The sequence below is a fragment of the Nitrosospira sp. Nl5 genome (assembly GCF_900102495.1).
In the GTDB taxonomy this organism is placed as follows: Bacteria; Pseudomonadota; Gammaproteobacteria; order Burkholderiales; family Nitrosomonadaceae; genus Nitrosospira.
The window spans coordinates 1-57,671 of the sequence record NZ_FMVQ01000009.1 but is presented as its reverse complement, the minus strand read 5'-3'; the positions used below and the strand labels follow the sequence as shown (position 1 = coordinate 57,671).

Sequence of the window (57,671 nt, the reverse complement as noted above, 5' to 3'; positions counted from 1 at the left end):
ACCGATATCGGCGACTGCTGTGTGGCTGCGAAAATAAATGGCGAGAGCGCTCCACTGCGCACCAGTCTCAGGAGCGGCGATCGCGTCGAGATTGTTACCGCGTCGCACGCAAAACCCAACCCCGCCTGGCTTAACTACGTGGTTACCGGAAAGGCGCGCACGCATATTCGCCGTTTTCTCAAGACCATGCAATACGAAGAGTCGGCCAGACTGGGGGAGCGCCTGCTGAATCAAGCCTTGATGTCGCTCAAGGTTGATCCGCAAACGATAAGCGAGCTGCAGTGGGAAAAACTGGCACGCGAGAGCGGCGCCAAGTCCAAAAAAGATTTATTGGCGGACATGGGATTAGGCAAGCACTTGCCGGCAGTCATAGCGAGGCGACTGGTACTACCGGGAGAGTCGGCTTCGGGTACAAATGGAGTTAGCGACGTCATCACGATACTCGGCACCGAGGGCATGGCGGTCCAATTTGCGAAATGCTGCCGTCCGATTCCCGGAGATTCCATCGTCGGCTTCATCAAGAAGGATCAAGGGTTGGTGATTCATATCCGCGATTGTCCGGTAGCCTCCAAAAGCCGCGGCAGTTCGGACAATTGGCTGGATGTGGCGTGGGGTAAAGGGATTACCCGCCATTTCGAAGTCAGCATCAAAATGATGGTCGCCAATCAGCGCGGCGTGTTGGCAAGGGTGGCGGCTGTGATCGCCGAGGCCGGTTCCAACATCGACAATGTGGCGATGGAGGGAGATGGCGCATATACCACCATGACTTTCATGTTGCAAGTCCGCAACCGCTATCATCTTGCACAAGTTATGCGCGGTTTGAGGCGTATTCCGGAAGTCGCGAAAATCAGCCGTATGAAGGGTTGATTCAACCGTTTTCGTTAGTCCTGCATCTTCTATCGTTCATATGCCAATACTGGCGCCAGCCATTTTTCTGTCTCCTCCAGCGTCCAGCCTTTGCGCTTCGCATAATCTTCCACCTGGTCCTTGTTTATCTTGCCTATAGCGAAATAATCAGCTTGGGGATGGGAAAAATAGAAGCCAGATACCGCGGCGGTAGGCACCATGGCGTAGGATTCAGTCACGATGATTCCGGCATTTTCCGGAGCTTTCAGTAGTTCAAACAACGGGCCCTTCTCGGTGTGGTCGGGACAGGCCGGGTAGCCCGGTGCGGGACGGATGCCGCGGTATTCTTCAGCGACAAGCTGCTCATTACTCAGGTTCTCATCTTTCACAAATCCCCAGAATTCACGTCGTACCCGCCAGTGCATGTGCTCGGCGAAAGCTTCCGCCAGGCGATCGGCAAGCGCTTTCAATATAATGGCGCTGTAATCGTCATGCGTTTCTTCAAAAGCCCTTATTCGTGCATCGATGCCGAGGCCGGCGGTAACCGCGAATGCACCGATTGTGTCGCGCAGCCCCGTTTCCTTGGGTGCGATAAAGTCGGCCAGGCATAGATTCGGGCGTCCCTCTGGTTTCATGGTCTGCTGTCGCAGATTATGGAACGTCATGGCTAGCCGGGTGCGGCCTTTATCGGCATAAATTTCGATATCGTCGCAATTCACCGTATTTGCGGGAAACAGGCCGAATACGGCATTGGCGCCGAGCCATTTCTGCTCGACAATTTTTTTCAGCATGGCCTGGGCGTCGCGGAACAGCGTACTGGCAGCCTCGCCCACCACCTCGTCTTCAAGAATTGCCGGATAACGTCCCGACAATTCCCATGCCTGAAAGAATGGCGTCCAGTCGATATAGGGTACTATCTTTTCAAGCGGGTAATTCCTTAAAGATCTTACCCCGACGAAATCCGGCTGCGGCGGGCTATAGTTCTCCCAATCGGTTTTAAACGCGTTATTTCTTGCTTCCGCAATGGTCAGCATCGGCGACGGTCCTTTCTTGTTTTTATGCTGGGTGCGGACTTTCTCGTACTCTTCCTGGAGATTCCGCACGTAATCCGCGCGCAAATCCTGCGACAACAGTTTGCTGCATACGCCCACAGCGCGACTCGCATCCGGCACCCATACGGTAACACCGCTGTAATGCGGCGCAACCTTCACGGCTGTGTGCACGCGCGAAGTGGTTGCGCCGCCAATCAATAGAGGAATGGTAAAACCCTCGCGCTGCATTTCCTTCGCCACATGCGCCATTTCCTCCAGCGAAGGCGTGATCAATCCAGACAGGCCGATCATGTCCGCCTGCTCGCGCCGCGCCATGTCGAGAATCTGTGCGCACGGGACCATTACGCCCATGTTCACTACCGCGTAATTATTGCACTGGAGTACGACGGTAACGATGTTCTTGCCGATATCATGAACATCGCCCTTGACTGTAGCAATGACAATCTTGCCCTTGGGCCTGGAATCGCCCGACAACTTCTTTTCCGCCTCAATGTACGGCAGCAGATGCGCCACCGCTTGCTTCATCACCCGTGCCGACTTGACCACTTGGGGCAAAAACATCTTGCCGGAGCCGAATAGATCGCCCACCACGTTCATGCCATTCATAAGCGGGCCTTCGATCACCTGGATCGGACGCCCGCCCTGATTACTTATTTCGAGCCGTGCCGCTTCGGTATCTTCGATGATATAGGTGGTGATACCCCTGACCAGCGCATGCGTCAGGCGTTGCTGGATCGGCTCGCTGCGCCATGAAAGATCTTCGACGTTCTCCTTGCTTTGCCCCTTGAAGCTCTCGGCGAACTCCACCAGCCGCTCGGTGGCGGTGGCATCTCCGTCTCCTTTGGGTGGACGATTGAGCAGCACGTCCTCGACCCGTTCCAGCAGGTCCTCGGGAATATCGGAATAAACGCCCAGTTGTCCCGCATTGACGATACCCATCGTCATGCCGGCCCGGATCGCGTGATAAAGGAAGGCGGTGTGGATTGCTTCACGGACCGGTTCGTTGCCGCGAAAAGAAAACGATACATTCGACACTCCTCCGCTCACCTTGGCATGGGGCAGAGTTTGCTTGATGATGCGAGTGGCCTCGATGAAATCAACGCCGTAATTATTATGTTCCTCGATGCCGGTGGCGACCGCGAAAATGTTTGGATCGAAAATGATGTCTTCAGGCGGGAAACCTACTTCGTTAACAAGTACGTGATAACAATGCGTGCAAATCTCCACTTTGCGCGCCTGCGTGTCGGCCTGGCCCAGTTCATCGAAAGCCATCACGATTACCGCCGCACCATAACGGCGGGCAAGTTTCGCATGTTCAATGAACTCCGCTTTGCCCTCCTTCATGCTGATGGAGTTGATCACAGCCTTGCCTTGCACGCATTTCAGCCCAGCCTCGATGACCGACCATTTGCTCGAATCTATCATGACCGGTACACGGCTGATATCGGGTTCGGCAGCGATAAGATTCAGGAATGTCACCATCGCCTTCTGCGAATCGAGCATCGCCTCATCCATGTTGATGTCGATGATCTGCGCGCCATTTTCCACCTGGCTGCGGGCAACACTCAGGGCCTCCGGGTAATTGTTGCCCAGTATCAAACGGGCGAAGGCTTTTGAGCCGGTGACATTGGTTCGCTCCCCTACGTTGACGAAGAGCGAGTCATCGCCAATATTAAGAGGCTCAAGACCCGACAGCCGCAGCTTCTTTGGAATATCGGGAACGATGCGAGGCGCAATATCGCTTACCGCGTCAGCGATCGCCTTGATGTGCGCGGGGGTGGTACCGCAGCAGCCACCCACGATATTGACAAAACCCGATTGCGCAAATCCCTTGATCAGACTTGCCGTATATTCGGGCGACTCGTCATAGCCGGTTTCCGCCAGCGGGTTGGGCAGGCCGGCATTGGGATGGGCGCTGACAAACACGCCAGCAACCCTGGAAAGTTCTTCAATGTAGGGACGCATCAGTTCCGCTCCCAACGCGCAGTTAAGTCCCACTGATAACGGGCGCGCATTACTGACAGAATTCCAGAAGGCCTCCGGTGTCTGCCCGGAGAGTGTCCGTCCGGAAGCGTCGGTAATGGTCGCAGAAATCATGAGTGGAAGGCTTACACCGTGGGTCTCAAAATATTGATCGACGGCAAACAGCGCAGCCTTTGCATTGAGCGTATCGAATATGGTTTCCACCAGCAGGATATCGGCGCCACCGTCGATCAGGCCGCGAATGGATTCGGAATAATCCGCCACCAGCTGATCAAAGGTGATGCCGCGAAACCCCGGATCATTTACATCCGGCGAGATCGAGGCAGTCTTGGTGGTCGGCCCAAGAACTCCCGCGACGAAGCGGGGCTTATCCGGAGTTTTTGCTTCCATCGCTTGCGCTGCTTCCCGCGCCAGTTTCGCTGCGGCAAAGTTAAGTTCGTATACCAGATCCTGCATGTGGTAATCGCCCATTGAAGCAGCGGTGGAATTGAAGGTATTGGTTTCGATAATGTCCGCACCTGCCTCCAGATAGCCGGTGTGGATGGAATGGATAATCTGCGGCTGGGTGAGTGTCAGAAGATCGTTGTTGCCCTTGAGATCGTGCGGAAAATCGGCAAAACGCGTTCCACGATAATCTGCTTCGTTGAGCTTGTGGCTCTGGATCATTGTGCCCATGGCTCCGTCGAGCATCAGGATGCGTCGGGCAAGCAGGTCGTGCAGCAAGGTGGCGCGGGGGTGTTGGTTCATGGCTGGGCTGGGTTTCGGTGGACGCTGGATTCTATCATGCCGCTACCGGAGTTTTGCCTCAACTCACGGTTTGCCGGAATAGCAGTGCTCGTCCTGGTTCTATCCAGCCCGTTGATACAGAATTTCGATGAAGAGGAAAATATCTGGCAGATATTTTATGTCAATTAACTATGTGTTGTCTCAAGATGGAAGCGTTTTGATAGAAGGTTCCGATTAAATAAGGGGAAGGCAGCCGCACTCCAATTTCCTTCAACCGTTTGACTCCGCTTGTTTTTCAATAACACGCAGAACACGTCTTGCTGATCGAAGCGAACCTTCTATGAAACCTTGGTAATCAGAAAATGCTTCGCCGCAGACGTGGATATTCTTCATTCCGGAAGCATCTTGATTCAGGGAAAACGCCTCCAGGAACTCAATGTGTTTCCAGGACATTATACCGGGCAGCCATCCGTGAGCCGCCGCCCCAAAAGGACTCTTGCCCCAGTCCCGAATACCGCAGGCGAGGAGACGGTCCTGGGTAAAATCATGGTGCTCGTAGTCTCGGGCAAACTGCACAAAACGCTGCCACAATCGCGGATAACCCGGCTCTTTCACGATAATCCGGTTTTCCTGGGATGCACTTGGCGGCGAGGTTTCCACCTTCAACAACCACGTTTTGGCGGTTTCCTGGCTTTCAAGTTGCGGATTCTCCGATAGCGCCTGCTCGGGTTGATCATGATTGTACTCAAAGGTCCTCAGATAATCGGACCAGAATGTAATTGCCGGACGATCGGTGTAGACCATGATCAGCCCCTTTGTCCGATCATTACTTTTTACATAGAGCAGCTCTCGTGTAGGGATATCCGCGGCATAGCGGTTAAGAGGCCTGTTGTCTTCCCACCATGGCCTTTCGATAACAAAGAAGCACTTTAACAGCGGAAGGCACGCCACGGCGTTGAGCGCCTCTTTGAGGCTTCCTTGCGGCGGCTTTCCGTTCCAGAACATTTGTTCGAGCGGGCGCTTGGGCAAAGCAAAGATCACTCTGCCGGCCTTGATGGCTTCTTTCTCATTCTCGACCACGACACGGATTTCGCCTTCAACCGATTGAACATCCAGCACCTTCCTATCTTTCCGAATACACAGTGAAGGATTGTTTTTTCTTTCTTTATAAAGCCTCTCCAGGAGTTTCCAGATGATCCGGCTCATTCCTCCGCGAATGCCGCGAAGTGACCCCGTGCTTCGAATTGCTCTAAGCCAAAAAATAATCCACTCCGCAGCATTCAAATTTTCATGTACAAAGTGATAGTAGCTTCCCCAGTCCCTTATCTTGACCACAGCGTAATGGCTTAATACTTCACTGAGAACGTTCCAGAAACCCAGGTTCCACAGCGGTTGGCCTCTGAAGCTTGCGGTTTTTCGGATGACGTCCAGGTCTTCGTCAGTAATATTGTGAATCCATTCGAGCAACTCGCCTTTCCAGTAATGGCGATAAAAGAATGCTTCTTCCTTTAAATTCCGCCACTGTTCATTGGCTGCAGGAGTCTTCCATGGTGTCTCTGTATTATCGAGGTCGACAAGCTCGAAGATGCGCCTGAGGGCCAGAATCATTAAGTCAAACGGCGTTTTTTGTTTCGCCTCCTCTTCTCGAAGGGTAAATCGGGGTTCCATCGGATCCTCCGAGGCATAGGAAGAGAACGGTATTAAGTCGTCCAGGCTTTCCTCTTCGCCCGGCACGGGTTCCCTGATTTCCAGTTCGTTGAGCAGCGCATGCAGTAAAGGCTGATGGCGCGGCTCAATTCTCATGGGCCCGAATTCGGCACGAAAATATTCGATTTGGGACGGCTTTTCAGCATCTTTTTCGTTTCCTGTTATTGATTGGTTTTCCGCGGGAACTCTAAAGGGAGATTGCTTATCACCCTGTGGTTTAAGAGGATCAGGCTGCCCGCTGCTAAAATCCCAGTTGCACGGGTCCCAGGTATCGTCAAAGCCGATGGCTTCTCCATTCTTCTCGTCAGTTCTCAGCAACGACCAGGTTTCTATGCGGCCTCCGAAACGGTCTGAAGCTTCGAGAAGGAGAATGCTGTTAATTTTGAGAGACTCACGCTTCTTGATCAGTTCGTGGCAACAATACAAGCCGGCGATCCCGCCGCCCACAATTACTACGTCATATGATTCAGCAGCTTGCTCAGCAGTTCTATTGTTTGGCATACCTTTCTCTTGATAATTGGGATAGGGTTTGTGCTAACTGAGAGGCTTTACTACAAATCGTCATACAAATTTGCATGCTAATTTCTGTCCAGCTTCCGGTACTGCACCGCTTCGGCGATATGGGTTGCGGTTATGCCGTTGCTTGCTGCCAGGTCGGCGATAGTGCGCGCCAATTTCAACACGCGATGATAAGCCCGCGCGGAAAAATTCAGGCGGCTGATAGCCTGTTTCAGCAGGTTTTCCCCCAACGTATCCGGCACGCAATATTTGTCGATGTCCTTGACCGTTAAAAGAGAGTTGGCTTTGCCCTGACGTGCCAATTGCCGTTGATAGCCTGTCTCGACACGTTGCCTGACCGTGCTGCTTGATTCGCCTTGGATCTGGCGCATCAAATCTTCCTGCGGCGCGGCCGGTACCTCGATCTGTATATCGATGCGATCAAGCAGGGGGCCGGAAATTTTGCCGCGATAGCGCGCCACCTGGTCCGGAGTACAATGGCATTTTCCGCTGTAGTGTCCAAGGTAGCCGCAGGGGCAGGGGTTCATCGCCGCGATCAGCTGGAACCGGGCAGGGAAGTCTGCTTGGCGCGCCGCGCGTGATATCGTGATGCGTCCCGACTCCAGCGGTTCACGCAGGACTTCCAGCACCTTGCGATCAAACTCCGGTAATTCGTCGAGAAACAGGACGCCATTCATCGCCAGCGAAATCTCGCCGGGGCGGGGATTGCTGCCGCCCCCCACCAGCGCAACGCCGGAGGCGGTGTGATGAGGTGAGCGATAGGGGCGGCGTTTCCAGTTGGCAATGTTGAAGCCTCCACTGCTGAGGGATTGCATTGCGGCGGATTCAAGCGCCTCATCTTCCGTCATGGATGGCAGAATGCCGGGAAATCGCGCCGCCAGCATCGATTTGCCCGTACCGGGCGGGCCCACCATCAGCACGCTATGATTTCCTGCCGCTGCGATTTCCAATGCGCGCTTGGCGTGCCCCTGGCCTTTTACTTCTTCCATGCCGGGATAATGGGGCGTGCTGGTTTCGGTGTCTCTTTCCGCGCTCGTCTCGCCGTTGACGATATAGAGCTGCAAGGGCTCGCGCCCGGCAAGGTGTGCACAAATCTGCAACAACGAGGTTGCTGGATAAACTGACGCTTCCCTGACCAATGCGGCTTCGGCGGCGTTTTGCTGCGGCAGTACGAAACTGCGGCCGGAGCGCGATGCGCCGTAAGTCATCGCCAAGGCTCCACGTATCGCGCGCAATTCTCCAGTCAGGGCAAGTTCGCCCGCCCATTCGTATTGGTCAAGCTTGTCCAGGGGAATCTGGCCGGTCGCCGCCAGTATGCCCAGCGCGATCGGCAGATCGAAGCGCCCGCTTTCCTTGGGTAAGTCGGCGGGAGCGAGGTTGACGGTGATACGCCGTGCGGGAAATTCAAATTGCGCGTTTTGCAGTGCCGCCCGTACCCGGTCTTTACTTTCCTTCACTTCCGCTTCCGGCAACCCGACGATGGTGAAACTGGGCAGTCCATTGGCGATATGAACTTCCACCGTAACCAGCGGCGATTCCATGCCCGTGATGGCGCGGCTATAAAGAATAGCTAGCGGCATGCGAGAAACTTCTCAGCCGGGAAGGAACCAACACGAATACATGCAGAGACAGCCGAGTGTTTTTTTGTATAGGTGTAAGAATGACATCGGCTATCCGGAGCGATCCAGAAATGTTCGCGCTATTCCGTTTCCGATAGATCATCCAAGGTCTCCGGCGGGACATCCAGGACCTCCGGAGACACTTCCAGTTTCCCTGATTTTTCCAATTCCGCCACCCTTGTTTCCAAGCCAATTAATTTTTCGCGTGTGCGTTTCAGTACCTCCTGCTGCACTTCGAACTCTTCGCGTGTAACCAAATCAAGCCGGGTAAAGATTCCAGCGAGCATAATCCGCAGATTCTTCTCCACATCCTTAACTGGGCTCTGCGCGAGCAATTCATTGACCTTGGTTACGACTTCGTCTAGTACCTTTTGGTTAAGCATGATTTCCTCCGTGGTTTCTGCTCCATCATCCAGGCGAATGAGGAGTGGTGCGCGCATGATAAAATCTCATACTTCGGGCAATTAGGCAATCAGCGGAGTGACATGGAACGTTTGCAACTTCTGAACGGCTGGCTCCAGGCACAGCTTCCCGGCAAGCATTTTACATTGTCACCTGCTTCCGCCGATGCGAGTTTTCGCCGTTATTTTCGCCTGACCTTCAGCGAGGGGGCCGAAAAGACATTAATCGCAATGGATGCACCGCCGCAGCAGGAGGATTGCACGCCTTTCCTGCGCGTCGCTGAGCTATTCGGTGCGGCAGGAGCGCATGTGCCTGCCGTACTGGGACAGGATCTGGCGCAAGGTTTCTTGCTGCTCTCCGATCTCGGAAACATGACCTATCTCCAGGCGCTGAACGATGATCCGGGAAGGGCAGATCATTTGTATCGTGACGCGATTGAGGCGCTTCTCAGCATCCAGTTGCCGAGCCGAGCCGGTGTGTTGCCGGATTACGATGAAGCGCTGCTGCTGAGAGAGCTGAACCTGTTTCCGGACTGGTATCTGGCCAGGCATTTGCAGGTCGCGCTTGATGCAAAACAGAAAGCAGAGCTCGACGGGGTTTTCAAACGGATTGTGCAAAACAACCTTGCTCAACCTGGCGTGTTCGTGCATCGCGACTACCATTCGCGTAATCTTATGGTTACGACCCCCAATCCCGGAATTGTCGATTTTCAAGACGCGGTTTATGGCCCTATTACCTACGATCTGGTATCGCTGTTCAAGGACGCCTATATTCGCTGGGACGAGGAACGTGTACTGGATTGGATCATACGCTATTGGGAGAAAGCGCGGAAACTTGGCCTACCGGTTGCTGCCGATTTCACCGATTTTTACCGTGACTTTGAATGGATGGGTGTACAACGTCATATTAAAGTATTGGGAATATTCGCGCGCCTGTCTCACCGCGACGGCAAAACGGCTTATCTCATGAATATGCCGCTGGTAATGGAATACTTGCGCAAGGCATGCGACCGCTACCCCGAGCTTCATCCTCTGCTGGCGCTGCTGGATGCGCTGGAAAACACGTCGCCGGAATCGAAAATTGGCTACACCTTCTAAAGCGGTACCGTTCAAGGTCATGATCCTGGCCGCCGGGCGCGGCGAGCGCATGCGGCCGTTGACCGACACGTTGCCCAAGCCTCTGCTGCGCGCCGGAGGCAAATCGCTGATTGAATATCACCTGGAAAATCTTGCACGGGCGGGCTTTGTCGAAATTGTCATTAACCACGCCCACTTGGGGAAGATGATCGAGGCCGCGCTGGGCAATGGTGAAGGTTACGGTATCCACATTGATTATTCGCCTGAACCGGCGGCACTGGAAACCGCTGGTGGTATTGCCCAGGCCCTACCCATTTTGGAATGTGGATCGAGAAATAATCATGCGTCACAGCCGTTTCTGACAGTCAACGCCGACATTTATTGCGAATTCGATTTTTCCACCCTGTTGCCGGTGCTGGGGCGCCTGCAAGCGAAGCCGGATGAGGATCTTGCGCATCTTGTGCTGGTGGATAACCCGGCCCATCATCCCGATGGAGACTTTATGCTCGATTCCGGCAGGGTTGCTCCTTCGGGAAAAAACAGCCTTACATTTAGCGGAATCGGTGTTTACCAGCCGGAGTTTTTCAAGGATGTTTTGCCGGGGTCGGTGGCAAAGCTCGCGCCCCTGCTGCGCAAGGCAATTGCGGCAGAAAAAGTTAGCGGTGACCATTACCGGGGGGTATGGATGGATGTGGGCACTCCGGAGCGCCTGCGTCTACTCGATCTTCGACTCGCCACCCTTAATAACACCGAGGCGCATACAGCGCCTACGCGCTAGTATCGCGACAGCACTTGACCATGGTTAGTGGATATTTACGTCGTGCCGCCTTTGCTTTATGCCGCAAATACTGTAAAAATCTTCCTTCATGATCCCAATCGAATCCTTCATTGAGCGGCGCCGGCATCTGGCATCCCAGATGCAAAAGGGTATTGCCATCATTCCGACCGCACCGGAACGGGTGCGGAATCGGGACGCGTATTATCCCTATCGCTTCGACAGCTATTTTTATTACCTGACCGGCTTCGGTGAGCCGGAGGCGGTACTGGTGGTAGTGGCAGGAGTGGACGGGGGTGCATCAAAACATATCCTGTTCTGCCGAGACAAAGACGTGGAGCGGGAAATCTGGGAAGGCTTTCGTTATGGCCCCGAGGCAGCGCGGGAAGCATTCGGTTTTGACGAGGCCTATTCCATTCTCAAGCTGGACGAAATGCTGCCTGAGTTGATGACCGACCAGTCGGCTGTATATTGCGCGATGGGGCACGCCACGGAATGGGACATACGGGTGACCGGCTGGATCAACCAGATACGCCAGCAGACGCGCAGCGGAGTCAGCGCGCCGGGCGGTATTTTTGACATCCGGCTTCTGCTGGATGAGATGCGCTTGTTCAAAAGCCCGGAAGAGCTTCAAGTCATGCGCCGCGCGGCAGAGATTTCAAGCGGCGCCCATCGCCGCGCAATGCAAAAGACCCGGCCTGGCGTGAATGAATATGAAGTGGAAGCCGAATTGCTGCACGAGTTTCGCCGCCATGGCGCCCAAGCGCCTGCCTATACGTCCATCGTCGCGGGTGGCGCTAACGCCTGCGTATTGCATTATGTCGAAAACAATTCGAGGCTGAATGACGGCGACCTGTTATTGATCGATGCCGGCTGCGAATTGGATGGTTATGCTGCCGACATTACGCGCACGTTCCCGGTGAACGGGAAATTCAGTCCGGCGCAAAGGGATTTGTATCAACTGGTGCTATCCGCACAAGCGGCGGCGATCAGCGCGGTAGGGCCGGGGAATCGCTGGGATGCGCCGCATGAAGCGGCGCTGCGGGTGCTGGCCCAGGGCTTTATTGATCTTGGTCTGTGCCACGGCAGTGTAGATACGGTCATGCAATCGGAAGACTACAAGCGTTTTTACATGCACCGCACCGGCCACTGGCTGGGGCTGGACGTGCACGACGCGGGCGAATACAAGCGCGACGGAGAATGGCGTCCGCTGCAACCCGGAATGACTTTGACAGTGGAACCGGGTTGCTACGTCCGTCCGGCGGATAACGTTCCCCGCCATTTCTGGAATATCGGTGTGCGCATCGAGGATGATGTACTGGTAACAGAGGCCGGCTGTGAAGTATTGACGTCGGCTGCTCCCAAGACCGTGGCGGAGATCGAAGAATTGATGCAAGACCGGCAAGATTTAGGATAATGGACGAGAACAGAAAAATAATCATACGACGCATATCCCGGAATAAGGAAACAGGCGCTCCGGAAGAAGAGTTCGTACATGTTTCTTCCGCTGGCCGTTGGGCAACCTACCTTGTCCTCGTTCCTTTATTTATCATCATGGCGGTGCTAGGCATTTTCTTCTTTACCGCTTTTCTTGCCTTGTTCGCTGTTGCCGCCATTGGTCTTACGTTTCGGTTATGGTGGCTGCGCCGTAAATTGCGCAAATCCGCGGAAGCGGAGGAGGGAGAATATGCCGTTATCGAGGATGCCGAAATTATTGAAGAGAAAACTGACAAGCCGAACGACAAATGAGGCAAACGCAAAAGTATTTGATCCTCGCGCCGTCAGCTAAGGCATTATGACTGCTCCTTACGATTACGACATTATCATCATTGGCGGTGGGCCGGTAGGCATGGCGCTGGCACTGGCATTGCGCAACAGCGGCACATCCGTGCTGCTGCTGGAAGCGCGTGGGCTGCCCGAAAAAACGGAAGACTCCCGTCCGTTGGCATTGTCCCACGGCAGCCGAATCATTCTGGAGTATCTGGGTGTATGGAAGGCCCTGCCGGACATTACTCCCATTACGACCATTCATATCTCGAATCGTGGTGGTTTCGGCCGAACCGTGTTGACCGCTGACAATATGGGTGTGCCTGCTTTGGGCTACGTAATGAATCACCATGACGTGTTTCGGTGCATGCATGAGGCGCTGCAACACAGTGGCGCCGACTATTTGACCGGAGCCCAGGTAACCCGGCTGAAAACCAGCGCAAGGATCGGGCAGATAGAATTTCAGCATGCTGAACTAACAAAAAAAGCAACGGCAAAGCTGCTGGTAGTAGCGGATGGCGGCCGTCTCACCGCGCAAATCGAAGGAGTCACCCAGCACGTGCATGACTACCAGCAATGGGCGGTGGTTGCGCGTATCAAAAGTGAGCACGCTGCGAACATGCCATCAACGGCATCGGAGAAAGCATCCATGAAGCGCGGCGCTGTAGCGCGTCCATCGAAAACTGCCAGATCAGCGGGTAAAGAATTCCAGCGTCTTGGAGGTGGCGTGGCTTATGAGCGCTTTACCCCAGACGGCCCAGTGGCGTTATTACCTTCCGGCGAAGATTTTGCCCTTGTATGGACTGTTTCTCCTTCAGCGGCGCAGGAAATCCTTGCTTTGGACGACGCGGCCTTTCTTGTCCGGTTGCATGATCACTTCGGCGACCGTCTCGGCAAATTCATCAAGGCCGGCAAGCGTTCCGGCTTCCCGCTCGCGCTTAAATACACCACCCCCATTACAGCCTGCCGCATCGCATTAGTGGGTAACGCCGCACAAACCTTGCATCCGGTTGCGGGACAAGGATTCAACCTGGGGCTGCGTGATGCGTGGGAGCTGGCGGAGGAAATTATCGCATCCCCGACTGAGACAGGTACGCCAGCAATGCTCGCGAGGTATCGCCACAAGCGCCGGGTGGACAGCGGAGCGGGACGCCTGTTCACCGATTCGCTGGTAAAACTTTTTTCCAATGACTATCCTGTGTTGGGGAGCGTGCGAAGCATAGGGCTAAGCGCACTGGATTGCCTGCCGCAGGCCAAGCGTTTCGTCGCGCGCCGCATGATGTTCGGCGCAAGAGGTTGACCGGTAAAATACTGCTTAAACCTGAAGCAAATCGGATGCGAATCAAAAGAGTTTTCTTGCAGGGATTTTCCCTCAACGGTACGTGTAGCAGTAAATATGCGTTGCTGTCACCTGTAAAATCTTACATCTATCCTTTGCCGGAACATAAAGATACGCTATCGCGGATGCCTCTAAACGCTACGCGAATTTCAATAGCCTGATAAAATTACAGGCGTTCTTGTCCTTCGCCCCGGCGCGCTAGTCCTAACCACTCAAAGCGAATCATGCGGATCGGTCCTCATATTCTCAAAAACAACCTTATCGTTGCCCCCATGGCGGGGGTAACGGACCGTCCTTTCCGGCAGTTGTGCAAGAGCATGGGCGCGGGCATGGCGGTGTCGGAAATGGTTTCAAGCAACTCATTGTTGTGGGGCTCTGAAAAAACCCGGCGCCGTGCCAACCATGAAGGGGAAGTCGATCCAATTTCGGTACAGATCGCGGGTGCTGACCCGGCGATGATGGCTGAAGCTGCCTGCTACAATGTTGCGCAAGGGGCGCAGATCATTGATATCAACATGGGTTGTCCGGCCAAGAAAATCTGCAACGTGATGGCGGGCTCCGCCTTGCTGCAGGACCAACCGCTGGTGGGAAGGATACTTGATGCAGTGGTAAACGCGGTAAGCGTACCCGTCACTCTGAAAATACGCACCGGTTGGGATACGCAGCACCGGAATGCGCTTGCCATTGCCCATATTGCCGAAAGCGCGGGCATCCAGGCATTGGCGATTCATGGGCGGACCCGCGCTTGCGCTTATACCGGCCAGGCGGAATATGACACCATCGCAGCGGTAAAGGCTGCGGTAAAAATTCCGGTTATCGCTAACGGTGATATCACCACGCCTGAAAAAGTAAAGCAGGTACTCGACTATACCGGGGCCGACGCCGTCATGATCGGCCGTGCCGCGCAGGGACGGCCATGGATATTCCGCGAGATCAGCCATTACCTGGCCACCGGCGCTCATCTCCAGCTGCCGGAAGTCACCGAGATTCACCGTGTTCTCATCAAGCATCTGCATGAACTGTACGATTTCTACGGCGAATATTCCGGCGTGCGTATTGCCCGCAAGCACATCTCATGGTACACCAAGGGGCTGGTCGGCTCCGCCGTGTTTCGGCATGCAATGAACCAGTTGCAAACCACTGACCAGCAACTGTCGGCGGTTAACGAATTTTTCAGTGAGCTTGCCGGCTACGGCCGGCGCTTGACTTACGTTGAGCCTGAGGAGTTGGTCGCATGAGCATCATTAACGAGAACGAAATCGCCCGTTGCGTACGTCAAGCCGTAGAAGGTTATTTCAACGATCTGGACGGTGAGAAGCCCCATCCCATTTATGATATGGTAATACGCAGCGTGGAGAAGCCGTTGATCGAGCTGGTAATGAACCACGCCCAGGGCAATCAGACACGCGCCGCCGAGTTGCTCGGCATTAATCGCAATACGCTTCGTAATAAACTGAAGCAGTATCAGATTAAATAGTCCTGGCCGCCCAATAAGCCCAAATTCACCAAGTAGCCAGATAGCCCAAGCAGAAGAGGCTGAAGCGGCGGCGATGGCCCACCCCAAGTTATTCAACTCCAATAAAAATGACCATTAAACAAGCCCTGCTAAGTGTTTCCGATAAAACCGGCCTTGTCGAATTTGCACGCGAGTTGCGCGGGCTTGGGGTAGCCATTCTTTCCACTGGCGGTACCGCCAGATTGCTAAAGGATGCCGGCCTCACCGTTACCGAAGTAGGCGACTACACCGGTTTTCCTGAAATGCTCGATGGGCGCGTCAAAACGCTGCATCCAAAAATTCACGCCGGGATTCTGGCGCGAAAGGATTCGCCTGAACACATGGCAGCCATGCAAAAGACGGGAATTCCCGCTATCGACCTGGTGGTGGTGAATCTTTACCCCTTCAGCCAGACGGTGGCCCGTTCTGATTGCAGCCTGGAAGAGGCCATCGAAAACATCGACATCGGCGGACCGGCCATGGTGCGAGCGGCGGCAAAGAATTATAAAAGTGTGGCGGTTGTTACCGATCCGGAAGATTATGGTCCGCTACTGGCCGAAATGAAATCAGCCGGGGCGGTGGGGCAAGAATTCCGTTTCCAGCTCGCCCGCAAGGCCTTCTCGCATACCGCCGCCTACGATGGGGCAATCAGTAATTATCTGACCTCGCTAGATTCAGAAGGGCAGCGCCAGGCTTTTCCCGAGCGTCTCAACCTTGCTTTCGATATCGCCCAGCATTTGCGTTACGGTGAAAATCCCCATCAGCGCGCATCCTTCTATCGTGAACTGGCAGCCGTCCCTGGCAGTCTGTCCAGCTATACCCAACTGCAGGGCAAGGAGCTGTCATACAACAACATTGCCGATGCGGACGCGGCGTGGGAGTGCGTCAAGACCTTTGATTTGCCTGCCTGTGTCATCGTCAAGCATGCCAACCCCTGCGGCGTGGCCGTTGCCAGTACGCCACTCGCCGCATACGCCCTGGCATTCGGCACTGATCCAACTTCTGCTTTCGGCGGCATCATTGCTTTCAATCGCGCGCTGGATGGCGCTGCGGCGGAAGCGGTGATTAAACAGTTTGTCGAGGTGATTATCGCGCCGGAATTAACGGACGAAGCAAAACAGGTTCTTGCCCGGAAAACAAGCGTGCGCGTGCTGACCCTACCGTTGCAGACGGGAGGTAATGCTTTCGACTTCAAGCGCGTCGGTGGCGGGCTCCTGGTGCAAACGCCGGACAATCTCAACGTCACTGCCGCACAACTGAAAGTGGTCACCAAGGTACAGCCGACGCCGCAACAATTGCAGGACTTGCTGTTTGCCTGGCGTGTGGCGAAATTCGTCAAATCCAACGCCATTGTTTATTGCGCAAACGGCCAGATTCTGGGTGTCGGCGCAGGGCAAATGAGCCGGGTGGATAGCGCCCGCATTGCATCGATCAAAGCACAGAATGCAGGGCTTGCCCTTGCCGGTTCGGTGGTTGCCTCGGATGCATTTTTTCCATTCCGCGATGGGCTGGATATCGTCGTGCGGGCCGGCGCCAAGGCGGTCATTCAACCCGGCGGCAGCGTACGCGACCAGGAAGTTATCGCCGCTGCGGATGAGCAGGGCGTAGCGATGGTGTTGACCGGCGTGCGGCACTTCAGGCATTGAATAGCCCCAGGAACTATCCTTTTCCAATATATTAATCGCGATTTTATTCGCGCCTTTGTGAGTACAGATCCCTGATATGAAATTACTTGTAATCGGCAGCGGTGGCAGAGAACACGCCTTGGCGTGGAAACTCCTTCAGTCGTCGCGCGTCATGCGCCCCATCACCATATTTGTCGCTCCCGGCAACGCCGGCACCTCGCTTGAAGATGGTCTTGAGAACCTTCCCATCACGGCGATTCCGGAACTGGTGGAATTTGCCAGGAAGGAGTCCATCGCGTTCACAATCGTCGGGCCGGAAGCGCCTCTGGCGGGAGGCGTCGTGGATGCTTTCCGGGCGGCGGGCCAGAAAATTTTCGGCCCAACCAGGCAAGCTGCGCAACTGGAAACGTCGAAGGATTTTTCCAAGGCTTTCATGACGCGCCATGGCATTCCCACCGCCGCGTATGCCACCTTCGATTCCCCTGCCGAAGCCCACCATTACCTGGATCAGCAGGGCGCGCCGATTGTCATCAAGGCCGACGGGCTGGCTGGAGGCAAGGGTGTAGTGGTCGCGACAACCCTGGCGGAAGCTCATGCGGCAGTGGACGCGATGCTGGTTGAAAACCAGTTGGGTAATGCCGGAGCGCGGGTCGTGATCGAAGAGTTTCTGGAAGGTGAGGAAGCGAGCTTCATCGCCATGGCCGATGGCCGCCATGTCTTGCCGCTTGCCACCAGCCAGGACCACAAGCGCCTGAAAGACGGCGACCAGGGCCCTAACACTGGCGGAATGGGCGCATATTCCCCCGCGCCGGTAATTACGCCCAAGCTGCACGCCAGGATAATGCGCGAAGTCATCCATGCAGCGATGAACGGCATGGAAAAAGAAGGCGAAAGCTATACCGGTTTTCTCTACGCCGGCTTGATGATAGCGCCCGACGGCGGTATCAAGGTGCTGGAGTTCAACTGCCGCATGGGTGATCCAGAAACCGAGGTCATCATGGCCCGCCTCAAAAGCAATCTTGTAACACTGATGGAACATGCGGTAAACGGAACCCTGGACAAGGTAGAGGCCGAATGGGACCGCCGTACCGCCCTGGGTGTGGTATTGGCAGCCCATGGGTATCCCGATTCGCCGCGCAAGGGAGACGTGATCCACGGCTTGTCGGAACTCCCGTCCATGGCGGCGCCGGAAAAAGATTTTTACGTATTTCATGCGGGCACCGCCCTTGATGACGAAAACCGTGAGGAAATCGTAACAGCGGGGGGGCGTGTGCTATGCGTAACCGCTTTGGCGGACGGCGTTAAATTTGCCCAGCGCCGCGCCTACGAAATCGCAGATCAGATTCACTTCGACGGTTGCCAGATGCGACATGACATTGGGCATTGGGCGATCAATAAACACCGGAAGTAGCTTGATAGATAATCCTGTTACCCTCCATAAGCCGGGAGCTCGCATGAGCACAGCACAACAAGTCAAAGAATTTTTCACCGGGCTCCAGGAACGTATCGTCGAGCGCCTTGAAGAGATAGACAGCAAACGTTTTCGCCGCGACAAATGGGAGCGCCCGGAAGGCGGCGGTGGATTAAGCTGCGTCATGGAAGAGGGCAGTGTGCTTGAGCGCGGCGGCGTGAATTACTCGCATGTATTCGGCGGTGGACTGCCCGCCTCGGCCACTGCGGCCCGGCCCGAATTATCGGGACGCTCATTCGAGGCAATGGGCGTATCGCTCGTGCTGCACCCCCGCAACCCGTATGTACCGACGGTGCACCTGAATGTACGTTTTCTGGAAGCACATAAAGCAGGTGCCGAGCCGGTATGGTGGTTTGGCGGCGGAATGGATTTGACCCCCTATTACGGGTTTGAAGAGGACGCCATACACTTTCACCAGACCTGCAAAAATGCATTGCAACCGTTCGGTGGCGGCTATCACCCCCGTTTCAAGAAATGGTGCGATGAGTATTTTTACCTGAAGCACCGCAAGGAGCCGCGCGGGATCGGCGGCATCTTCTTTGACGATTTGAGCAAACCGGATTTTGATTCCTGTTTCAACCTGACCAAAAGCGTCGGCGACCATTTCCTGCCCGCCTATGTGCCGCTTCTGGAGCGGCGTCTTAATACGCCTTATGGCGAACGGGAGCGTGATTTCCAGGCATACCGTCGCGGGCGCTACGTGGAGTTCAACCTGGTATGGGATCGTGGCACCTTGTTCGGCTTGCAATCGGGCGGACGCACCGAATCCATCCTGATGTCGCTGCCGCCTGTTGTGAAGTGGCGTTATGACTGGAAGCCTGATGCAGAAACCAGGGAAGATAAGCTTTATACTGATTTTCTGATCGGAAAGGACTGGGTTTGAAGGGGTTGGGTCTCCTTCGTGCCGCGACGTTCACTGAAATACTTGGCGAAATTGCGGGTCCATTACCGCTTCTCGGCTAACCTTAATATAATGCCGCCGTTTTTGTTATAAAATAACGCGTAACAATCGGGGACGTAGCTCAGCTGGGAGAGCGTCGCGTTCGCAATGCGAAGGTCGGGAGTTCGATCCTCCTCGTCTCCACCACTAACCACTCCAAAGAAGTCCGATACCATCCTTGAAACCCGCATGAATGCGCCAATGCGGGTTTTTTCTTGTCCAAAGATGTCCCAGAAAATGTATTGCAATCTACCCTCATACGGGGGTATCGTTGGGGGTATGTGCCGTATTGACTAGAAGCAATACCCCCAAACAACTTGAAAGGACCTAAACATGCCCCTTACCGACTTGCAAGTGAGAAAAGCAAAAATGACGGACAAATCTCAGAAGCTCTCGGACGGAGGGGGTTTATATTTACTGGTGCAACCTAACGGCGCCAGATACTGGCCGCTTGAAATATAGGTTTGCAGGGGTAGAAAAGGTCTTGGCTTTGGGGGTATATCCAGACATAACCTTGTCGGACGCGCGGGACCGCGCGAAGTTGCGCGCAAGCTGATCGCAAATGGTGCAGACCCTGGCGCAGTGAAGAAGGCGCAAAAAGCGGCAAACGTGGCGCTGACAGAAAGCAGTTTTGAAATTGTTGTCCGTGAGTGGTTTATGAAACACGCCCCTAACTGGGCTGATACACACTCGAGCAAGGTGATTAGACGGCTGGAAGTTGATGTATTCCCGTGGATAGGTAGGCGTCCTATCGGCGAGATAACTGCCCCAGAACTGCTGGGAGTGTTGCGTCGTGTTGAGGACCGAGGCGCGATAGATACTGCGCATCGTGTTCACCAGAATTGCGGGCAAGTTTTTCGTTATGCCATAGCCACGGGTAGAGCACAACGTGATCCGTCTGCTGACCTGCGTGGCGCAGTCCCGCCCCCTAACAGGAAGCACTATCCTACCCTTACTGAGCCGAAGGCTATAGGGGATTGCTTCGCGCAATTGATGGGTATAGCGGCACCTATTCCACGCGCTACGCCCTTCGGCTAGCCCCGTCTTCATCAACTGCCCGGTCTCTCCACTTCACGCACTTCCTCGTCGCTGAATCTGATTCTTTTTTGACGGAAACTCAGCTCCTGGCGCCAATACAAGTTCAATTCACGGGGTAGACTGCCTTTCTCGCGAGCAGCTTCGAGGGGCCACTAGGTCGTACTTTTGTCCAATATGGAAGTACACAAAATAGCGGCAGAATCGCTAGGGAGTCTATTTGAGAGAACGAGTTAACTCGGCTGTTGAGGATTAGTATGCAATATTGGTGGGTAAATCAAAATCAGACCTATAAGAGGGAGGTTCCAGGAGGTTTTCTCTGGTCACCTAAAACAAGGGCCGACGGAGCAAAAAATCCATTTTATGAATACATGAGGGAGGTCGCGCCGGGCGACATTATCTTTTCCTTTTGCAACACCCATATCAAAGCTGTTGGGATCGCATTAGCAGCAGCCGAAACCGCTTCCAAACCGGGCTTCGGCAAGACCGGTATCAATTGGGCTGAAGAAGGATGGCTCGTTAATGTGGAATTCAAAGAATTGACAAACCAAATCCATCCTAAGACACATATCGAACTAATACGGCCTCATCTTCCTGCTAAATATTCCCCTTTGCAAAATAGCGGCAACGGTCTTCACTCAGTCTATTTAGCTAAGGTGCCCCTCCAATGGCCACGGTTCTCATGCAGCTAATCGGTAACGAATACGCTAGCGCCCTTCCATTACTCCAAGATGTCGCCGATTCATCCCAGCTCGCGACGGATAAGCTGGAGCAAGGAATCAGGGGCCGGACAAACATTGACAGTACGACTAGGAACCAGCTTATAAAATCCCGGTGTGGCCAAGGGGTTTTCAGAGCCAATGTTCGACTAAATGAGGACCGCTGCCGTGTTACAGGCGTCACGGATCCCACTTACTTGAGAGCTAGCCACATTAAGCCATGGAAAGATTCAACCGATGATGAAAAATTAAACGGCTGTAACGGCTTACTACTAGCCCCTCACGTCGACCATCTTTTCGACAAAGGGAAAATCTCTTTTGCAGACGATGGTCACTTGATTATTTCAGACAAACTCGACCGTGATCTCTTATTTCGGTGGGGCATCGGGGAAAACCTGAATGTCGGTTCCTTTAATAACGAACAAGCGAAATTTCTCGCTTATCATAGAGGCTCTGTACTCAAGCACTAACGCTACAATTTCTTGGGCGCCAAAGGGAAACATGTTTCCTCACACGATAAATCTACTCTTATGTCTGGTGCCTGCGGCCCCCGGAATACACGTCGTTGATCGCCCAATCACTAACGAACTAAAGGGAGCACCACGTGAACCACGTGACGCTTGGTAAGAGTATTCAGATTTATCTGGCTGACGGCAGCGTGACCGGGATCCGACACGGCGAAATTTCTAATTGGACCGGCCAAGCTATCGCCTGCCCAAGAGCTCGTTTTCCTGAACTCAGAGAGTGGAGCGAAGCCAAGCGCCCAGGTGTCTACTTCCTCTTTGGGCAGAATGAGGAATCGGGTCAGGATGCGGTGTATATAGGTGAAGCTGAAATTGTACTTGATCGTCTTAGCTCTCACATTAAAGGCACAAACGGAAAAGAATTTTGGACAGAGCTAGTTATTTTTACAAGCAAGGACGACAATTTGACAAAAGGGCATGTCCGTTACTTGGAGGCCCGATTGGTTGGGTTGGCTAATGCGGCAGGACGTCACGCGATCGAAAACTCAGCATCTCCTCAGCTCCCTGCCCTACCTCGAGCGGCCCGTGATGCCATGGAAGAGTTCATTAATGGAGTCCGTACGCTCTTAGGTGTGTTGGGTCATCGCGTTCTCGAACCCCTACTTGTTCGTACGGTGGAAACCCAACACATGGCAACGGTTGCAACACCGCTTCCGATGCGGAACCTTCCTCCTCCAGGAACGGTGGGACAAGACTCCTCACTGCGGTCACAAATGTTTCAACTAACCGTTAGCAACATTATAGCGACAGCGGTAAGGACAGATGAAGGTTTGGTGATCCTTGCGAATTCCGAAGCGGCGCCTATTGTTCAAAGTAGTCTTTCCGGCAGCTATCGTGCTCTTCGCGCTCGCCTGATAACGTCCGGGGTATTGGTGGAAAATGGAGTAAAACTCAAATTTGCGCGCGATCAGCTCTTTGGAAGCCCTTCCCAGGCGGCGGCGGTGGTGGTGGGTTATTCAATCAATGGACGTGACAGGTGGAAAACGCCTAGCGGGACAACTTACTCGGATTTTGAGAAAGGCGTTGCCGGCAGTATCGATGGCAACAGTCTCCCTCTACGACTTCCCACCGACCTCTAGGCGGGGAAGCATTAAACGAGGCATGGGCATCGCGAGTATGTTTGGATGCTTCTAGGTCAACCCCATCTTATTCCCGCTCGAAATGTCTCAGTTTAACTCTGCATTACTATTCACAATCATCGCGCTATTAAGCTTCTATCTGCCCTTTGCACAAGCTGAGACATTCGTTGGACACGTCGTAGGAATATCGGATGGTGATACCCTCACAGTTCTTACCGCATCCAAGCAGCAACACAGGATCCGCCGGGCTGAGATCGACGCGCCAGAGAAAGGCCAGCCCTTCGGAACCAAGTCGAAGCAGTCACTTTCCGACTTGTGTTTCGGAGATGGATCTGCCGCCCCAGATTAAGGAGCGCATTGTCCGCTCTATTCAAGCAGCCATTAAATATGAAGTGTCTGCGAACATCTTTCTGGCCGTGGCAGAGAAGGAGGGGGGCAAGCCGGAACAATGGGTGCGAAACTCGAACGACACCTACGATATCGGCCCGATGCAGTTCAATACCACCTACCTGGGCGCATCCGCACGCATATTCGCAAAGACCAAGGCGACTTATGGACGAGGGTATCCAATTACCACTCATACATGTCCCATCTCAACGCTGCATACCGGGTGGATCTGATGTGGAGGGCAGCGAAGTGGGAAAAATGGTTCAGTGCCCGTTTTTCCACCCGTGAAGTGACGTATCAGATTTAAAAAAATCAATAGGGTCAGACTCGATTGGTCCTTATTGCCGGCTGGAAACGCAAATTTGTTCACACCACCGATAGCGGACATGACCTGCCGGTAGCGGAAACCTGCTGGATCGAAAGTTCGAGGCGGCCGCACCGAATCTTGCGTGGGTATCGGATTACTTATGTGCGCACGCGCCACGGCATTCGTTGTTGCATGAGCTGTAAGGGGAATTGTTGGGACAACGCCGTGATGGAGCGCTTCTTTCTGAATTTGAAAATAGAGCGTGTATGGCAACGTGATTATGCCAATCATAGCGAGGGGAAACGCGATATTACCGAATACATCGTAAGCTCTATAATACTGTCAGGCTTCACTCGAAATTGCGCTATCTGCTGCCTGCCGCTTACGAATGGAAGATGGCAGCAACACCATCTGTCTCGATGTCTGAAATTGTTTGACCGCTACAATCATTCCGGCGGAGGGAAATCTCCCGCCGGAATGCCAGCCATTTGGGCGCACATGTTACGGGATAATTGCTCGAACTTTGAGTTATTTCAAGCACTCTCGGTAATCTGAGCGACCACCAGCCAATCGAGTAGCATGCAGAGTAGACAATTTCCTAATGCTACACGGGTGGTTTGTCCGCCTCACATGAAATCTTACGTAGATTGAATGTTTGATGCTTGCTTGCCCTTCGGACCCTGCGTAACCTCAAACGTTACTTTTTGACCTTCTTTGAGCGTTTTGAATCCAGACATGCCGATTGCCGAGAAGTGCGCGAATAAATCCTCACTGCCGTCATCAGGGGTAATGAAGCCAAAGCCTTTTGAATCATTGAACCATTTTACTGTGCCAATTGCCATTTTTTCTTCCTTCCTATATATATCAGTTAAAAAAGAGCCTCCGTTTTCAGGGCTGACGCATTTTGCCAATCTTTAGGCGAAGAATATGTTCGCTACCGTACCTACAGAGAGGATATAGTGACCCAGAGCGTCTGCTTATATGGAGATCGATAGGGTCAGACTCGATTGATTCTTTAGCTTAGAGGAATAAACAGATAATCATGTTAGCCAACGCAAGTCCGCAAGCTACGATTGTGACATAGCGGATACGCCGAGAGGTTTCACTGTCAAATATCAAGGTAAAGCCACTAATTACGACACCCATCAGAAGAATCCAACCCGACCAGAAGGAGGTGACCTGGCACCAATTTTCATTCGGAGTTTCCCATGGCGTAACGGCTTCCGATGCAGCAAGCACTGGACCAGCGACCAGAGCCAAGCCAAAAATTGCCAGAACAATCATGGCAAGGCGTACAGAATCATGTTTGATTATCATTTGTAGTAGTTTCGATTTAATCTGACAGTAGGGCCTTGCTAAAGGCGGGGTTACCCGGTTTGATAAAGGTTGCGAAATCTTTAGTAAATCTATAGGTCGGACTCCATTGATCCTTGTTCATGAGATGTGTCCCCAGTAATAGCTCCAAGGGCGTTCTAGCCAAGTCCAGGTATTGACTCGCTCACTTTTGAGGCCACATCCATCGCAAATCGCTGAAGCGTTTCAGCTTCGTCCAGGCCGTCTAGGAAGCGTCGGGGTATTCCCGATAGCCCGACTTGTGCGCCGACGAGCGCACCGGCCAACATGGCGCGCGCCTGGTTTTCGCCGCCGCCATTTATTGCGTGGAGCACAGCCGATTCAAAATCGTTCGGAAAGCGGGCAGTGAGATGATAGGCTGCGGGAAGCTGGTGGTAAATGGCGCATGTCATGCCATAAACGATGGAGACTTTCCATGCGGGCTCTATCCGGATCTCCGGGTCCACCGCGGCTGTGGCGACATACGAGGGCGTGAGGAGGGCGTCCGGAGAGACGAAATGTCCGCTGTCCCGGGGACGGTCTTCCTGTGGAGGCTGCAGGTCGGTATGCGCCATCGTATGAAAAGGCAGTTTTCCCGCTTTTGCCAAACGCATGAGCTTGCCGGAAAGGCTCCTGTTGAGTTTGTGTCCCTGCACCAGGAGACCCAGCACCGCCCCGTACGCGACAGTCAGGGTAACTACGGTATCGTCGATCTGGGTGAGGCGTGTATTGCTGGAGATTGAGGCTGCCAGTTCCTCCGGCTGGAAGGCGTAGCGAACCGCCAGGGCGAGCGTGCGCCCTATCGCTTCGGTGGTATCGGCCTGGCCTCCCGCTTGCCCCCACGGCAGGTTCTGCTGGACACGCTTGCGCCAAGCATCTCGAATCGATTGCTGGGTGTACCCGCCCGGTCCGTTGACAGGCATGCCGTTGAGCAACGGGAAGATTTCCTCATCCATGCGCCGGCAGAAATCCGCTTCATCATAGCCGCCGCGCTCGACGAGCGAGCGCAGCATGAGCCGGAGAATGACGCCCCCCTGGGAGAGTTGACCGGCCTTGAGACCGCTATGGTAGCGGCCGGGCTTGGGGTCTGTATAGGTCGTTATCCAGTCACCGTAGTCGCGTCGAAGCGCTGCCAGATCGTAGTACCAGTGTGGGCCAAGGCCTAAGGCATCCCCGATAAAGGCGCCCATGATGGCGCCCGCGGCGCGGTCTTGTATGGCAGGGTCGGACATATTCTGATCCTTCTGGTTAACCGTCGCTGTTTCGCCCCCACCTTCAGAAGAGAATCGAGGGCAGGAAGGCGCCCGAGGGCTGGTTGTAGAGGCCGAGGCTCATCAAGGTCATGGGCTGAACGACGCGAAGCCCGTGCTGCAAGCACCAGCGGAACAGTTCACCGTTGCGTGTGGGCAGGAGAAATCCTGGTCCCGCAAAGGCGTCCGCAGCCCCGATAAGGGCCTTGAGGTCTTCATTGTTTTCTCCCACGGCATGTCCAAAGAAGCCGATTAATGTAGCGTAGCCGGTGATGCGGCCAGCGTATTCGACGACGATGCCGGTACCTTCCTGGATCGCATGATACAACTCCTGGCCTCGATCGTGGCCATGGATGTTCTGACAGAGGCTATTGCAAGCATCCATATCGCCATCGCGCGCCGAACGAACGGTATATCCGGGAACGATGAGCCGTAGCGGCGGCCCCTGCATGGTCGCAAGTGGTTCCCGCACGTCAAATCCCAGCTTGGTATAGAGGGACAGGGAGCGACTATGATAGGCAGCTTGCACCAGGCGTACTCCTGCAAATCGTTTCTGCCGGGCACGATCCAATACGTTTTCCATCAGACACCGGCCGATGGTACTGTTTTGGACGTCCAGGGCGACGGTTATTGGACCTACACCTGCAATGACCGCATCTTCCAGCAGGAAGTTGCTGCCCACGATCCGCTCTTCGCTCTCGGCGACTACCGAGTATACATCGGGGCGGGACAACAAGGATGACAAGAGGCCAGACGCTGCCTCGGATGAGGGAAAATCCGGAGGGAAATTATGTTGCCCGGAAATCGTCTTGAACGCTTCGTAGCAGATCATCCCGGCGGCCTCCGCGTCCGAGGGGCGGCCAGTTCGTAAGTTGAAATGCACGCTCATCTCCTTCCTCTAAATCTATCTGTAATCGCTTTGCGGCCTCATTATGCGACAGTAAGTTTAGAGTACCCATTATATTCACCATATTAGTGCTGAATGACACTGCAAGCAAATAGACTCGAGCACTAGCTAGGTTGACCGCCAATTCAGCATGACGGGGTACAGGCTAACCAAGCAGTGAAATCTCGGTTAAGGAGTTGAAAATACATCGGTCTTTGGTTTGTCCAAATGACCTGTTCCGCATTAATACCTTTTGCTTGCACGATTACAAGGATTATTTGTAGACATTCCCACGTCCCTCAGCGACGCTTTCCTCGAACGTGACCGATGGGCCGGGACATGCGTCCAACAACTCAAGATTGGGTCGCGGGCGCTTCGCTACCGGTTGCAAGACACTGGCAATGCGCATACCGGGCTGTTCCGCAACGGCCTGATATATCAAACCTTGAGGGGCGGACTTTGAAACGCCGTTAATCTTTGGTCTTGCGCTTGACCGTCTTCCTTTAAATCGTCTAGCTTGGTTCCAGGCTGCAATTCCATCTAATTGACGTTCAAGCATCAGGGCGCGTTCGAACTCCACAATTGCGCCCATAACCGATAACATCAATTTCCCATTCGGAGTGCTGGTATTAATTTGCATGCTCAGGATGCGGAGTGCCACGCCTTGTCTTTCAAGCCGGCCGATAACCTGTAAAAGATGGGGCAAAGAATGTGCAAGACGCTCAATCTTTGTCACGATCAACGTATCTCCTTCGCGGACATAACCAATGGCCGATTCGAGTTCTGGTTCTAGTTCTAGTTCTTTTCCCTTGCCAACGTCAACCGCATTCATTTGTTCTAGAAATATCTTGGCGCAGCCTGCCCGTTTAAGTTCAGCGAATTGTGCTTCAAGGCCCGCAGCTTGATCCTGCGTACAAGTTCTCGCATACCCGACAAACATGATTTCTTCCTTATCGCTTATCAATAGGAATTAAGATGGTAGTGATTTTGCCTTACAGGGTAACTTCACCCCTGTTCAGATAAGTTGCTGATAATCAAGTTTTTCCAAATCCTCGCGTCACAGCGGCTAAAAGGCGAAACGGATATTTGTGGCAAGGAACAGCCGCATAGAAATTCTTTTCCAGATAAATAACGGAAGGTATTCGTATTTCATGAGTTTTTTACGCAGCGGAACCTACTTTTACCCTGCTACCATAGAAGTAAAGAGCGCAGGCACCGTAGCTCGCTCAAGCAAACCCTCTCAACGCGACCGCCGCCAACCCGTAAATCAGCACAGCCAACAGGATCACTGCGGCAAAACCCAGGTGAATAGCCAGCAAGGTGGCGAGGACGGCACCAACCACCGAAGCGAAACCGTTGATCGCCCATGCCCAAGGGATAGTTTCCTGGGCCGTGCGCGCCAGCCGCATGATGCCTGTAGGAAAAGGCACGCCCATGCACACCGCCAACGGCGCGATCAGCGCCACCGAAATCGCTATCTTTGCCGCATCGGGCAAGTGGATGAGTGCCTGGAACAGGCCCGGCAGGATGGCGAGATAGAGTAGCGATAAGGCGCCGATTACCATTACCGCCATGACGACATGCTTGCCGCTCGCCGTCCGCTTTTGCCATCGCTCGGCAAGCCAGCTTCCTGCGGCAGCGAACACCAGAAATGCGGACAATACGACTGCCACGGCGTATAGCGGGTGAGCCAGAAATAGCACAAATTTCTGGATAAAGGCGATTTCCATGAACATGAAAGCCAGGCCGATGGCGAGAAAGTACAGGACCACCCACACGGTAGGGAACATGCGCCGGCAACGCGAAACGGCCAGCGGTGCGACGATCAGGAGAACGCTTGCCGCAAATGCCTGTATCAGCGTCGCCACCAGCAGCGGATAACTCCAGTCCAGAAGCGGCATCCCGCCCTGTTCGCGCAGGGCAAATAACTCCGCGGCTGCGTTCCATTTGAAGAAGCGGAAAAAATGCGGCTGGTCATCAGTCGCCGGCTCGATATAGAACTTGTATCGATCAAGGAACGCCTGCCGCCCGGAGCCAAGCAGCGCAATAGCTCCCTCGAAGAAATAGGGATGCGCCAGCAGGTTGTAACGATTTGCCTCCTCAGCGCGCATCCCCGGATAGTAAGAAAGATCGAAAGAACGTGTGCGGCTGAACTCCTTGATCGCTGCGATTTCCATCGGCGTGAAATCGCTGTTCTTCACCAGCAGCGTGACAGTCTTCCAGCCCCTTATCATCACCAGCCGTGCGGCAGGATTGGGTACGCCGTCCCGCTCCAACGCCAGCACCGCCGTGGCAAATAGTTTCAACGTGTCGCGCGGCGGCAGAGTGAGCCACCGTGTGACGGCCAACACACCGTCTGGAGTGAGGCGGCTCATATAGGTCTGGAGCGCCTCCACTGTGTAGAGATAGCTTTCGCTCAAGCCGTATAACCCGGCAGAAGCAACGCCGAATGAATCAAGCAGCGCTACCTGGATCAGGTCGTAGCGTTCGTGCCTGGTGCTGGCGAAGCCGCGCGCCTCGGCTTCATGTACATGCACTTGCGGGTGGTTGTATAGATCGCCGGCAAAATCACGAAAACGTTGCCTGATCAGGTCAATGACGTTACCGTCAAGCTCCACCGCATCGATTGTGATGGCGCCGTGGTAAAGTGCCTGCAATACATCACTGCCGGCCCCTGCCCCCAGCACCAGCACACGCGGCTTTTCCAATATCTGATAAGGCAGCGCCGAAGTAAGTTGGCCGAGATAGGTCAGCGGTTCGAGCTTTCCGTCAAATTGCGTGATCACCGCCGGACCGTTTCCATCCACGAATACGGCCAGCTGGGGCGGCGGTTCGTCTGTTGCGTTAAGGCTCATTCCCGGAGCATGACGGAACGGGATACGCCTGTTTTCCACCACCGTGATCTGCCCCAGCGGGCCGGAACGTTCGTCGACCACTTGGGTTCCGAGAATATTCAGGGTCTGGCTTAAATCTTTGTATGGTGAGGGATGTGCTTGCAGCCAGTTGCCGGACGGCACTATGGCGGCCAGCAAAGCCAGCCCAAAAAACGCCTTCGCCAGCCATTTCGGACGCATCTCCAGTTCGACGGCAGCGAGGGCGGCAGCAAGTAACGTCAACGCCGTGAGAACCATCAGTACCTGGTGGGCCGGCATGAGAAACAGCACGCCGATAACACCCAGGCTGCCGGCCCCCGCGCCCAGGATATCGAAGGCATAGATGCGGCCTGCGTCCCTGCCGAAATGCCACAGGATAAGACCAATGCCCAGCCCGCCGCAAAAGAAGGGCAGCATCATCAGCAGATAAACCACGAGCAGTTTGGTGACCTGGGTTTGATCCCACAGCAGTTCGAGCGGATTGAATGGGATTTGTTGCGCCAGCAGAAACGCTCCGGGGATCAGCAAAGCCGTTCCGGTTACCGCGGTGAGATACACAGCGCCGACGTGCGGAGCGAACTTTTCCTTCAGGAGGGTGAGCGCCGTGCCGCTTGCCCCAAAGCCCAGCATCGCCGCACTGATGATCAGGTAGGCGAAGTGATGCCATAGCTCAATGCTGAACAAGCGTGTCAGCAGCACTTCATACGCCAGTAAACAGCCGGAGAGCAGACCAATGGCGAAAAATGGCGGGCGGGGACCGGTCATCCTAAACCCGGCAGTTGCCTTGTGGCGAATGCACCATAGAGGTATAGGTCAAGTGACATAAAAACTTGGATGAATCATGGTTCTCGACCAACAACTAAGCGGTCGGCTGCTGGATTTAGGATCAAGTTAATGTCCGCCGGTGAGTGGAACGAAACCCACCGGCAAAATTTGCCGGGTGGTCACCGACCCGTCCATATGCTTCTCCACCAGCATTAAATACTGTGTCATGAAATGCGCGCCGAGCGGGATCACCATACGCCCTCCCGGCTTTAGCTGTTTGATGAGAGGTGGCGGTACATGGCTTGCAGCGGCCGTTACCACAATGGCATCGAACGGCGCCGCTTCCGGCCAGCCGTAATAGCCGTCGCCCACCCTCACCTTTACATTGTCGTAGCCAAGCGACTTCAGTCGCTCGGTCGCTTCTTTTCCCAGCGGTTCGATAATTTCGAGGGTGTAAACCGATTCGACTATTTCCGCCAGAACGGCTGCCTGGTAGCCCGAGCCAGTACCGATTTCAAGGACCTTGTCGCCAGCCTTGACGTTTATCAAGTCGGTCATCAGTGCTACGATGACAGGTTGGGAAATCGTTTGTCCATGGCCGATGGGAAGAGGACGATTGATATAGGCAAATGCGGTCAGCCAGCCCGGCACGAAACGGTGACGCTCCACCTTTCCCACCGCCGCAATGACCTCTGGACCGGGAGCGGATTCCCTATTGGCGGCAATATCGGCCAGTATCTCCTCCACCATTTTATGGCGCTTCGCGTCGAATTCCCCGCCATATGATGGGAAAGCGCAACAGAAGTAGAGGAACATGCACAAGACAAAGTGGCGTTTCATGACTTCATTAAAGCAAATTCTCAGCAGAATGCTGGCACTTTCTCAATGGTCACCGCAACCTTCCGCTTCTACGAGGAATTGAACGATTTTCTTGCTCCCGGGCAGCGCAGGAACGAGTTTGCCTGCTCCTGCGCGCGGGCGGCAACTACCAAGCACATGATCGAGGCGCTCGGCGTGCCGCATACCGAGGTGGAGTTGGTATTGGTGAACGGCGAATCGGTGGGTTTTGACCGCCTATTGAAAGACGGCGACCGCGTCGCTGTCTTTCCCCGGTTCGAGATGCTCGATATTACGCCTCTGCTGCGCGTGCGCGATTATCCTTTGCGCGTGACGCGCTTTATCGCCGATGCGCATCTCGGCGGGCTCGCGCACCTGCTGCGCATGGCGGGATTCGACACCCTTTACGACAATAACTTCCAGGACAGGGAAATCGAGGTAATCGCCGCACGCGACCAACGTATCGTGCTCACCCGTGACCGGGAACTGCTCAAGCGCCGCTCTATTACGCACGGCTGCTACGTACGCGCGTTGAGGTCGACGCAACAGTTGGGCGAGATGTTCAATCGGCTGGATCTAGGGCGTAGCGCTCGCCCGTTTACGTTATGCCTGGAATGCAACACGCCCTTGCGCGCGATTGACAAGGCGCAGGTTCAGCTGCGTGTACCGCCAGATGTGCGAGAACGGTTCGAACGCTTCAGCACGTGCGACGCCTGTGAGCGGGTGTTTTGGGAAGGCTCGCACTGGCGGCGCATGCGTGCGCTATTGGACGAGATTATGGCGGAAGGCTAATTCCTGTTGATAGGAATAGACAGCATCCAATAGATGCGCTAAATATCGGCGGATGCAAAACCTTACTGCTGCAATTCTCAAACTGAAGCTTTTCATCGCATCTAACCATTCGAATTTGTGAGCGGATGTGGTAGTATTTACAACACGAAGGGTCGGACGTCAGTCCTCCCGGTCCATCATCGTTCTCTTAGAATTCCGGTTCATTCAAATCCGGGTCGTTAGCTCAGCTGGTAGAGCAGCGGACTCTTAATCCGTAGGTCGAGCGTTCGATCCGCTCACGACCCACCAATAAAACAAACACTTAGCGTATCAGCTAAGTGTTTTTGTTTTTAGGGTTCGGTACATACCTAATCCTTATAGACCTTGTACAGCTTTCGGCACGTATCCCCGGCTTCGGATCGCATATCCACTGTTGTTGCCGATCTCGAAAGCGGTCGTGCTATTTTGAACTGTACCGCCTCAATTTGCCGTCCGCAGTATTTCGCACAAATTTATAATCTCCATTTCTAACATGGACTCAAACGATCAGCTGAACGAGCTGGCGATTAGGGTACCTAAAAAGGATCGGCGTTTGCATTTAAAGAGGTAAGACAGTGAAAGCTCTATTTGCGGCTTTAACCGCATGCGCACTGACCAGCCAAGCCATCGCGTACGACCGCAACCGGAGTATAGGGGAAGAGTGGCAGCAACAACGGGGAACAGCAGAGACGCAAAGAATAGAAGAGGCGGCCAGGCAGCGCGAAAGTGAACATAATGCTCGAATGCAGCAGCTTGATCGCCAGCAGAAAATCCAACAGCAAGAAAACGAATGGCGGCAAAGACAGCTTGAGCTGGAGCAAAACCGCTTATGGCTTTGGAGTCGTTAAATGTGTAGTCGAACTTTTCTGCGGTCCATCATATCTCCGATCGGACTACAGACGTAATTTATCGCCCCTTTCTTTTATTACACTTGATTCATCTGCCTTATTACAATGTCGAGCATGCCATACCATGCTTGGCAATTTTGTCCGGGAGACCCAGAAAAAACGTACTTCCTCGCCTTAATCCGAGAGCTTTCGAGCTGAAAAACGGCAACGATGGTTTGAAGGCACGTCCAGGCCGTTAACAGGGTCTAATGCAGGTAACGAGCTTTCCTGCCACTATGGGCGCCACTAAAGCAGGCAGATCAGGCTCATAAAGCCGCTTATTTTGTTTTTATGGATTTCCCCCTGAATCCCCCTGTAGCAACCAGCATCCTGTCCAGTTCTGTTGCCATTGCCCGTGGGTAATGAAACGCGGAGCTCACCAAGTGTGTTGCGCCGCCTTCGGCGACTCGCCCACACCCAGTCCCCGCGCTCGACCGTCTCTTGACTCATCTAGTTGCTTGATGGCTTTCCCACAAACAGAGGTGGCTTCCACCTTTGATCAGCTTGTCAACTCCGAAGGCGTCAAGAGCGTTAATGTCAAGCGGCTGTGCCAGGGTCTTCTGCACCCGGCCCATCGAGGGAGGGTCCAGGTGCGGTCTATCCTTCTCGAATTGCGTGGGCGTCAGAGCGTAAAACGGAGGTTTTATCATGAGAAAGAACGTGAGCAGGAAATGCTTCCTGCTTGCTGCAATGACAATATGGTGGGCCTTAATCGGTGTGACAGCTCCCGCATTTGCTGACAACGCCGTCAAATTAAGGATATTAGTCGTCACGACGGGCGATATAGCGGAAGATCTGGGATTGGCCTACATCAAGCCTGTCCTTGACGAAATGGGAGTGGGATACGATGTATTAAATGCCGGCAAACAGGATTTAACGGCTGCAATGCTCGCCTCTACCCCGGCCGGAGCCGCCTGCAAAGCCAAGGATACAGGCTGTCTCGGCAACTATAATGGCGTCATCATAACGGACTCTGACCTGGTTCCAAGCTTCACACCAGCGGAATGGGACATCCTGCACGATTACCAGAAAGACTTCGGCGTTCGTCAAGCGGTGCTGTCAGGATGGCCGGGCACGTATCGGGACTCGGAGCCTCCTTATGGCGTCTACCTGGATTATGGCCTTGTCTATTCATCCAGTTCAACCGACTACGACGCCCGATGGACAGTACGTGGCGGATACAGCAAGGAAGTTTTCGAGTATGTGAACAAGGATAAACCGCTTCCAATTACGGACTTTGCCTTCGCGGCCATTCCTCGAAATGATATGAGCAGCCTGCGGGATGGTTCTGTCCCAAGCGTTGAGCCGCTGCTGAGAACCCAGAATGGTGAAGCGTTGTTATCGATCATACGATACATGGTGCCTTCCCAGGCTACACCGGTACGCGAAGTGATGATCTCGACGATTACGCATGCACCATTCCTCTTCCATTCTAAGGTTCTGGCCTACGAGTTCATTAACTGGGTGACGCAAGGGGTATTCGTGGGGGGGCGGCGTGTCCATATGGCTGCCCACTTGGATGATTTGTTTATTGCCAACAATCTATGGGATTCCGCGCTAAAGAGGGATAATCCTGCTAATACCTATCGGTTGAGCAGCGATGATATTAGCAACGCGGTGAGAAAACAGGTCGCCTTTCTTGCCGCCCATCCGATAGCAGGCACTTTCAAGCTGGATTTTCCATTCAACGGTTCCGGCGCAGTGGTAGATCCGGCAGCAACGACACCGGCTGCAAACATGACGGACGACTTGGTGGCGGCAGTGGTTGCTAACAAAGCATATTTCCGCTTTATCAACCACACCTATAGCCATCCCCATATGGATAAGGTGCCGGAGTCGCCAGGTGTCTCTTGTGATTACCCTACCTTTACTACCATCGCGGCCATCCAGGCGGAAATCACCAAGAATCGGATGGTCTGGGGACTTCTGGGTCTCCCTGAGGAAAGCCAAAATAACCGGGTGCTCGTAACCGGCAAACATTCCGGCCTGAAAGATCCAAAATGCACCAATGATCCTTCTTTGCACCCGGACATGTTCAACGTTCAAGCCGACGACATCGCGTTTGATGCGGGAGGCGCCAATTCCTTATTCCTTGAGGCCGCCGCGAGCGCGGGCGTTGACTATCTTGGGGCCGATGCGTCCCAGAAAGGTCAGAACGTTGAACAGTATATCGCTCAGTACGAGGATGGCAGCCGGACGGATCGACTTTTGTTGCCGCGCTGGCCGACCAATATTTACTGTAATGTGACAAACCCGCTCCAGTTGAGGGATGAGTACAACTATATCCTTCACGGCAGATTTGTCGATGCGGGACAAAATCCATGTGAAATACCCGGCGCTATCTGCACCCCCCGGGATTATGCGGAAATTCTGATGGCCGAAGCTGATATCGCATTGCGGCACATGCTGACCTTTAATAAATGGCCGCATTTTTTCCATCAGTCGAATCTGGCTAGATATGATGAGAGCGGTAATACGCTTCAATTTGACTGGTTAAATGCTGTCTTCGCAGAATACGAGGGGCTGTTTAACCTGCCGGTCCAGAATTATCCCTATTATCTGATTGGCGACTATACCCAGGAAAGTCTTAACGCCAGATCGGCAGCTATTCAGGCGACGTGGAATCGCACGACCAATCAGGTCACGCTATCCGCAGATAAAGCCGTACCCAATCTTCTTGTTACAGGTCTCTCCGGTGGAGACCTGTACGGGGGCCAATTTCTCCGTCCCGTCGCCGTAAACACCAACTCCATCGCGTTTTCGGTCGACCGGGGGTTGGCTCACTGAGTACCCCTGGTTCTTTGGTAAAGAGTAAACATTAAGAGGATCTTTAAATGGGACAATGCATCCACTCGACCAGGACCATCCTTGCCCTGCTGATCGTTGCCGTGGCAGTTACGATTGGCGCCGAAGCCCCGGGGTTGGTATATGCTGCCACCGAAGAAGCACCAGGGTTGGCACAGCCCTTCGGAGAAAAGGTGAATGCGGGGCTTCAGCAAGCAAATGTTGAGAAGAACAGAAAAAAGATACGGCAGGAAAATGACAGGCAGCTAAAGGCGCAGGAACCGTTGTATCTCCGGCAGGCGGGATCGCTGGCAAAGCATTATAAAGAGACGGCGTCAATTGTTGCCCGCCAGGGCGGTAATCCGCAGCCGCTTCTTGACGCCGCTGCGTATTTCGAGAGGCAGTCTAAATAATTACTTTTTTGCTCGGTGAGCATCTAACATCTCGTTAAAGCCGGGGCTTTTTGTACTAGACATGCCAGCATTATTTGAAGATAGGCCACCGGTGCTGTTCACCTTGCCGCCCTGGCGTCGTTGCCAGAACGGCTGATCAATCCAGCGAGTCTCTTGCCCATACCACGCCTCAAGGTGAGCGAGGTAGGCATGCTGAATATTTGCCAATTGAGAGTTGTAGCCCGCCAGGGCATTGGAGGCGCCCTGAAGGAATTGCTGGGCTGCCTCAGCGCCTGCCAGGCCTGTGTAGAGGGAATTAAATAATCCTTGCGATGATAGCGGATCGAAGGCAAGCGCGGCATCGCCAATCGCCAGCCAGCCATCACCCGCCGCACTGTCCAGATTGGCGCTATGCGCTGTGCAAAATCCGGCTTGCGGGCCTGCGGTGAAGTCAACCGTATTCAGTTGCCTCCATAATTCTGGCACTGCCGCAAGCCGTGCCACCAGGTTCTCCCGGTTATGCGCGCTCGCCGCTTGCGGTAAATCGGCATCGGTATAAAATGCGAGAATACGGTTCTTTTCAGAGCCGGGTAGTGGCGACGAATACCACCAGCCGCCCATTTCGGCATGAATATGGCTCATGCCGGTATCGGCGCCGTCTGGTCCTGTATCCCTTCCATACAGCCAACCGCACACCAGTTTATCCCGTGCCCGGCGCTTGCCCCCGAGCCGCTTCGTCACCGAAGAACTGCGGCCAGCTGCATCAACCAGCAGCCGGGCACGAACCGTGAGCGGCTTGCCTTGTCTTTGGATATTGAGCTGCCAGCTTGAGTCGGGCGTACGTGTCAGTGCCAGCAGTCGCGCTTCCGTCAACAGGGCAGCACCGCGCTCCTGGGCGACGTGCTGCAGCCAGCCCTCGAAACGGGCCCGATCCAGATACCATCCATGGCCATCCAGATCACGCATCGCATCCTGTTCCAGGACTTCATTGCCGCCCCAGGTACTGCGGATAAGATGGCAGGGACGGTGCCCCTGATTCAAAAAAGCATCCCACAAACCCATGTCATGCAACAGGCGGCGTGCGGCACCCGGTAGGGATTCGCCCGGCCGCAAGACTGGCGCGGCACGTTTTTCCAGCAGCAGTACCCGCTGAAAAGGAGCGAGGTTCAAGGCAAAGGCTGCTCCGGCCGGACCTGCTCCCACCACTACGGCATCCGCCGTAATGACGGGGGCGGATGCGCTCATTTCCCTAATCTCAGCCTGTTATGCCTTTGGGAAACCGCCGCACCTTTTCAATTGACGTCAGATCAAGTGAATCGCTCGCTATGCCAAGATGGGCACTGCTGCGCGGAGAGGGAGCGGATATCGTCAGGCGCCTGATTTCGTGCTGCGCCACCGTTGCCTGCGGCATATCGTGGATGAGCACGTGCTGGTCTTCCACCTCCATCTTGCCGGGGAAATTCTCATGATCGGGCGGGCCGTCGTATGTCTCGACCACTCCGAGATGATCAAAATGGTGAATCATGTTATTGATTTGATCGGTATAGCTGGTGCTGCCTAACGGCGCCGTCCATGCAGCCCGGTTGGCAAATGCCGCCAGCCGCTCCCCCAGCGGGGCTTTCGTATCCATTATGATGTCGTAATTCTGGCGCGTCAGCACCTGGTTCGGCACCCGTGCCGGCCAGAAGCTGGGAACGTAAGGATCGTAACTCTTATCGTAGCCGGAACGGCAACTGGCGGTGTCGGTTTGCCACGGTACCGCCATCCAGCGCGTAATATCGCCGGCTTGCTGGCCATATAACGGCCCGCCGGGAATGGTCACGCTATCGCTGGAAAGGATTTCGCCCAGGCTTGGCGGTACCCAGCCGTCGGGGGCATGAGCAAAGCGGAACGGTGCCATATACAGGGTGATCGAGCGCACCGGCCAAGTCATTTCACAGCCGGGATGAAAGGCATCGGCCAGGCAGAATTCGAGTGCCGCCTGGGTCAGCGTATCACCCTGCTCGGCCAGGGGCACTGCCTCGATGGTAGCGGGCAGTGTCCGCACCGGATCATAATCTGCAGTAAAATCGCCCATCGCCCATTGCGCCAGCATCGCTAACTGGGTTGCGGTGAGGGCGGTATTCTGATTCACGGTGTGGGAAGGTGGGATCGCCATGGCGTCGCCATACAGCCAGGGCCAGGGATCGGGCGACCACGAGTCGATCGCGTCGTTGCGGAATTGCTTGACAATCGCGCGGCGCAATTCGAGATTTGCGACGCTGGGATCAGACAATCTCGCCAACGCCTGCGGGCTGGTTAGATCAAATAGTCCCTTCCATCCAAATGCGGAGGCAAAGCCCGCATTCACCCATTGCAAACCATTCAATCTTTCGAACAACGGCAGGATATCAGCGCTAAAGCTGGGCCGCACCGGCATTGGCAGCATTCCACCGGAGATTGCCACATCGCGCATCAGATCCCACATGGTGCGTACCGACTTTCGTTGCGGCCCATAGTTGGGCGGCGCGACAATAACCCAGGCGGGAACCACGGCTAGCGCTTGCCCCTGATAGGTCACGCTGGCAGTGACGGAACCATCGGAGATATCGTCATGCCAGCCCTCGTTGTTGGCGAAGGTAATGGCGCGGCTCCCATCATACGACGCGGATTCACCGTGTCCGCCCAAGACGATCAGGTGCCCTTGCTCATCGCTGAAAATCTCTCCCAGATATACGGGCTTGCCCATGAATCTCCCGTCATCGAAACGCTGAGGCTGTGCGTTTTTGCCGGAAACCTTTTTTACGCCTGGCCGGATCGCGAGTTTGTCGCGGTCGGGAATGCTCGCATTGCGCAAAGTAGTCGGCGGAGCCGCTGCGGCTTCGGGAATGTCGAGTGCCAACTGAAAACCGTACCACGCGGATTTCGTATTGGCGAGTTGCACGCTCCACTCAATTTTTGCCTCACCCGCGGTCAATTCGCGAACAATTTTTCCCTTGGCATTGACTCCGTAGAGCCGAAACCGCGCGCCCTGCCGTTTCAGTTTCTTGTCCGCATCGCGATAGAAGCCGGGTGCGGCCGGGGGCGGGTTAGGTACCTCGGGCCCGAGAAACCATTCATTCTTGCTCGAACCCACGCGGGCTACTCCGATCGATGGGTAAATCACCGCTTTGACTACGCACGTGTCCGGCGGCGCTTCCGCCGTTGTTGTTGCACGCGGTTCGGGCAGATCCTGCAATGGCTGGCCGTTCGCCTCGTGGCGTGCATGTGCCCCGGCTGCATAGGCCATTTTGCGCGCCTCGGCGATGGAGCCCACCGGCGCCTGCTCCATCGGCACGCGCCAGATGTTGAACGCCAGGCTCTGGCCATACTCGGCTTGGCCGCGAGTCGCAATATCCTGTTGGGACAAGATCAGGGTGGCCACATGCACGAAAGGACTTTCCTCCTCCGGCCATTCCTGTGTCGCTTCATCCAGAGGCATATTGGCGGAATTGGTGCGCCGCTGCACCATGAAGCGAAAGCGGTATTCTCGCGTCAGAAGACGCTGGCACAGATCCACCGCAAGGTAGTCGGCCGCATTGTTGGGTACATTCTGCGGCGGCGTTTCAGGGTCCAGCCGAAACTTGACGTATTCTTTTTCACCGGATTTAAACGGCAGAATCGCCCAGTAAGTGGTGGTTAACACACTGCCTTCCACTTTTTCCATGCGATCCAGAATTTCAGCGGTTTTAGGATGTTTTCTCAGATAACCGGGATAATCGCGCGCAACCACCCCAGCATAGGTGAACTCACACATCTCCCTGGCATTGTCGACAAAAAATACCGGAAAATTCTGCATGATGAAATCGGCCGTATCGCCATTCTCGCCTAATGCTTTTGGTCCCGGCACACCAAACAATTTGATGCCGATTCCCACTGTGGAAGCCAGATCAGGTGAGGTAGGTGTGGTATCGCTGGAGAAGCGTACCCAGGCCGTAAGGCTGTCGTGGGCAAATACGCCAACCTTCAAATCGACCGGAACGTTATGTTCCATTACCAGCCGACCGGAGGCAACGCCGTGCAACTTGCGAAATACCGCTCGCTCAGCGGGATTCTGGCCCAGTTTAATGCGATTTTCCTGCCCAATGCCTACAAACATTTCGGTCAGGCGTTCCGTGGATTGGTTTTTGGAATCAAAGCACTCTGGAATCGGCTTCATGTCCTGGCTCATTCACGCTCCTTAAGATTGAGAGATTTGTGGTTTATGAACTATCTGAAAGCGAATATGGCTGGGAGCGGCCGGTCTGCTGATGAGCTTCTTATTCAGCGCTTTCCCCACCGGCAGGGTACAAGAATTAAAAATCCACGAGTAGCTGTAAGAAGTTACAGGTAGGACGTTATCCTTGTGTAGTAGATAGGTTATATAGCCCCCGCGGCAAAATGGTTGTGCGCACAAATATTGTGTACACAACGTAGGGTGTAAGAGGAGCGCGGGCTTGCGATAGGCCTGCCTGGTAAATACCTGAGCTATTGGTCGGTGCGCTAACCTTACGGGTTCTGGAGCGTTGCCCCTTGTACTGAGGTAGCACCAAGCATCGGCGCGGCGATTCATGGTAGCGAGACGGCGAGCAAAATTTCGGAGTATTCGCAGCGATCAAGCTTCAGTACGTCAACGAACGGAACAAATTGGTGACCGGCGTATCATCTCAGTTCAGCAATTTCGCCGAATTACTACGAGGTATATCATGAAACATATTCCTGTCTTAAAAAGTACTCAATCAGTCTTGCTTGCGGGCATAGTGGTTTTTGGAATAGCTGGCGTTGTTCATGCCCAGATTCGTGGCGGACCCGGACAAGTAGGTGGTATGGGCCAAGGCGGCGCCCCGGCGGGGGAGTTTCCATCCGATCGAGGAAACGCTCTACCGACCCAAAGAAATATGCAAGGCGGCGCTAGTCCCGGCCAGGACATGCCGGGTAAAAAGGACCCATCAAGAGATTCTTCCCAAGAACAAAGGCCTGGCTCAACCAAGCGAGATTTAGGGGCGGGATCAAGTACTTCTAAGGAACCAGGTGCTTCTAATAGTTCAAGCACACCCCAGGATTCAAGCACCCCTCGTACACCGCCCTCCGGAACCGGCGGATACTGATCTTTCCTCGATTAAAAGTTAAAGCGCGTCCTGGGAGGCGATAGCCGCTTATTTCGACGTACCAGGCTGTGAAAAAACTCGCGTCACACCCCCAAAGAGCACGAGTGGCTTTGCGCTCCCGGACTTCCAGTCCGGCCATCCAGGGCCAAAGCGCTAGCGGTCGCTTGAAACTTTTGATTGACGCTAAATTCGGACTTCTGACTTTTTGCGCCCCGCAATGAACCCGATCAGGCCCAACCCTGCCAGCATCAAGGCATAGGTTTCGGGTTCGGGAATCCCCGTAGCAATCACTTGGCCATTGTTATTAATATCAATAGCGTTGGTAAGAATTACCCCCTCGGGCAGGTCAATCAGTGAATTGAGATCCATCATGCCTTCCCCGTTAGGGCCAGTGATGAAGACATGGTAAGCGCCTGGACTAGGAATTGTTCCAGGCGTGAGAGTAGAGCGTCCTACTACCTGTCCCGCATCGTTGATATCACTAGCGTCGCTGAAATCCCCGCCTAAGGTGCCCAAGTCTCTTATCCTCATGTCATTGGGGCCGGTGATGAAGGCATGGATAAGGCCGTCAGACGTAAAACGAGAGCTTCCTACCACCTGCCCAGCATTGTTGATGCCGTAGGCGGTGCTGAAATCGCCAAACGTGCCAAGGTCCCTCATGCCCATCCCGTCGGGACCGGTGATGAAGGCATGGCTATTGCCTTCAGCTGTTTGAGACTCTCCCACCACCTGGCCGACATCGTTGATGCGAGTAGCAAAGGTGATGTTACCGCCTAACGTACCAAGGTCCCTCATCCCCATTCCGTTGGGGCCGGTGATGAAGGCATGGGGGAAACCCTCGGGTGTGTAAGCCCATCCGACCACCTGCCCGGCATTGTTGATGCCAGTAGCATGGCCTTCTCCACTGCCTTCTAAAGTGCCAAGGTCCCTCATGCCGACCCCATCGGGGCCCGTGATGAAAGCATGGATAGTGCCTTCAGCAGTGTAAGAATCTCCCGCTACCTGCCCCGAATTGTTGATGCCGTAAGCACTGCTATATGGTTGAGGAAGTTTACCGCCTAAATTGCCAAGGTCTCTCATTCCCATGCCATCAGGGCCGGTGATGAAAGCACTAAAAGGGTTTAATCCGTTCCTGAGAGAATGATATCCCGCCAACTGACCGGCATCGTTTATGGCGGTAGCAGTGATATTTCTACCGTATAAACTGCCAAGGTCCGTCACTGTCCTGCTGTTGAGGTCGACAAAGAAGGAGCGTTCCTGCGCGGATGCAAGAGTACCGGGGCCTAGGCCGCTAACCAGGGCTCCGATCAGAATGAGGCTACGGGCTTTGAAGCAACAGCTGACTATCATCTTATCCTCCGGCAAGGTGACGTTTAGCATCCATTGCTTCAAATTAGATGATGGAATTTATGTTGTCAAACCAGATTCTGTATCTATAGTCATATTCGTATATAGGCTTTAAAAAAGTCTTTGCAGTTATTACACTGACGAGACATCGACAAGCCAAAGGAATATCGTGACTCACATAACCGGACCTTCGCGCCATCAGATAACGCTGTTTCCCGAATCACTGGATGAATTGATTGCGCAAGATCATCCGGTGCGAGTGATCGAGGCGTTTGTGGACAGTCTTGATCTGGGCCAATTGGGGTTCAAGGAGGTCGTTGCTGAGGCCACGGGACGTTCGCCGTACGCGCCGGGCGATTTGCTGAAGCTGTACGTATACGGTTATCTGAACCGGGTGCGCTCAAGCCGCATGATCGCGGGAAACGAGGCGCAACATCGAAGTGATGTGGCTGGTAAACCGTGTTTCGCCGACCTACAAGACCATAGCCGACTTTCGCCGGGGCCATGCGCAAGCCATTGTAGGCGTATGCCGGGAATTTATTGGCTTCTGTCGTAGGCAGCAGTTATTTGGCGGCGAACTGCTGGCCATTGATGGCCCCAGGATCGAGGCGGTAGCCAGCCGTAAGCGGTCGTGACGCCCAAACGCCTGGCAGAACAGATGGCAGCGCTTGACCAGAAGATTGGCAAATATCTGACGGCGCTGGATAAAGCCGACCTGCATGAGCCTGGGAGCAGCCAGGCAGTATGCCCGGATGTGGCAGCGGCGCGTGCAGGAAATGGCCGATCAAGGCATCAGGCCGCATGTGGCAACCGAGCCCGAGGCCAGATTGATGCGTACACCTTATCACGGTTTCGAGGTTGCCTATAACGCCCAGCTGGCGGTCGATGCCAGGCACAAGCTGATTGTGGCATTTGACCTCACTAATGAAGGCAATGATTCCAGGCAACTGCATCCGATGGGCAACCTTGGGCAAGGACGAACTGCAGGTCAGGAGCGTGACGGTCGTTGCGGATTCGGTTCAAATGGGGAGCAAGGCAGTAAATGCGAGCAAAGCGGTATTACTGCCATCGTGCCGCGGCCAAGGGCTGTCAACAAGCGCGGAGGGGACACTTTAGCCGCGATGAGTTCACCTACGATGCAAAAACGGACAGCTGGCGTTGCCCGGCCGGCGCAACCTTGACCCGATCCAGCGTTTCATTGGTTGCGCAGAAGAAGGATTAAACCACTAGGGCCCGTGGGGGCGGTGCGCTCAAGGATCAATGCACGAAATCCAGGCGGCGTGTGGTGGTGCGAAGCTTTCCACGAAGAGGTGGTGGAAGCAATGCACCAGCGAGTAACAAGCAACCCGATATGGATGAAGCAGAGGCAGTGTCGTTGAACATCCCTTTGGCACCGTCAAATGGATGATGGGGAGTCCCCGCTTTCTGCTGCGGGGGTTGAAGAAAGCAAAGGCGGAGCTGGCGTTGAGCGCATTGAGCTACAACCTAAAGCGGGTTATCAATATCCAAGGTGTACACATGCGGCTCAACACCTTGCGACCATCCTTTGGATGAGCAGGTGTTTTTGCCAAATTCCTTCACGCTTCTTGCTCATCGGGATATCTGAGGCGAGTTTTTTCACAGCCTGGTACGCGGAAATTGCTTGACCGCTATACCTGGGCCGGTAGGGATTATTGGTTTCGTTGTCCATCATGCTCATGAACTCCGCTGGCGATTAATCCGACTTTATTGCCAGGATGCGTTGTGTCTTAAATATGCAAATATGGCGAAATGAAGCGCGTTATAAGCAACTGAGTCACTCTGTTTTATTGCAAGGATAACGGTCCCTTGCCGCGGCTAAGAACTATGCCTCCAGCATGCATATTCGATGCTCAATGAAAAGTGTACTTTGGTCCAATAGCTATTTCTATTGCAATCTGTAAGATTCGGGCCGAAGGTTGATCGCAGCCCTATCGCTAATGCATATTTAGCCCTTATGCCGGCAGGCGCAATACGCTATACGTTTTGAATACCGAAATAACGATAGAAGGAGATGATCATGCGTAGACTCGGTCTGGTGGTATTGCTGGCGAGCGTTGTTCTTGGTTATGGCAATCCCGTGCTGGCGCGCGAAGGCGGCGCCGGGCATCACGACAAAATGGGCCGGGACGGCAATGAGGGGCGCGGTGGAGCGGCCCTTGATCACAGGAGCCAGAAAGCAAGCGAGAACTCGAATGCAAAATGGTCCAGTGGAGCAACCAAGGGCCAGGATCGTGCGGAGCTGAGACGCCAGAATGGCCATGGCCGCGGCCACGGTAAGAACCATGATGAGGGCGAAGCCCGGGGTCATGGCAAGGAGCATGGCGGCAAGGCTCGCGGACATGGTAAAGACCACGGTGGCAAGGCTCACGGTCATGATAAGCGCAAATAGGTCGCGGCGAGAATTACGGCTCCAATCGGAGCGATGCAAGTCGACGCTAGCGGTAAACGAAGTATCTTTAAGAGGGAGAATATAGGTGCCGAACGAATCGCTTAATCCCTGGAAGCTTGCAACGATTGGAATCCTGCTGGTGGGCGCAACCGTAGCGGCCACAATGCTTGTTACAGGGCAAGACTCCAAGACTGAATTGCCCGATCCTGAAGCAGCACAAGTTAGTGAAGCACAAGTCCCTGTGAAAGAGAAGAAGACAGTGTCGACCGTGAAGGCCGCACCGGTAGAGCGCCGGCGGTCCTCGGCGCAGCCCTCGCAGTCCGTCGTGGAAGCATGTAACAAGTATGCGTATGAGCAAGTTGACAGCAAGACGGAAGAGGTGCTGACGAATGCCGCACTAGGTGCTGCTATCGGTGCAGCGGTGGGCGCGGCTGGAGGCGCTATCGCCGGCGGAGGGAGCGGCGCAGGGAAAGGAGCCGCCATTGGCGGTATAGCGGGCGCAGCGGGGGGAAGCCTCTACGGACTCAACGAAAACAAGTCGCACGATGCCCAGTACCAGGCCGCTTACGCTTCTTGCATGGACTCGAAGGGCTACTAAGAGTAATCGCTATAGGACAAGACCTTCCAAGGTATTAACAGTCGCCGCTAATTTATATCAGGCCTGCCATATGCGCATTATGCGGCCTGCTCCAGCATCCTGATCTACGGCTACACCTGTTTTATTTGCGATTTCCGAGAAGGTGGGGCCAGTGGATACGGATCAGTCCCTTTCTTATTCCATTACCGCCGGCAATTGCGTGGCAAGCAAGTTTTTCTCTTTGGTTACCGTACCCAGCAGCGCATAGCCGAGCAGTTTTCCATCGGCACTTTGAAACAGTGCTTTGACGCTGTCTTCACTTTCCTCAACATGCCACTCGCCTGGCTTGCCCGGGTCGGGAGGTGAGACCACCGTCGGACAGGCAGGTGTCTTGACCAGCACGGGCATGGCGGGATATTTTATCGAGGTAGGGGTGCGGGCAAGCGTCGCCGCAAGGCCGCGCGCGGCATGCATGATAGGCATGACGAACGGCAGCACCCTACCCTCCACCTCCGCGCAGTCGCCTAGGGCATAAATATCCGAGTACCGGGTTTGTAATGAGCGGCTTACGGCAATGCCGCGGTTCACCGCGATACCGGCGGCTTCCGCCAGCGCGGTGCGCGGGCGCAATCCGATAGCGGAGAGTACGACATCTGTCTGGATGATCTCACTATTGGCAAGAGTCAAGCGCAAGCTCTCGTGAATTCGCTCGATGCACTGGGTCGCCGCGCCCAAGTGGAAAACTACGCCGATGGCCTCCAGCCTGCGCTGCAGGAAGGCGCCGGCGGCCTCCGGCAGGAGCCGCCCCAGGGGCTGTACGCTGATATCGATTACACGTACCCGGTAACCAGCCACAGCCAGATCATTGGCGAATTCACAGCCGATCAGCCCTGCACCGAGAATGGTCACGTCCTTCTTTCCCTTCAATGCGGTACATAGCTGGTGATAGTCGTCGAGATCATTGACTGACAGAATCGCTTCCGTTCCATTGCCTTCCAGCGCCAGCCGGATCGGATCAGCACCCAAGGCCAGGATGAGCTGGCTGTAGGAAGATTTTTCTCCGCTCTGCAAGGTAACGGTTTTACTGGAGGGATCAATAGCGGTTATCCGGGAATGCGGGCGAATCGTCATTTTCAATTGCTCCGCCATCTTCTCCGCGTTGGCATTTAGTATGGACGCGGGCGTCTTGCCGGTAGCCAAGGCATTCGAGAGCATCGGTTTGGAATAGAAGCCGCCGTGATCCGCGGAAATGAGCTGGATTGGTGTTTCAGCGTCCAGCTTGCGAAATTCACGCGCCACGGTATACCCCGCCAGCCCGCTGCCGATAATAACAACCGGTTGCCGGCTCATGCGTAAACCTTTGCCATTTCGGAAGCGGTGTTTAGCGTAGCCCGTCCGGACTGGTTAAACTTCTCGCACGTGTCTCCCCAGCTGGTGCCGCGGGGGTGCGGGCTGTCAATTGTTTTCTGATAGGTGAGATAACGCGTATCGTGTCGAACTGCGGTCATTCTGGATTCCTCGTGAATTTATCGAATGATAGATTACTTCGAATTGAGTTTGAGGCTCTTAAAAAGTTTATTGGACAAGCTTTTGAGGCGAGATATCCCTACTTCCCAAGGCGCCGGGGAGCTTTGTTGGATTGAGCGCGTAGCATACGGCACTTTGATCGGATGAATGAATCTTACGATCCAGGGTCAGGACCCATAAACTGAACAAAAAACTCGGATGACGACTTCGAGCCCCGGACGGAACTCAATCAACCAACCGGTCGGTGGCTTGCCGTGTAAACTGCCAATTGAGCGTCGAAAGCCCGCTTGTAGGAGGGCCGCGCTTCGCCGCGGGCGACATAGGCGGCCAGGGTCGGATATTCGTCCAGAATGCCGGATGATTTCAGCCTGAGCAGCACCGACACCATCATCAGGTCGCCCGCGCTGAATGCACCGTCGAGCCAGCTGGCATCACCCAGACGAGCGGAAAGCTGGTCCAGCCGATGTCGGACACGCTCCTCGACTAAAGGGAGGCGTTCCTTGTTCCAAGGCTTGTCGCCCTCCAGCAGATTGGCGGTTGCGAGTTCAAGGATCGGCGGTTCTATCGTATTAACCGCGGCAAACATCCAGGTAACCGCGCGCGCCCGCGCATTGGCATCGGCCGGCAACAGGCCGCCATGGCGCTCTGCGATGTGGAACACGATCGCTCCTGTCTCGAACAGGGCGAGATCGCCTTCCTCGTAAGTCGGAATCTGGCCGAAAGGATGAAGGGCCAGATGCGCGGGTTCCTTCATCGCACGGAACGAAACAAGGCGAACCTCGTAGGGTTGGCCCACTTCTTCAAGTGCCCAGCGCACGCGCGTATCACGCGCCAGCCCCTTGCCGCCATCGGGCGATCGTTCAAAGGCGGTAATGGTGATGGTCATCGTGAGGCTCCTCCAGCAAAAATCATAGATTCCCAAGCAGCTTGAACAATATTATTAAACGATGTATAGTTATATACATCGTTTAATAATTTGTAATGAGCCATGTCTGTCTCGTTCTCCGGCAATATCTCAAGGGTAGCCAATGTAAGTCGGCGAGAACGCAAGCGACAGCAGACCGCCGATCATCTCGCCGATACCGCCTGGACCCTGTTCTGCGACCACGGATTCGAAGCAGTGACCATGGAAGCCATCGCCGAAGCGGCGGATGTGGCAAAGGCAACGCTGTACAAACACTTCCCAGTTAAGGAAGCGCTGCTCCGCCATCGATTCCACCGCGAGCTTGCCGATGAGTTGCCGGCGCTGCTGGCGGAACTCGACACACGGCCGACGATCACCGAACGCCTGCATGAATTCTTCCGGCACTCCGCCGGCTGGTCGGTATCCCATCGCGACTACCTGCCCCATTATCTACGTTTCTGCCTGGGCGAAGTGGGAATGCGGGATGCCCCGGAGCGGCAAAGCGGGCTGAACACGGTATTTGCCAACCTCATTGCAGCCGGCCAGTTGAGCGGTGAGTTCAGCTCAGGACAGGATGCGGCATTGCTTGCCCATTATCTGCAATTTCTTCACCTTGCTACGCTACTGCGCTGGCTGAACATACCGGGACTAGACTTGAGTGCCGAATTCGATCGCATGCTTGAGCTGTTTCTGCACGGCTTGGGAACAGAATAGTGACTTCTCTCCCGCCGACTGGCAACAAATCGAGGCAACCGGTCCGGAGGGGGCTGGGTGGAAAAGCATGCACGCCGAACTGCTGCATAAATTATATAGAGTACGCGTTCTAATTTAACACAAGGGGGCATAATGTTTCTCAAGCCGTTCTTGAAGTTGTTCAAAAATGATCAGCTTTCTGCCTTCGTCGGCATCAATGCTTTGTTTAAACCCTTCTACAAACTCTCTTACCTTGCCGCCGCCAAGGATGACGGCTTGTTCGACCTGTTATCCGAGCAACCGGTGGTATTTGAGAAACTGGCGGAAACTTACTGTAAGAACGCAAAGGCACGCGAAGCATTGAAGGCTTGGCTGCAATTGGGCATTCGGCTCGATTTTCTGGAATTGAGCATCCGGGGATATACGCTGAAGGGTTTGGCAAAGAAACTGGCATTGCCGCAAAACGATGCCGCGTTGGCCCTGGTCCAGGAAGTGGCGGGCCTGCATTATAAACTGATCTCGAACACTCCCGGGAAGCTGCGAAATGGAGAATTCTGGGGACTTGAAGATCAGGATGGCGAATTGATTGCCCGGTCTTCCCGGGCGTTGGAGGCATTCCAGACAGAAGCCATCGATCGGACTTTTCCTGTTTCCAAGGCTGTCAGCCTGCTTGAAATCGGCTGCGGCTCTGGTTTTTACATCAAGTATATCGCAACAAGAAACCCGTCCCTTTCAGCGCTCGGATTGGAGCTGCAGCCCAATGTCGCTGATATGGCCCGTCGCAACATTCAGGAATGGGGCTTGCAGGATCGCGTCAGGATAGAAGCCGGCGATATCAGGGAGAAAGCTTCCGCTGAGCATTTCGATATCGTAACGCTCTACAACAACATTTATTACTTCCCAGTTATGGAAAGAGTCTCTCTCTTGCGGCATATCAGGAAATTCCTTAAAACCGATGGTTTTCTGCTATTGACCACCTGCTGCCAGGGCGGGAACCTGGGGATAGAGGTTCTAAATCTTTGGGGTGCCGCCACTGCAACGGGTGGGAGATTGCCCAGCGTGGAGGAAATGATCGATCAGCTTGGTGAGGCGGGTTATCAGGATATCCAGGCAATTAGCCTGATACCTGGAGATAAATTTTATGCATTTAAAGCACATCATGCAGGTCCTGTATCTACCCGCGATCCGCCAGCTGGTTTATTTATTTGAACCCGTTATGTAACAATACTTCTCCCGCCTGCAATGGGAATCCGGAACCGCGATAAAGAACCGGGGACGATCACGAGATAGGCGAAAGGAATTTACTGTAGTGTGAGGAACAAAAACCTGATGAATATTGGTTTTATCGGCCTGGGAATCATGGGCAAGCCGATGGCCGGAAATCTTATCAAAGGCGGGCATGCGTTATTTCTGCATTCCCGTAGCGGTGTGCCCCAAGAATTACTTGGGCAGGGTGGCAAGGCCTGTTCTTCACCCAGTGAAGTGGCAGAAAACGCCGATATTATTTTCACCATGCTACCCGATACGCCGGACGTGGAACGGGTGCTGTTTGGGGAGAATGGCTTGGTCCATGGCTTGCGGACTGACTTGAATGCCGGGACGAGTGAACGCAGGATTGTAGTGGACATGAGCTCTATTTCTCCCATGGAAACCAGAGTATTTGCCGCCAGGATTAACCAGCTGGGTTGTGATTACGTGGACGCGCCCGTGTCGGGCGGTGATATCGGTGCGAAGAACGCTACCCTTACCATTATGGTGGGGGCCACGAAAACAGTATTTGAAAGGGTGAAACCTGTTCTCGAATTGCTGGGTAAAAGCATCACGTTGATCGGGAGCAATGGCGCCGGTCAGACTTGCAAGATTGCCAACCAGATTATTGTTGCGCTCACCATTGAGGCGGTCGGCGAGGCGTTGCTGTTTGCATCCAAGGCAGGCGCCGATCCAGTCAAGGTGCGCGAGGCCTTGATGGGCGGGTTTGCCTCGTCGCGCGTTCTGGAGGTTCACGGTGAGCGCATGATCAAGCGGACGTTCGAGCCGGGATTTCGCATTGACCTGCATCAGAAGGATTTAAGCCTTGCCCTTTCCGGTGGGCGCGCATTGGGCGTGAGTTTGCCCAACACCGCCGCTACTCAGGAATTATTCAACGCATGCATCGCTCACGGCGGCGCGAAGCAGGATAGTTCAGCGGTGGTACGGATCCTCGAGAAATTGGCAAATCACGAAATCCAATAAACTGAAGTAAGCTGAGCAATTTGGGCTTTGAATTATGAATTCATTTGAACTGGTTACCAAGCTGCGTACTTTCCTGCCAACCGAGGCGGTGCTCCATGAGACCGAAGACCTGCGGCCTTATGAATGCGATGGATTATCGGCATATCGGCAAACGCCGATGATCGTGGCACTGCCGCAAACCGAAAACGAGGTGGCCGAGATCCTAAGGATATGTCATGCGGCGAAAATTCCGGTCGTGGCACGCGGCGCGGGGACGGGTTTGTCCGGCGGCGCGCTGCCCCACGCAGAGGGTGTTCTATTGTCGCTCGCCAAATTGAAACGCATCCTTGATGTCGATCCCGCCGCACGCACGGCCCGCGTGCAGCCGGGTGTGCGTAACCTTGCCATCAGCGAAGCGGCGGTACCCTATGGCCTGTATTATGCTCCTGACCCTTCTTCGCAGATTGCCTGCTCCATCGGCGGCAACGTTGCAGAGAATTCGGGAGGCGTCCACTGCCTGAAGTATGGGCTCACCGTGCACAATATCCTCAAACTGCGGGTCGTAACCATCGATGGCAAAATTCTCGAAATCGGCGGCGAGGGCATGGACTCCCCGGGCTACGATCTGCTGGCGCTCATGACGGGCAGCGAAGGCATGCTGGGTGTTGTTACCGAAGTAACCGTAAAGCTCACGCCCAGGCCGGAAAAAGCCCAAGTGGTCATGGCGGCGTTTGATGACATCCGCAAGGCGGGAGACGCGGTGGCGAATGTGATCGGGGCGGGAATTATTCCCGCAGGCATGGAAATGATGGATAAAATCACCACTCACGCAGTGGAAGAGTACGTCCATGCGGGCTACAACCTTGATGCGGCCGCGATTTTATTATGCGAATCCGACGGTGCGGTGGAGGAAGTCGCGGAAGAAATCCAGCGTATTAATGAGATCATGAACAAGAGCGGAGCGGCCGAAATCAGGACATCCCATGATGAAGCCGAACGGCTCAGATTCTGGGCCGGACGCAAAGCCGCATTTCCGGCAGCTGGCCGCGTCTCCCCCGATTACTACTGCATGGACGGCACCATTCCGCGCAAGCGTCTTGCGAACGTATTGTCCGGTATTGAAGCGCTCTCCGCTGAATATGGGCTGCGTTGCATGAATGTCTTCCATGCGGGCGATGGGAATTTGCATCCCCTGATTCTTTACGATGCCAACCGGCCCGGAGAGCTTGAATTAACCGAGGAATTTGGCGCAAAAATCCTGCAAATGTGCATTGAGGCTGGTGGAACCATTACCGGCGAGCATGGAGTGGGCATCGAAAAAATTAACCAGATGTGCTCACAATTCAAGACAAAGGAGCTCGAAACGTTCCATGCTGTAAAAGCGGCGTTTGATCCCGATGGCCTCTTGAATCCCGGAAAGGCCGTTCCCACTTTGCGCCGCTGTGCCGAACATGGCGCAATGCATGTGCATCGGGGCGAAGAGAAATTTGCGGAGTTGCCGAGGTTTTGAAAGATTGATTGATCCGCGCCCTTCCGACATTATCGACCATTTTGCCGACATCATCCGCGCTGCCGCCGGACATAAATCGCCATTACGCATACGAAGCGGAGGCAGCAAGGATTTCTATGGCAGCCGTATAGCCGGGCAAAAGGACTGCCGCATTCTTGATGCTACCGCTTACGCCGGTATCGTGGATTATGAGCCAACTGAACTGGTGGTGACTGTTCGTGCCGGTACGCTCTTGACCGAACTGGAAATGGAATTACGCAAGCATGACCAGATGCTGGCGTTCGAACCACCGCATTTCGGTTCTGCCGCCACGCTCGGCGGCTGCGTCGCCACCGGCCTGTCCGGCCCCCGTCGCGCATTCGCCGGTGCAGTGCGCGACTTTGTACTGGGGGTGCGCATGCTCGATGGCAGGGGAGATGACTTGAGTTTTGGCGGGCAGGTCATGAAAAATGTCGCGGGGTACGATGTCTCGCGTTTGATGACGGGTTCGATGGGGACGCTAGGTTTGTTGCTGGAGGTTTCGCTCAAGGTATTACCGCTACCGGCAATGGAAATGACGCTGCGCATGTCAATGAAAGAAGCCGAAGCGATCAGCAAGATGAATCTCTGGGCAGGTAAACCGCTGCCGGTTTCGGCAACCTGTTTCTGCAATGATGAACTCACCTTCAGGCTCTCGGGGGCTGAACCCGCGGTACGTGCAGCGCATGCGAAACTTGGCGGAGAAGAGATAGTCGAAGGGGTGTCTTTCTGGGAATCGGTGCGTGAACAGACGCACGCATTTTTTCAGTCTCAAAAATCTCTTTGGCGCTTATCCATAAAATCGACTACGCCGCCGCTATCACTGCCTGGAAAGCAATTGATCGAGTGGGGTGGAGCGTTGCGCTGGTATGCAAGCGATGCTGATGTGGATGCGAAAGCCGTGCGTGGGGGAGCGGCGAACGCTGGCGGCCACGCCACGCTTTTTCGCAGCCCCGACTTATGCGCTACCGTTTTTCATCCCCTCGCGCCGGAAGTGATGAAAATTCATCAGCGTTTAAAGGAAAAATTCGACCCGATGGGAATACTCAATCCTGGCCGGATGTATCCGGAATTATAAGGTAATGCAAACCAAGCTCGCCGACTTTGTTAAGGATTCTCCCGAAGGACTGGAAGCCGAGGAAATAATACGCGCTTGCGTTCATTGCGGTTTCTGCCTTGCCACTTGCCCGACTTACCAGCTCCTGGGGGATGAGCTGGATAGTCCGCGCGGACGTATTTACCTGATGAAGCAAGTGCTGGAAGGTGAACCGGTTACGCAAAAAACGCAACTGCATCTCGACCGTTGCCTCACTTGCCGCGCCTGTGAGACCGTTTGTCCGTCTGGTGTGCGCTACGGACGACTGGTGGATATCGGTCGCGGGATCGTCGAAAAAAAGGTAGGCCGCAGCATAACTGCTGGCGCCAGGCGGTATGCCCTGCGTCAAGCGTTACCCAATCCTGGTGTGTTCGCATCGTTGCTGAAGCTGGGACGGGGCATTCGGCCGTTACTTCGGGGCAGCCTGAAGGGCTCGATACCGCCACCCGCGCAACGAATAACGGAAACGAAATCCACGGAAGCATGGCCCTCGGCGCGCCACACCCGCAAGATGCTCGTCCTTGATGGCTGCGTGCAACCGGCGCTTGCGCCCAATACCAATGCCGCCGCCGCGCGCGTACTGGATAAAATCGGTATATCCCTTATCAGAGCGGAAAATGCAGGTTGCTGCGGTGCGGTTTCGTACCATCTCAATGCCCATCAGGAAGGATTGGATTACATGCGCCGCAATGTGGATGCCTGGTGGCCATATGTTGGAAAGGTGCCGGAGACCACAGAAGGAAGGAAAGCGATGGAAGGAGCGGAAGGGGTGGAAGCCATCGTCATGACCGCCAGTGGTTGCGGCGTAACTGTGAAGGAATACGGCCATTTGTTGCGCCATGATGCGGCCTATGCGGAAAAAGCGGCACGTATTTCGGAATTAACGAAAGATATCAGCGAAGTTCTCGAAGCGGAAGCCGCGATACTGGGTCCTCTTCTCGACAGGTCGCCATTCGACGCAAATAAAACAAAACTCGCGTTCCATTCCCCCTGTACTCTGCAGCACGGGATGCGGATTCGTGGCGTAGCCGAGAAAATTCTGATTGCCGCGGGTTTTGAGCTGACTGTTGTGCCGGACGCGCATCTTTGCTGCGGTTCGGCGGGAACCTACTCCATCCTTCAGCCGGAACTGTCGCAGCAGCTATTGGAAAATAAAGTCGCGGCGCTGGAATCCGGTCGCCCTGCCCGAATCGCTACCGCCAACATCGGTTGCCTCATGCACGTGCGAAGCGGTACATCGTTGCCAGTTGATCATTGGATCGAAATCCTGGACGAAAAACTTCGTTGATGGCCGGGCAGGTGATTGTATTTGCCCGCAAGTAATGGAATTTCATTCGTACTCGCATTGATGGGGCGCGATTTTTCCAATCATCCGCAAACTTCGTATCCGATAGCTGCCAAGGTTGCCCGCAGGGGAGTTTTGCTTTTTACCCCCGCTTTAACTCTATATAATCCGGCTTACCGCTTTTTCCTATTCTCCCGATACTATCCATGAGCTTTGTCAACAAGCCAATGGCCAAAAAAAGCTCCAACCCGCTGCCGACCAGGATCGTGAGGCTATTGCGCGAATCCGGCGGACTGGCGCTATTAGGCGTGGTGCTTTATCTGGTGCTGATATTTTATGGCTACGATCGTGCCGATCCTGGCTGGACGCACAGCGGGGACAGTCCGCCACGCAATCCCGGGGGGATTGCGGGTGCGTGGCTGGCGGACTTGCTGCTGTATTTATTTGGTATTTCCGCATGGTGGTGGATGCTGTTTTTCCTCTATCTGGTGTCATGGACTTACCACCGCATCGAAGGAGGCATATTCGATCGCCGCCCGTTGTTCGTATCGGCCGTTGGTTTCCTGGTATTGCTGGTTGCGAGCAGCGGGTTTGAAGCGCTGCGGTTGTATACGCTCAAAATGATGCTGCCACAGGCCCCGGGAGGGGTGCTGGGTAAGATACTCAGCGAAAATCTGTCGCAGATGCTGGGTTTTACCGGCGCAACTTTGACGCTGCTGATATTGATGGCAATCGGTTTCAGCTTGTTCACCGGTCTGTCGTGGCTGCGCTTTGTCGAGAAGCTGGGGTCGATGATCGAGGGGAGTCTGGTGTTTGCCAGGCGCAGCTGGGAAGATTGGCAGGATCGGCGAGCAGGGGCGGTTTTGGCAATTAAACGTGATGAACTGGTTGAGATCGGGAAAAAGCGTTTCGAAGAAAATCCGCCTTTGCATATCGAACCGCCAGCCACCGTCATTCTCAAGTCGCCGCGCGTAACCAAAGAGAAGCAGACGCCACTATTCGTCGATTTGCCTGATTCACCCTTGCCGCCATTGCATTTGCTGGACGAGCCGGCGAAGGACGTGGAAATGTTGTCGATGGACACGCTTGAATTCACGTCCCGCCTGATCGAGCGCAAACTGATCGATTTTGGAGTGGAAGTCAAGGTGGTGGCGGCATATCCCGGTCCGGTCATTACCCGCTACGAAATCGAGCCTGCCGTAGGCGTAAAGGGCAACCAGATTCTTAATCTGGTGAAAGACCTGGCACGATCGCTATCGGTCGTGAGCATACGCGTGGTGGAAACCATTCCCGGCAAGACCAGCATGGGGCTGGAAATTCCCAATCCCAAACGGCAGGTGGTACGCCTGTCTGAAATCCTTAGTTCGCAAGCTTATGCCGACATGGCGTCACCGCTGACCATTGCGCTAGGCAAGGACATCGGCGGACATCCGGTGGTAGCCGACCTGGGAAGAATGCCGCATGTACTGGTGGCAGGGACGACAGGATCAGGCAAGTCGGTGGCAATCAATGCCATGATCCTGAGTCTCATCTACAAAGCTACGCCTGAACAAGTGCGCCTGATTCTGGTGGATCCGAAAATGCTTGAATTGTCGGTGTATGAAGGCATTCCGCATCTGCTGGCGCCGGTCGTGACGGACATGCGGCAGGCCGCGAGCGCACTGCGCTGGTGCGTGGCGGAAATGGAGCGGCGTTATAAGTTGATGTCCTCGCTGGGGGTACGCAATCTTGGTGGTTACAATCAAAAAATCCGCGACGCGATTAAGAATGAGACGCCGCTTACCAACCCCTTCAGCCTGACACCGGACGCGCCGGAACCCCTGGAGGAGATGCCGCTGATTGTCGTGGTAATTGATGAACTTGCGGACTTGATGATGGTGGTGGGCAAGAAAGTCGAGGAATTGATCGCAAGGCTCGCGCAGAAAGCCCGTGCCGCAGGGGTGCATTTGCTGCTCGCCACGCAGCGGCCTTCAGTGGATGTGATTACCGGCCTTATCAAGGCCAATATTCCGACGCGGGTGGCGTTTCAGGTATCGAGCAAAGTGGACTCGCGCACCATCCTCGATCAGATGGGAGCGGAAGCGCTGCTGGGCCAGGGAGATATGCTTTACCTGCCTCCCGGCAGTGGCTATCCGCAACGGGTGCATGGCGCGTTTGTCGCTGATCAGGAAGTGCACCGGGTAGTGGAGTACCTCAAGGAGCATGGGGAGCCGCGTTATGTGGATGGGGTGCTGAATTCGATTGAAGAAGAAAGCGGGGCGAGCGAAAGCAACAGCAACAGCATGGCCGGGCAGGAGAATGGCGAGGCTGATCCCTTATACGATGAAGCAGTCGCGGTCGTGCTCAAGTCTCGTCGTGCCTCGATCTCGCTGGTGCAGCGGCATCTGCGCATTGGTTATAATCGTGCGGCGCGGCTGATTGAGGAGATGGAACGCGCCGGTCTCGTCTCGGCCATGCAAACCAATGGCAATCGAGAGGTGCTGGTTCCGGCGCGGAATGAGTAATTTCAATTCCCAATAAGATCGCCCGTGAAGACCGGCTTTTGCGTTGTATATGAGATTTTGTCCCTTTGACCCCTTGCGTGATGGCAATCCCAGCCGTTCTTAGTGATACCCTTTGACTTAAAAGACAACGCCCCACCCCCGTAAAGGGGTGGGGCGTTGTGTCGAGTCAGTCTCTCGCTTTCAGGATGTGCCGTTTAGGGGACGATCCGGTTGTTCAAGATGACTTTGCTCTGGTTGTTCCAGATGACGTCGGTCAGGTTGGAGTAGCGGGTGAT

General features: G+C 54.5%; 49 protein-coding genes, 2 tRNA genes and 3 pseudogenes (1 of these 54 running past the window's edge). 37 read left to right on the top strand and 17 right to left on the bottom strand.

The window, feature by feature from the left end; genetic code table 11:
- Positions 1 to 867: the end of a RelA/SpoT family protein gene (locus BLP45_RS09825; RefSeq protein ID WP_090372152.1), read on the top strand. 1,278 nt of this gene lie to the left of the window's left edge; 867 of the gene's 2,145 nt are visible here — the last part of the coding sequence; the start codon falls outside the window, past its left edge; the stop codon is at positions 865 to 867.
- Positions 868 to 896: 29 nt separating this feature from the next.
- Here BLP45_RS09825 and metH read toward each other — a convergent pair whose 3' ends face one another.
- Positions 897 to 4,628 (bottom strand): methionine synthase, encoded by a 3,732-nt coding sequence (metH, locus tag BLP45_RS09820; protein WP_090372151.1) that lies wholly within the window; start codon positions 4,626 to 4,628, stop codon positions 897 to 899.
- A 36-nt stretch (positions 4,629 to 4,664) separates the two neighbouring features.
- Here metH and BLP45_RS14970 point away from each other — a divergent pair, with 36 nt between their 5' ends.
- Complete coding sequence (locus tag BLP45_RS14970) at positions 4,665 to 4,796, top strand: hypothetical protein (protein ID WP_256327773.1); 132 nt, start codon at positions 4,665 to 4,667, stop codon at positions 4,794 to 4,796.
- Positions 4,797 to 4,877: 81 nt separating this feature from the next.
- On the opposite strand, the gene BLP45_RS09815 is transcribed toward BLP45_RS14970, so the two are convergent.
- The 3 genes from BLP45_RS09815 to BLP45_RS09805 form a co-directional block, all read right to left on the bottom strand.
- The gene (locus tag BLP45_RS09815; RefSeq protein ID WP_090372149.1) at positions 4,878 to 6,815 is read right to left on the bottom strand and encodes a flavin monoamine oxidase family protein; all 1,938 of its coding nucleotides are present in this window, start codon (positions 6,813 to 6,815) and stop codon (positions 4,878 to 4,880) included.
- A gap of 77 nt (positions 6,816 to 6,892) precedes the next feature.
- Positions 6,893 to 8,413 (bottom strand): YifB family Mg chelatase-like AAA ATPase, encoded by a 1,521-nt coding sequence (locus BLP45_RS09810; RefSeq protein WP_090372147.1) that lies wholly within the window; start codon positions 8,411 to 8,413, stop codon positions 6,893 to 6,895.
- Between the two features lie 119 nt (positions 8,414 to 8,532).
- Positions 8,533 to 8,892 carry an accessory factor UbiK family protein gene (locus BLP45_RS09805; RefSeq protein WP_371128750.1) on the bottom strand — a complete coding sequence of 120 codons (360 nt, stop codon included), beginning with the start codon at positions 8,890 to 8,892 and terminating at the stop codon, positions 8,533 to 8,535.
- Between the two features lie 45 nt (positions 8,893 to 8,937).
- Here BLP45_RS09805 and BLP45_RS09800 point away from each other — a divergent pair, with 45 nt between their 5' ends.
- From BLP45_RS09800 to BLP45_RS15100, 18 genes and pseudogenes are all read left to right on the top strand, one after another.
- Positions 8,938 to 9,951 (top strand): aminoglycoside phosphotransferase family protein, encoded by a 1,014-nt coding sequence (locus BLP45_RS09800; protein WP_090372145.1) that lies wholly within the window; start codon positions 8,938 to 8,940, stop codon positions 9,949 to 9,951.
- Between the two features lie 19 nt (positions 9,952 to 9,970).
- Positions 9,971 to 10,708, top strand: coding sequence for an N-acetylmuramate alpha-1-phosphate uridylyltransferase MurU (murU, locus tag BLP45_RS09795; RefSeq protein ID WP_090372274.1), 738 nt, complete (start codon positions 9,971 to 9,973; stop codon positions 10,706 to 10,708).
- An 88-nt stretch (positions 10,709 to 10,796) separates the two neighbouring features.
- Positions 10,797 to 12,122, top strand: coding sequence for a Xaa-Pro aminopeptidase (gene pepP / locus BLP45_RS09790; protein WP_090372143.1), 1,326 nt, complete (start codon positions 10,797 to 10,799; stop codon positions 12,120 to 12,122).
- Entirely contained in the window at positions 12,122 to 12,454 is a 333-nt protein-coding gene (locus tag BLP45_RS09785; protein ID WP_090372142.1) for a hypothetical protein, read from the top strand. Before pepP ends, BLP45_RS09785 begins: the two co-directional genes overlap by 1 nt.
- Positions 12,455 to 12,500: 46 nt before the next feature.
- Positions 12,501 to 13,772, top strand: coding sequence for an FAD-dependent monooxygenase (locus BLP45_RS09780; protein WP_090372140.1), 1,272 nt, complete (start codon positions 12,501 to 12,503; stop codon positions 13,770 to 13,772).
- A 263-nt stretch (positions 13,773 to 14,035) separates the two neighbouring features.
- Entirely contained in the window at positions 14,036 to 15,049 is a 1,014-nt protein-coding gene (gene dusB, locus BLP45_RS09775) for a tRNA dihydrouridine synthase DusB (RefSeq protein ID WP_090372138.1), read from the top strand.
- Complete coding sequence (locus tag BLP45_RS09770; RefSeq protein WP_090372137.1) at positions 15,046 to 15,288, top strand: helix-turn-helix domain-containing protein; 243 nt, start codon at positions 15,046 to 15,048, stop codon at positions 15,286 to 15,288. The genes dusB and BLP45_RS09770 overlap by 4 nt, the downstream gene beginning before the upstream one ends.
- 107 nt (positions 15,289 to 15,395) lie before the next feature.
- On the top strand, positions 15,396 to 16,952 hold the full coding sequence (purH, locus tag BLP45_RS09765) for a bifunctional phosphoribosylaminoimidazolecarboxamide formyltransferase/IMP cyclohydrolase (RefSeq protein ID WP_090372135.1): 1,557 nt from the start codon (positions 15,396 to 15,398) through the stop codon (positions 16,950 to 16,952).
- Positions 16,953 to 17,028: 76 nt separating this feature from the next.
- Positions 17,029 to 18,342: a phosphoribosylamine--glycine ligase gene (gene purD, locus BLP45_RS09760; protein ID WP_090372132.1), complete on the top strand. Its 1,314-nt coding sequence runs from the start codon at positions 17,029 to 17,031 to the stop codon at positions 18,340 to 18,342.
- 43 nt (positions 18,343 to 18,385) lie between these two features.
- Positions 18,386 to 19,285, top strand: a complete 900-nt coding sequence (gene hemF / locus BLP45_RS09755; protein WP_090372130.1) for an oxygen-dependent coproporphyrinogen oxidase — start codon at positions 18,386 to 18,388, stop codon at positions 19,283 to 19,285.
- A gap of 128 nt (positions 19,286 to 19,413) precedes the next feature.
- Positions 19,414 to 19,489: transfer RNA gene (locus BLP45_RS09750), tRNA-Ala, on the top strand.
- Positions 19,490 to 19,675: 186 nt separating this feature from the next.
- A pseudogene (locus tag BLP45_RS15110) lies at positions 19,676 to 19,898 on the top strand (Arm DNA-binding domain-containing protein).
- Between the two features lie 26 nt (positions 19,899 to 19,924).
- The gene (locus BLP45_RS14630) at positions 19,925 to 20,380 is read left to right on the top strand and encodes a tyrosine-type recombinase/integrase (RefSeq protein WP_371128749.1); all 456 of its coding nucleotides are present in this window, start codon (positions 19,925 to 19,927) and stop codon (positions 20,378 to 20,380) included.
- 254 nt (positions 20,381 to 20,634) lie between these two features.
- Complete coding sequence (locus BLP45_RS14815) at positions 20,635 to 21,069, top strand: hypothetical protein (protein WP_090372127.1); 435 nt, start codon at positions 20,635 to 20,637, stop codon at positions 21,067 to 21,069.
- Positions 21,045 to 21,566: an HNH endonuclease gene (locus BLP45_RS15105; RefSeq protein WP_371128748.1), complete on the top strand. Its 522-nt coding sequence runs from the start codon at positions 21,045 to 21,047 to the stop codon at positions 21,564 to 21,566. Before BLP45_RS14815 ends, BLP45_RS15105 begins: the two co-directional genes overlap by 25 nt.
- Before the next feature lie 134 nt (positions 21,567 to 21,700).
- Positions 21,701 to 22,699 (top strand): GIY-YIG nuclease family protein, encoded by a 999-nt coding sequence (locus tag BLP45_RS09730; protein WP_218117980.1) that lies wholly within the window; start codon positions 21,701 to 21,703, stop codon positions 22,697 to 22,699.
- Positions 22,700 to 23,091: 392 nt separating this feature from the next.
- Complete coding sequence (locus tag BLP45_RS14965) at positions 23,092 to 23,319, top strand: lysozyme family protein (RefSeq protein WP_176754719.1); 228 nt, start codon at positions 23,092 to 23,094, stop codon at positions 23,317 to 23,319.
- A 104-nt stretch (positions 23,320 to 23,423) separates the two neighbouring features.
- Positions 23,424 to 23,830: pseudogene (locus BLP45_RS15100) on the top strand (integrase core domain-containing protein); the annotation flags it as partial.
- Positions 23,831 to 24,031: 201 nt separating this feature from the next.
- Here BLP45_RS15100 and BLP45_RS09710 read toward each other — a convergent pair.
- From BLP45_RS09710 to BLP45_RS09680, 7 genes are all read right to left on the bottom strand, one after another.
- On the bottom strand, positions 24,032 to 24,235 hold the full coding sequence (locus BLP45_RS09710) for a cold-shock protein (RefSeq protein ID WP_090372125.1): 204 nt from the start codon (positions 24,233 to 24,235) through the stop codon (positions 24,032 to 24,034).
- 178 nt (positions 24,236 to 24,413) lie between these two features.
- Complete coding sequence (locus BLP45_RS09705; RefSeq protein ID WP_090372123.1) at positions 24,414 to 24,710, bottom strand: TrbC/VirB2 family protein; 297 nt, start codon at positions 24,708 to 24,710, stop codon at positions 24,414 to 24,416.
- Positions 24,711 to 24,865: 155 nt separating this feature from the next.
- Complete coding sequence (locus tag BLP45_RS09700; RefSeq protein ID WP_090372121.1) at positions 24,866 to 25,957, bottom strand: ADP-ribosylglycohydrolase family protein; 1,092 nt, start codon at positions 25,955 to 25,957, stop codon at positions 24,866 to 24,868.
- A gap of 43 nt (positions 25,958 to 26,000) precedes the next feature.
- Entirely contained in the window at positions 26,001 to 26,858 is an 858-nt protein-coding gene (locus tag BLP45_RS09695; protein WP_218117979.1) for a GNAT family N-acetyltransferase, read from the bottom strand.
- Positions 26,859 to 27,135: 277 nt separating this feature from the next.
- A complete protein-coding gene (locus BLP45_RS09690) occupies positions 27,136 to 27,801 on the bottom strand; it encodes a recombinase family protein (RefSeq protein ID WP_090372118.1) in 666 nt (221 codons plus the stop codon).
- Positions 27,802 to 28,087: 286 nt separating this feature from the next.
- The gene (locus tag BLP45_RS09685) at positions 28,088 to 30,499 is read right to left on the bottom strand and encodes a spermine/spermidine synthase domain-containing protein (RefSeq protein WP_090372116.1); all 2,412 of its coding nucleotides are present in this window, start codon (positions 30,497 to 30,499) and stop codon (positions 28,088 to 28,090) included.
- A 126-nt stretch (positions 30,500 to 30,625) separates the two neighbouring features.
- On the bottom strand, positions 30,626 to 31,339 hold the full coding sequence (locus tag BLP45_RS09680; protein ID WP_090372114.1) for a protein-L-isoaspartate(D-aspartate) O-methyltransferase: 714 nt from the start codon (positions 31,337 to 31,339) through the stop codon (positions 30,626 to 30,628).
- 45 nt (positions 31,340 to 31,384) lie between these two features.
- Between BLP45_RS09680 and BLP45_RS09675 the strand changes: the two genes are divergently transcribed.
- The 5 genes from BLP45_RS09675 (at position 31,385) to BLP45_RS09645 (ending at position 36,230) form a co-directional block, all read left to right on the top strand.
- A complete protein-coding gene (locus BLP45_RS09675) occupies positions 31,385 to 32,128 on the top strand; it encodes a Mut7-C RNAse domain-containing protein (protein ID WP_090372269.1) in 744 nt (247 codons plus the stop codon).
- 212 nt (positions 32,129 to 32,340) lie between these two features.
- A tRNA-Lys gene (locus tag BLP45_RS09670) sits at positions 32,341 to 32,416 on the top strand.
- Between the two features lie 305 nt (positions 32,417 to 32,721).
- Complete coding sequence (locus BLP45_RS09665) at positions 32,722 to 32,994, top strand: hypothetical protein (RefSeq protein WP_090372112.1); 273 nt, start codon at positions 32,722 to 32,724, stop codon at positions 32,992 to 32,994.
- A 687-nt stretch (positions 32,995 to 33,681) separates the two neighbouring features.
- The gene (locus BLP45_RS09650) at positions 33,682 to 35,820 is read left to right on the top strand and encodes an Agd3-related carbohydrate deacetylase (RefSeq protein WP_090372107.1); all 2,139 of its coding nucleotides are present in this window, start codon (positions 33,682 to 33,684) and stop codon (positions 35,818 to 35,820) included.
- Positions 35,821 to 35,867: 47 nt separating this feature from the next.
- Complete coding sequence (locus BLP45_RS09645; RefSeq protein ID WP_090372105.1) at positions 35,868 to 36,230, top strand: hypothetical protein; 363 nt, start codon at positions 35,868 to 35,870, stop codon at positions 36,228 to 36,230.
- Here BLP45_RS09645 and BLP45_RS09640 read toward each other — a convergent pair whose 3' ends face one another.
- The 3 genes from BLP45_RS09640 to BLP45_RS09630 all read right to left on the bottom strand — a co-directional run bounded on the left by BLP45_RS09640 (position 36,231) and on the right by BLP45_RS09630 (position 42,664).
- Complete coding sequence (locus BLP45_RS09640; protein ID WP_090372103.1) at positions 36,231 to 37,454, bottom strand: NAD(P)/FAD-dependent oxidoreductase; 1,224 nt, start codon at positions 37,452 to 37,454, stop codon at positions 36,231 to 36,233.
- Positions 37,455 to 37,464: 10 nt separating this feature from the next.
- Entirely contained in the window at positions 37,465 to 40,398 is a 2,934-nt protein-coding gene (locus BLP45_RS09635) for a LodA/GoxA family CTQ-dependent oxidase (protein ID WP_090372101.1), read from the bottom strand.
- Positions 40,399 to 41,497: 1,099 nt separating this feature from the next.
- Positions 41,498 to 42,664, bottom strand: coding sequence for an HAF repeat-containing PEP-CTERM protein (locus BLP45_RS09630; RefSeq protein ID WP_090372267.1), 1,167 nt, complete (start codon positions 42,662 to 42,664; stop codon positions 41,498 to 41,500).
- 166 nt (positions 42,665 to 42,830) lie between these two features.
- On the opposite strand from BLP45_RS09630, the gene BLP45_RS14960 reads away from it, so the two are divergent.
- From BLP45_RS14960 to BLP45_RS14405, 5 genes and pseudogenes are all read left to right on the top strand, one after another.
- Entirely contained in the window at positions 42,831 to 43,217 is a 387-nt protein-coding gene (locus BLP45_RS14960; RefSeq protein ID WP_090372099.1) for a transposase, read from the top strand.
- A gap of 163 nt (positions 43,218 to 43,380) precedes the next feature.
- Positions 43,381 to 43,842 (top strand): hypothetical protein, encoded by a 462-nt coding sequence (locus tag BLP45_RS14955; protein ID WP_090372098.1) that lies wholly within the window; start codon positions 43,381 to 43,383, stop codon positions 43,840 to 43,842.
- Between the two features lie 193 nt (positions 43,843 to 44,035).
- Positions 44,036 to 44,215: pseudogene (locus BLP45_RS14950) on the top strand (transposase); the annotation flags it as partial.
- Positions 44,216 to 44,699: 484 nt separating this feature from the next.
- The gene (locus BLP45_RS14410; RefSeq protein WP_143002429.1) at positions 44,700 to 45,071 is read left to right on the top strand and encodes a hypothetical protein; all 372 of its coding nucleotides are present in this window, start codon (positions 44,700 to 44,702) and stop codon (positions 45,069 to 45,071) included.
- 85 nt (positions 45,072 to 45,156) lie between these two features.
- A complete protein-coding gene (locus BLP45_RS14405) occupies positions 45,157 to 45,669 on the top strand; it encodes a hypothetical protein (RefSeq protein WP_143002428.1) in 513 nt (170 codons plus the stop codon).
- A 174-nt stretch (positions 45,670 to 45,843) separates the two neighbouring features.
- Here BLP45_RS14405 and BLP45_RS09605 read toward each other — a convergent pair whose 3' ends face one another.
- The 3 genes from BLP45_RS09605 to BLP45_RS09600 all read right to left on the bottom strand — a co-directional run bounded on the left by BLP45_RS09605 (position 45,844) and on the right by BLP45_RS09600 (position 48,061).
- Entirely contained in the window at positions 45,844 to 46,998 is a 1,155-nt protein-coding gene (locus BLP45_RS09605; protein WP_090372092.1) for an NAD(P)/FAD-dependent oxidoreductase, read from the bottom strand.
- Complete coding sequence (locus BLP45_RS14615; RefSeq protein ID WP_176754718.1) at positions 46,995 to 47,156, bottom strand: hypothetical protein; 162 nt, start codon at positions 47,154 to 47,156, stop codon at positions 46,995 to 46,997. The genes BLP45_RS09605 and BLP45_RS14615 overlap by 4 nt, the downstream gene beginning before the upstream one ends.
- Positions 47,157 to 47,404: 248 nt before the next feature.
- Positions 47,405 to 48,061, bottom strand: a complete 657-nt coding sequence (locus tag BLP45_RS09600; RefSeq protein ID WP_090372090.1) for a glutathione S-transferase family protein — start codon at positions 48,059 to 48,061, stop codon at positions 47,405 to 47,407.
- A gap of 102 nt (positions 48,062 to 48,163) precedes the next feature.
- On the opposite strand from BLP45_RS09600, the gene BLP45_RS09595 reads away from it, so the two are divergent.
- The 7 genes from BLP45_RS09595 to BLP45_RS09565 all read left to right on the top strand — a co-directional run bounded on the left by BLP45_RS09595 (position 48,164) and on the right by BLP45_RS09565 (position 57,396).
- Positions 48,164 to 48,793: a TetR/AcrR family transcriptional regulator gene (locus tag BLP45_RS09595; protein ID WP_090372088.1), complete on the top strand. Its 630-nt coding sequence runs from the start codon at positions 48,164 to 48,166 to the stop codon at positions 48,791 to 48,793.
- A gap of 132 nt (positions 48,794 to 48,925) precedes the next feature.
- The gene (locus BLP45_RS09590; RefSeq protein WP_090372086.1) at positions 48,926 to 49,981 is read left to right on the top strand and encodes an SAM-dependent methyltransferase; all 1,056 of its coding nucleotides are present in this window, start codon (positions 48,926 to 48,928) and stop codon (positions 49,979 to 49,981) included.
- 117 nt (positions 49,982 to 50,098) lie between these two features.
- Positions 50,099 to 51,004 (top strand): 2-hydroxy-3-oxopropionate reductase, encoded by a 906-nt coding sequence (locus BLP45_RS09585; RefSeq protein WP_218117982.1) that lies wholly within the window; start codon positions 50,099 to 50,101, stop codon positions 51,002 to 51,004.
- A 34-nt stretch (positions 51,005 to 51,038) separates the two neighbouring features.
- A complete protein-coding gene (locus BLP45_RS09580; RefSeq protein ID WP_090372082.1) occupies positions 51,039 to 52,493 on the top strand; it encodes an FAD-linked oxidase C-terminal domain-containing protein in 1,455 nt (484 codons plus the stop codon).
- 7 nt (positions 52,494 to 52,500) lie between these two features.
- Positions 52,501 to 53,589 carry a glycolate oxidase subunit GlcE gene (gene glcE, locus BLP45_RS09575; protein WP_371128751.1) on the top strand — a complete coding sequence of 363 codons (1,089 nt, stop codon included), beginning with the start codon at positions 52,501 to 52,503 and terminating at the stop codon, positions 53,587 to 53,589.
- Positions 53,590 to 53,593: 4 nt separating this feature from the next.
- On the top strand, positions 53,594 to 54,895 hold the full coding sequence (glcF, locus tag BLP45_RS09570; RefSeq protein WP_090372078.1) for a glycolate oxidase subunit GlcF: 1,302 nt from the start codon (positions 53,594 to 53,596) through the stop codon (positions 54,893 to 54,895).
- Positions 54,896 to 55,098: 203 nt separating this feature from the next.
- Positions 55,099 to 57,396, top strand: a complete 2,298-nt coding sequence (locus BLP45_RS09565) for a DNA translocase FtsK (protein ID WP_090372076.1) — start codon at positions 55,099 to 55,101, stop codon at positions 57,394 to 57,396.
- The last annotated feature ends 275 nt before the right edge of the window (positions 57,397 to 57,671 follow it).

What these genes read in the sequence shown, in the direction of transcription:
- metH (WP_090372151.1), bottom strand. Translation starts at nt 4,628, where the DNA reads ATGAACCAACACCCCCGCGCCACCTTGCTGCACGACCTGCTTGCCCGA.
- BLP45_RS14970 (WP_256327773.1), top strand. Translation starts at nt 4,665, where the DNA reads ATGCCGCTACCGGAGTTTTGCCTCAACTCACGGTTTGCCGGAATAGCA.
- BLP45_RS09815 (WP_090372149.1), bottom strand. Translation starts at nt 6,815, where the DNA reads ATGCCAAACAATAGAACTGCTGAGCAAGCTGCTGAATCATATGACGTA.
- BLP45_RS09810 (WP_090372147.1), bottom strand. Translation starts at nt 8,413, where the DNA reads ATGCCGCTAGCTATTCTTTATAGCCGCGCCATCACGGGCATGGAATCG.
- BLP45_RS09805 (WP_371128750.1), bottom strand. Translation starts at nt 8,892, where the DNA reads ATGCGCGCACCACTCCTCATTCGCCTGGATGATGGAGCAGAAACCACG.
- BLP45_RS09800 (WP_090372145.1), top strand. Translation starts at nt 8,938, where the DNA reads ATGGAACGTTTGCAACTTCTGAACGGCTGGCTCCAGGCACAGCTTCCC.
- murU (WP_090372274.1), top strand. Translation starts at nt 9,971, where the DNA reads ATGATCCTGGCCGCCGGGCGCGGCGAGCGCATGCGGCCGTTGACCGAC.
- pepP (WP_090372143.1), top strand. Translation starts at nt 10,797, where the DNA reads ATGATCCCAATCGAATCCTTCATTGAGCGGCGCCGGCATCTGGCATCC.
- BLP45_RS09785 (WP_090372142.1), top strand. Translation starts at nt 12,122, where the DNA reads ATGGACGAGAACAGAAAAATAATCATACGACGCATATCCCGGAATAAG.
- BLP45_RS09780 (WP_090372140.1), top strand. Translation starts at nt 12,501, where the DNA reads ATGACTGCTCCTTACGATTACGACATTATCATCATTGGCGGTGGGCCG.
- dusB (WP_090372138.1), top strand. Translation starts at nt 14,036, where the DNA reads ATGCGGATCGGTCCTCATATTCTCAAAAACAACCTTATCGTTGCCCCC.
- BLP45_RS09770 (WP_090372137.1), top strand. Translation starts at nt 15,046, where the DNA reads ATGAGCATCATTAACGAGAACGAAATCGCCCGTTGCGTACGTCAAGCC.
- purH (WP_090372135.1), top strand. Translation starts at nt 15,396, where the DNA reads ATGACCATTAAACAAGCCCTGCTAAGTGTTTCCGATAAAACCGGCCTT.
- purD (WP_090372132.1), top strand. Translation starts at nt 17,029, where the DNA reads ATGAAATTACTTGTAATCGGCAGCGGTGGCAGAGAACACGCCTTGGCG.
- hemF (WP_090372130.1), top strand. Translation starts at nt 18,386, where the DNA reads ATGAGCACAGCACAACAAGTCAAAGAATTTTTCACCGGGCTCCAGGAA.
- BLP45_RS14815 (WP_090372127.1), top strand. Translation starts at nt 20,635, where the DNA reads ATGCAATATTGGTGGGTAAATCAAAATCAGACCTATAAGAGGGAGGTT.
- BLP45_RS15105 (WP_371128748.1), top strand. Translation starts at nt 21,045, where the DNA reads ATGGCCACGGTTCTCATGCAGCTAATCGGTAACGAATACGCTAGCGCC.
- BLP45_RS09710 (WP_090372125.1), bottom strand. Translation starts at nt 24,235, where the DNA reads ATGGCAATTGGCACAGTAAAATGGTTCAATGATTCAAAAGGCTTTGGC.
- BLP45_RS09705 (WP_090372123.1), bottom strand. Translation starts at nt 24,710, where the DNA reads ATGATAATCAAACATGATTCTGTACGCCTTGCCATGATTGTTCTGGCA.
- BLP45_RS09700 (WP_090372121.1), bottom strand. Translation starts at nt 25,957, where the DNA reads ATGTCCGACCCTGCCATACAAGACCGCGCCGCGGGCGCCATCATGGGC.
- BLP45_RS09690 (WP_090372118.1), bottom strand. Translation starts at nt 27,801, where the DNA reads ATGTTTGTCGGGTATGCGAGAACTTGTACGCAGGATCAAGCTGCGGGC.
- BLP45_RS09685 (WP_090372116.1), bottom strand. Translation starts at nt 30,499, where the DNA reads ATGACCGGTCCCCGCCCGCCATTTTTCGCCATTGGTCTGCTCTCCGGC.
- BLP45_RS09680 (WP_090372114.1), bottom strand. Translation starts at nt 31,339, where the DNA reads ATGAAACGCCACTTTGTCTTGTGCATGTTCCTCTACTTCTGTTGCGCT.
- BLP45_RS09675 (WP_090372269.1), top strand. Translation starts at nt 31,385, where the DNA reads ATGGTCACCGCAACCTTCCGCTTCTACGAGGAATTGAACGATTTTCTT.
- BLP45_RS09650 (WP_090372107.1), top strand. Translation starts at nt 33,682, where the DNA reads ATGAGAAAGAACGTGAGCAGGAAATGCTTCCTGCTTGCTGCAATGACA.
- BLP45_RS09645 (WP_090372105.1), top strand. Translation starts at nt 35,868, where the DNA reads ATGGGACAATGCATCCACTCGACCAGGACCATCCTTGCCCTGCTGATC.
- BLP45_RS09640 (WP_090372103.1), bottom strand. Translation starts at nt 37,454, where the DNA reads ATGAGCGCATCCGCCCCCGTCATTACGGCGGATGCCGTAGTGGTGGGA.
- BLP45_RS09635 (WP_090372101.1), bottom strand. Translation starts at nt 40,398, where the DNA reads ATGAGCCAGGACATGAAGCCGATTCCAGAGTGCTTTGATTCCAAAAAC.
- BLP45_RS09630 (WP_090372267.1), bottom strand. Translation starts at nt 42,664, where the DNA reads ATGATAGTCAGCTGTTGCTTCAAAGCCCGTAGCCTCATTCTGATCGGA.
- BLP45_RS14955 (WP_090372098.1), top strand. Translation starts at nt 43,381, where the DNA reads ATGAGCCTGGGAGCAGCCAGGCAGTATGCCCGGATGTGGCAGCGGCGC.
- BLP45_RS14410 (WP_143002429.1), top strand. Translation starts at nt 44,700, where the DNA reads ATGCGTAGACTCGGTCTGGTGGTATTGCTGGCGAGCGTTGTTCTTGGT.
- BLP45_RS09605 (WP_090372092.1), bottom strand. Translation starts at nt 46,998, where the DNA reads ATGAGCCGGCAACCGGTTGTTATTATCGGCAGCGGGCTGGCGGGGTAT.
- BLP45_RS14615 (WP_176754718.1), bottom strand. Translation starts at nt 47,156, where the DNA reads ATGACCGCAGTTCGACACGATACGCGTTATCTCACCTATCAGAAAACA.
- BLP45_RS09600 (WP_090372090.1), bottom strand. Translation starts at nt 48,061, where the DNA reads ATGACCATCACCATTACCGCCTTTGAACGATCGCCCGATGGCGGCAAG.
- BLP45_RS09595 (WP_090372088.1), top strand. Translation starts at nt 48,164, where the DNA reads ATGTCTGTCTCGTTCTCCGGCAATATCTCAAGGGTAGCCAATGTAAGT.
- BLP45_RS09590 (WP_090372086.1), top strand. Translation starts at nt 48,926, where the DNA reads ATGTTTCTCAAGCCGTTCTTGAAGTTGTTCAAAAATGATCAGCTTTCT.
- BLP45_RS09580 (WP_090372082.1), top strand. Translation starts at nt 51,039, where the DNA reads ATGAATTCATTTGAACTGGTTACCAAGCTGCGTACTTTCCTGCCAACC.
- glcF (WP_090372078.1), top strand. Translation starts at nt 53,594, where the DNA reads ATGCAAACCAAGCTCGCCGACTTTGTTAAGGATTCTCCCGAAGGACTG.
- BLP45_RS09565 (WP_090372076.1), top strand. Translation starts at nt 55,099, where the DNA reads ATGAGCTTTGTCAACAAGCCAATGGCCAAAAAAAGCTCCAACCCGCTG.